Origin of the sequence: Kitasatospora sp. NPDC092039, assembly GCF_044756065.1 — a bacterium.
Lineage (GTDB): Bacteria > Actinomycetota > Actinomycetes > Streptomycetales > Streptomycetaceae > Kitasatospora.
The window spans coordinates 1-54,584 of record NZ_JBIVSD010000021.1; the positions used below are offsets into that span (position 1 = coordinate 1).

The 54,584-nt window shown below is 72.7% G+C and carries 62 protein-coding genes and 1 pseudogene (1 of these 63 running past the window's edge); 24 read left to right on the plus strand and 39 right to left on the minus strand.

Annotation, left to right across the window (positions count from 1 at the left end; genetic code table 11):
• Positions 1-317: 317 nt before the first annotated feature.
• Complete coding sequence (locus ACIQI7_RS31935) at positions 318-1,667, minus strand: hypothetical protein (RefSeq protein WP_401116843.1); 1,350 nt, start codon at positions 1,665-1,667, stop codon at positions 318-320.
• Positions 1,668-2,319: 652 nt separating this feature from the next.
• On the opposite strand from ACIQI7_RS31935, the gene ACIQI7_RS31940 reads away from it, so the two are divergent.
• From ACIQI7_RS31940 to ACIQI7_RS31950, 3 genes are read left to right on the plus strand one after another with little or no spacing between them, the layout of a single operon-like run.
• The gene (locus ACIQI7_RS31940) at positions 2,320-2,832 is read left to right on the plus strand and encodes a hypothetical protein (RefSeq protein ID WP_401116845.1); all 513 of its coding nucleotides are present in this window, start codon (positions 2,320-2,322) and stop codon (positions 2,830-2,832) included.
• Entirely contained in the window at positions 2,829-3,314 is a 486-nt protein-coding gene (locus ACIQI7_RS31945) for a hypothetical protein (RefSeq protein ID WP_401116847.1), read from the plus strand. Before ACIQI7_RS31940 ends, ACIQI7_RS31945 begins: the two co-directional genes overlap by 4 nt.
• A gap of 34 nt (positions 3,315-3,348) precedes the next feature.
• Positions 3,349-3,642: a hypothetical protein gene (locus ACIQI7_RS31950; protein WP_401116849.1), complete on the plus strand. Its 294-nt coding sequence runs from the start codon at positions 3,349-3,351 to the stop codon at positions 3,640-3,642.
• A 31-nt stretch (positions 3,643-3,673) separates the two neighbouring features.
• On the opposite strand, the gene ACIQI7_RS31955 is transcribed toward ACIQI7_RS31950, so the two are convergent.
• Both ACIQI7_RS31955 and ACIQI7_RS31960 read right to left on the minus strand, forming a co-directional pair.
• Complete coding sequence (locus ACIQI7_RS31955; RefSeq protein ID WP_401116851.1) at positions 3,674-4,795, minus strand: NADAR domain-containing protein; 1,122 nt, start codon at positions 4,793-4,795, stop codon at positions 3,674-3,676.
• Positions 4,796-5,326: 531 nt separating this feature from the next.
• On the minus strand, positions 5,327-5,557 hold the full coding sequence (locus ACIQI7_RS31960; protein WP_401116853.1) for a hypothetical protein: 231 nt from the start codon (positions 5,555-5,557) through the stop codon (positions 5,327-5,329).
• Between the two features lie 103 nt (positions 5,558-5,660).
• Here ACIQI7_RS31960 and ACIQI7_RS31965 point away from each other — a divergent pair, with 103 nt between their 5' ends.
• Positions 5,661-6,257, plus strand: coding sequence for a hypothetical protein (locus ACIQI7_RS31965; protein WP_401116855.1), 597 nt, complete (start codon positions 5,661-5,663; stop codon positions 6,255-6,257).
• 5 nt (positions 6,258-6,262) lie between these two features.
• Positions 6,263-6,763, plus strand: a complete 501-nt coding sequence (locus ACIQI7_RS31970) for a hypothetical protein (RefSeq protein ID WP_401116857.1) — start codon at positions 6,263-6,265, stop codon at positions 6,761-6,763.
• Here the strand turns inward: ACIQI7_RS31970 and ACIQI7_RS31975 are convergent.
• Positions 6,745-6,996: a hypothetical protein gene (locus tag ACIQI7_RS31975; RefSeq protein ID WP_401116859.1), complete on the minus strand. Its 252-nt coding sequence runs from the start codon at positions 6,994-6,996 to the stop codon at positions 6,745-6,747. The genes ACIQI7_RS31970 and ACIQI7_RS31975 overlap by 19 nt on opposite strands.
• Positions 6,997-7,044: 48 nt before the next feature.
• Positions 7,045-7,314 carry a hypothetical protein gene (locus ACIQI7_RS31980; RefSeq protein ID WP_401116861.1) on the minus strand — a complete coding sequence of 90 codons (270 nt, stop codon included), beginning with the start codon at positions 7,312-7,314 and terminating at the stop codon, positions 7,045-7,047.
• A gap of 185 nt (positions 7,315-7,499) precedes the next feature.
• Between ACIQI7_RS31980 and ACIQI7_RS31985 the strand changes: the two genes are divergently transcribed.
• Both ACIQI7_RS31985 and ACIQI7_RS31990 read left to right on the plus strand, forming a co-directional pair.
• Positions 7,500-7,679: a hypothetical protein gene (locus ACIQI7_RS31985; RefSeq protein WP_401116863.1), complete on the plus strand. Its 180-nt coding sequence runs from the start codon at positions 7,500-7,502 to the stop codon at positions 7,677-7,679.
• A 99-nt stretch (positions 7,680-7,778) separates the two neighbouring features.
• Positions 7,779-8,612, plus strand: a complete 834-nt coding sequence (locus tag ACIQI7_RS31990) for a hypothetical protein (RefSeq protein WP_401116865.1) — start codon at positions 7,779-7,781, stop codon at positions 8,610-8,612.
• 78 nt (positions 8,613-8,690) lie between these two features.
• Here ACIQI7_RS31990 and ACIQI7_RS31995 read toward each other — a convergent pair whose 3' ends face one another.
• From ACIQI7_RS31995 to ACIQI7_RS32015, 5 genes are all read right to left on the minus strand, one after another.
• Positions 8,691-9,236 (minus strand): hypothetical protein, encoded by a 546-nt coding sequence (locus tag ACIQI7_RS31995; RefSeq protein WP_401116867.1) that lies wholly within the window; start codon positions 9,234-9,236, stop codon positions 8,691-8,693.
• A 79-nt stretch (positions 9,237-9,315) separates the two neighbouring features.
• A complete protein-coding gene (locus tag ACIQI7_RS32000) occupies positions 9,316-9,987 on the minus strand; it encodes a hypothetical protein (RefSeq protein ID WP_401116869.1) in 672 nt (223 codons plus the stop codon).
• Positions 9,988-10,611: 624 nt separating this feature from the next.
• Entirely contained in the window at positions 10,612-11,064 is a 453-nt protein-coding gene (locus ACIQI7_RS32005) for a hypothetical protein (protein ID WP_401116871.1), read from the minus strand.
• A 172-nt stretch (positions 11,065-11,236) separates the two neighbouring features.
• Positions 11,237-12,895, minus strand: coding sequence for an alpha/beta hydrolase (locus ACIQI7_RS32010; RefSeq protein WP_401117120.1), 1,659 nt, complete (start codon positions 12,893-12,895; stop codon positions 11,237-11,239).
• Positions 12,896-12,897: 2 nt separating this feature from the next.
• Positions 12,898-13,227, minus strand: coding sequence for a hypothetical protein (locus ACIQI7_RS32015; protein WP_401116873.1), 330 nt, complete (start codon positions 13,225-13,227; stop codon positions 12,898-12,900).
• A 1,558-nt stretch (positions 13,228-14,785) separates the two neighbouring features.
• Here ACIQI7_RS32015 and ACIQI7_RS32020 point away from each other — a divergent pair.
• Positions 14,786-15,493, plus strand: coding sequence for a hypothetical protein (locus ACIQI7_RS32020; protein WP_401116875.1), 708 nt, complete (start codon positions 14,786-14,788; stop codon positions 15,491-15,493).
• A gap of 51 nt (positions 15,494-15,544) precedes the next feature.
• On the opposite strand, the gene ACIQI7_RS32025 is transcribed toward ACIQI7_RS32020, so the two are convergent.
• The 5 genes from ACIQI7_RS32025 to ACIQI7_RS32045 all read right to left on the minus strand — a co-directional run bounded on the left by ACIQI7_RS32025 (position 15,545) and on the right by ACIQI7_RS32045 (position 18,318).
• Positions 15,545-15,856, minus strand: coding sequence for a hypothetical protein (locus ACIQI7_RS32025; protein ID WP_401116877.1), 312 nt, complete (start codon positions 15,854-15,856; stop codon positions 15,545-15,547).
• Positions 15,857-16,007: 151 nt separating this feature from the next.
• Complete coding sequence (locus ACIQI7_RS32030) at positions 16,008-16,709, minus strand: hypothetical protein (protein WP_401116879.1); 702 nt, start codon at positions 16,707-16,709, stop codon at positions 16,008-16,010.
• A 72-nt stretch (positions 16,710-16,781) separates the two neighbouring features.
• The gene (locus ACIQI7_RS32035) at positions 16,782-17,297 is read right to left on the minus strand and encodes a hypothetical protein (protein WP_401116881.1); all 516 of its coding nucleotides are present in this window, start codon (positions 17,295-17,297) and stop codon (positions 16,782-16,784) included.
• 49 nt (positions 17,298-17,346) lie between these two features.
• Positions 17,347-17,631, minus strand: coding sequence for a hypothetical protein (locus ACIQI7_RS32040; RefSeq protein WP_401116883.1), 285 nt, complete (start codon positions 17,629-17,631; stop codon positions 17,347-17,349).
• A gap of 363 nt (positions 17,632-17,994) precedes the next feature.
• Positions 17,995-18,318, minus strand: a complete 324-nt coding sequence (locus tag ACIQI7_RS32045; RefSeq protein ID WP_401116885.1) for a hypothetical protein — start codon at positions 18,316-18,318, stop codon at positions 17,995-17,997.
• 594 nt (positions 18,319-18,912) lie between these two features.
• On the opposite strand from ACIQI7_RS32045, the gene ACIQI7_RS32050 reads away from it, so the two are divergent.
• The 5 genes from ACIQI7_RS32050 to ACIQI7_RS32070 all read left to right on the plus strand — a co-directional run bounded on the left by ACIQI7_RS32050 (position 18,913) and on the right by ACIQI7_RS32070 (position 21,266).
• On the plus strand, positions 18,913-19,410 hold the full coding sequence (locus ACIQI7_RS32050) for a hypothetical protein (protein ID WP_401116887.1): 498 nt from the start codon (positions 18,913-18,915) through the stop codon (positions 19,408-19,410).
• The gene (locus tag ACIQI7_RS32055; RefSeq protein ID WP_401116889.1) at positions 19,407-19,925 is read left to right on the plus strand and encodes a hypothetical protein; all 519 of its coding nucleotides are present in this window, start codon (positions 19,407-19,409) and stop codon (positions 19,923-19,925) included. Before ACIQI7_RS32050 ends, ACIQI7_RS32055 begins: the two co-directional genes overlap by 4 nt.
• 33 nt (positions 19,926-19,958) lie before the next feature.
• Positions 19,959-20,231, plus strand: a complete 273-nt coding sequence (locus tag ACIQI7_RS32060; protein WP_401116891.1) for a hypothetical protein — start codon at positions 19,959-19,961, stop codon at positions 20,229-20,231.
• A 60-nt stretch (positions 20,232-20,291) separates the two neighbouring features.
• Positions 20,292-20,663 (plus strand): hypothetical protein, encoded by a 372-nt coding sequence (locus ACIQI7_RS32065; RefSeq protein WP_401116893.1) that lies wholly within the window; start codon positions 20,292-20,294, stop codon positions 20,661-20,663.
• A gap of 321 nt (positions 20,664-20,984) precedes the next feature.
• Positions 20,985-21,266 carry a hypothetical protein gene (locus tag ACIQI7_RS32070; protein ID WP_401116895.1) on the plus strand — a complete coding sequence of 94 codons (282 nt, stop codon included), beginning with the start codon at positions 20,985-20,987 and terminating at the stop codon, positions 21,264-21,266.
• 88 nt (positions 21,267-21,354) lie between these two features.
• Here the strand turns inward: ACIQI7_RS32070 and ACIQI7_RS32075 are convergent, their stop codons facing one another.
• Complete coding sequence (locus ACIQI7_RS32075; protein WP_401116897.1) at positions 21,355-22,119, minus strand: hypothetical protein; 765 nt, start codon at positions 22,117-22,119, stop codon at positions 21,355-21,357.
• A gap of 413 nt (positions 22,120-22,532) precedes the next feature.
• Here ACIQI7_RS32075 and ACIQI7_RS32080 point away from each other — a divergent pair, with 413 nt between their 5' ends.
• Positions 22,533-23,453: a hypothetical protein gene (locus ACIQI7_RS32080; RefSeq protein ID WP_401116899.1), complete on the plus strand. Its 921-nt coding sequence runs from the start codon at positions 22,533-22,535 to the stop codon at positions 23,451-23,453.
• A 17-nt stretch (positions 23,454-23,470) separates the two neighbouring features.
• The gene (locus ACIQI7_RS32085) at positions 23,471-23,686 is read left to right on the plus strand and encodes a hypothetical protein (protein ID WP_401116901.1); all 216 of its coding nucleotides are present in this window, start codon (positions 23,471-23,473) and stop codon (positions 23,684-23,686) included.
• Between the two features lie 139 nt (positions 23,687-23,825).
• Here the strand turns inward: ACIQI7_RS32085 and ACIQI7_RS32090 are convergent.
• Positions 23,826-24,098: pseudogene (locus ACIQI7_RS32090) on the minus strand (HNH endonuclease family protein); the annotation flags it as partial.
• A 152-nt stretch (positions 24,099-24,250) separates the two neighbouring features.
• On the opposite strand from ACIQI7_RS32090, the gene ACIQI7_RS32095 reads away from it, so the two are divergent.
• Positions 24,251-25,363: a hypothetical protein gene (locus ACIQI7_RS32095; protein WP_401116903.1), complete on the plus strand. Its 1,113-nt coding sequence runs from the start codon at positions 24,251-24,253 to the stop codon at positions 25,361-25,363.
• Positions 25,364-25,432: 69 nt separating this feature from the next.
• Here ACIQI7_RS32095 and ACIQI7_RS32100 read toward each other — a convergent pair whose 3' ends face one another.
• The 3 genes from ACIQI7_RS32100 to ACIQI7_RS32110 all read right to left on the minus strand — a co-directional run bounded on the left by ACIQI7_RS32100 (position 25,433) and on the right by ACIQI7_RS32110 (position 27,132).
• Positions 25,433-26,122 carry an HNH endonuclease family protein gene (locus ACIQI7_RS32100; protein WP_401116905.1) on the minus strand — a complete coding sequence of 230 codons (690 nt, stop codon included), beginning with the start codon at positions 26,120-26,122 and terminating at the stop codon, positions 25,433-25,435.
• A gap of 68 nt (positions 26,123-26,190) precedes the next feature.
• Positions 26,191-26,544: a helix-turn-helix domain-containing protein gene (locus ACIQI7_RS32105; protein ID WP_401116907.1), complete on the minus strand. Its 354-nt coding sequence runs from the start codon at positions 26,542-26,544 to the stop codon at positions 26,191-26,193.
• A gap of 435 nt (positions 26,545-26,979) precedes the next feature.
• Positions 26,980-27,132 (minus strand): hypothetical protein, encoded by a 153-nt coding sequence (locus tag ACIQI7_RS32110; RefSeq protein ID WP_401116909.1) that lies wholly within the window; start codon positions 27,130-27,132, stop codon positions 26,980-26,982.
• Between the two features lie 300 nt (positions 27,133-27,432).
• On the opposite strand from ACIQI7_RS32110, the gene ACIQI7_RS32115 reads away from it, so the two are divergent.
• Positions 27,433-27,861 (plus strand): hypothetical protein, encoded by a 429-nt coding sequence (locus tag ACIQI7_RS32115; protein WP_401116911.1) that lies wholly within the window; start codon positions 27,433-27,435, stop codon positions 27,859-27,861.
• Between the two features lie 64 nt (positions 27,862-27,925).
• On the plus strand, positions 27,926-29,698 hold the full coding sequence (locus ACIQI7_RS32120) for a zeta toxin family protein (protein WP_401116913.1): 1,773 nt from the start codon (positions 27,926-27,928) through the stop codon (positions 29,696-29,698).
• A 7-nt stretch (positions 29,699-29,705) separates the two neighbouring features.
• On the opposite strand, the gene ACIQI7_RS32125 is transcribed toward ACIQI7_RS32120, so the two are convergent.
• Positions 29,706-30,008: a hypothetical protein gene (locus ACIQI7_RS32125; RefSeq protein ID WP_401116915.1), complete on the minus strand. Its 303-nt coding sequence runs from the start codon at positions 30,006-30,008 to the stop codon at positions 29,706-29,708.
• A gap of 220 nt (positions 30,009-30,228) precedes the next feature.
• Between ACIQI7_RS32125 and ACIQI7_RS32130 the strand changes: the two genes are divergently transcribed.
• Positions 30,229-32,946 carry an ATP/GTP-binding protein gene (locus ACIQI7_RS32130; protein ID WP_401116917.1) on the plus strand — a complete coding sequence of 906 codons (2,718 nt, stop codon included), beginning with the start codon at positions 30,229-30,231 and terminating at the stop codon, positions 32,944-32,946.
• Here ACIQI7_RS32130 and ACIQI7_RS32135 read toward each other — a convergent pair whose 3' ends face one another.
• From ACIQI7_RS32135 to ACIQI7_RS32155, 5 genes are all read right to left on the minus strand, one after another.
• Positions 32,947-33,879 (minus strand): YaaC family protein, encoded by a 933-nt coding sequence (locus ACIQI7_RS32135; RefSeq protein WP_401116919.1) that lies wholly within the window; start codon positions 33,877-33,879, stop codon positions 32,947-32,949.
• 199 nt (positions 33,880-34,078) lie between these two features.
• Positions 34,079-34,372, minus strand: a complete 294-nt coding sequence (locus ACIQI7_RS32140) for a hypothetical protein (protein WP_401116921.1) — start codon at positions 34,370-34,372, stop codon at positions 34,079-34,081.
• On the minus strand, positions 34,369-34,650 hold the full coding sequence (locus tag ACIQI7_RS32145; protein WP_401116923.1) for a hypothetical protein: 282 nt from the start codon (positions 34,648-34,650) through the stop codon (positions 34,369-34,371). The genes ACIQI7_RS32140 and ACIQI7_RS32145 overlap by 4 nt, the downstream gene beginning before the upstream one ends.
• 149 nt (positions 34,651-34,799) lie before the next feature.
• Positions 34,800-35,180, minus strand: coding sequence for a helix-turn-helix domain-containing protein (locus ACIQI7_RS32150; protein WP_401116925.1), 381 nt, complete (start codon positions 35,178-35,180; stop codon positions 34,800-34,802).
• A complete protein-coding gene (locus ACIQI7_RS32155; RefSeq protein ID WP_401116927.1) occupies positions 35,174-35,782 on the minus strand; it encodes a replication/maintenance protein RepL in 609 nt (202 codons plus the stop codon). The genes ACIQI7_RS32150 and ACIQI7_RS32155 overlap by 7 nt, the downstream gene beginning before the upstream one ends.
• Before the next feature lie 1,294 nt (positions 35,783-37,076).
• Here ACIQI7_RS32155 and ACIQI7_RS32160 point away from each other — a divergent pair.
• Positions 37,077-37,613, plus strand: a complete 537-nt coding sequence (locus ACIQI7_RS32160) for a hypothetical protein (protein WP_401116929.1) — start codon at positions 37,077-37,079, stop codon at positions 37,611-37,613.
• Positions 37,614-37,702: 89 nt separating this feature from the next.
• On the opposite strand, the gene ACIQI7_RS32165 is transcribed toward ACIQI7_RS32160, so the two are convergent.
• Complete coding sequence (locus tag ACIQI7_RS32165; RefSeq protein WP_401116931.1) at positions 37,703-38,311, minus strand: hypothetical protein; 609 nt, start codon at positions 38,309-38,311, stop codon at positions 37,703-37,705.
• A 20-nt stretch (positions 38,312-38,331) separates the two neighbouring features.
• The gene (locus ACIQI7_RS32170; RefSeq protein ID WP_401116933.1) at positions 38,332-38,532 is read right to left on the minus strand and encodes a hypothetical protein; all 201 of its coding nucleotides are present in this window, start codon (positions 38,530-38,532) and stop codon (positions 38,332-38,334) included.
• 336 nt (positions 38,533-38,868) lie between these two features.
• Between ACIQI7_RS32170 and ACIQI7_RS32175 the strand changes: the two genes are divergently transcribed.
• Positions 38,869-39,801 (plus strand): hypothetical protein, encoded by a 933-nt coding sequence (locus ACIQI7_RS32175; protein WP_401116935.1) that lies wholly within the window; start codon positions 38,869-38,871, stop codon positions 39,799-39,801.
• Positions 39,802-39,842: 41 nt separating this feature from the next.
• Positions 39,843-40,022, plus strand: a complete 180-nt coding sequence (locus tag ACIQI7_RS32180; RefSeq protein ID WP_401116937.1) for a hypothetical protein — start codon at positions 39,843-39,845, stop codon at positions 40,020-40,022.
• A 78-nt stretch (positions 40,023-40,100) separates the two neighbouring features.
• On the opposite strand, the gene ACIQI7_RS32185 is transcribed toward ACIQI7_RS32180, so the two are convergent.
• From ACIQI7_RS32185 to ACIQI7_RS32205, 5 genes are all read right to left on the minus strand, one after another.
• A complete protein-coding gene (locus ACIQI7_RS32185; RefSeq protein WP_401116939.1) occupies positions 40,101-41,375 on the minus strand; it encodes a hypothetical protein in 1,275 nt (424 codons plus the stop codon).
• A gap of 441 nt (positions 41,376-41,816) precedes the next feature.
• Positions 41,817-43,010, minus strand: a complete 1,194-nt coding sequence (locus ACIQI7_RS32190) for a lipase (RefSeq protein WP_401117122.1) — start codon at positions 43,008-43,010, stop codon at positions 41,817-41,819.
• A 310-nt stretch (positions 43,011-43,320) separates the two neighbouring features.
• Entirely contained in the window at positions 43,321-43,608 is a 288-nt protein-coding gene (locus tag ACIQI7_RS32195) for a helix-turn-helix domain-containing protein (RefSeq protein WP_401116941.1), read from the minus strand.
• 319 nt (positions 43,609-43,927) lie between these two features.
• Positions 43,928-44,665, minus strand: coding sequence for a hypothetical protein (locus ACIQI7_RS32200; protein WP_401116943.1), 738 nt, complete (start codon positions 44,663-44,665; stop codon positions 43,928-43,930).
• 38 nt (positions 44,666-44,703) lie between these two features.
• The gene (locus tag ACIQI7_RS32205; protein ID WP_401116945.1) at positions 44,704-45,450 is read right to left on the minus strand and encodes a hypothetical protein; all 747 of its coding nucleotides are present in this window, start codon (positions 45,448-45,450) and stop codon (positions 44,704-44,706) included.
• Positions 45,451-45,712: 262 nt separating this feature from the next.
• On the opposite strand from ACIQI7_RS32205, the gene ACIQI7_RS32210 reads away from it, so the two are divergent.
• On the plus strand, positions 45,713-46,126 hold the full coding sequence (locus tag ACIQI7_RS32210) for a hypothetical protein (protein WP_401116947.1): 414 nt from the start codon (positions 45,713-45,715) through the stop codon (positions 46,124-46,126).
• A gap of 583 nt (positions 46,127-46,709) precedes the next feature.
• Entirely contained in the window at positions 46,710-47,045 is a 336-nt protein-coding gene (locus tag ACIQI7_RS32215) for a hypothetical protein (protein ID WP_401116949.1), read from the plus strand.
• Positions 47,046-47,067: 22 nt separating this feature from the next.
• Here ACIQI7_RS32215 and ACIQI7_RS32220 read toward each other — a convergent pair whose 3' ends face one another.
• The 6 genes from ACIQI7_RS32220 to ACIQI7_RS32245 form a co-directional block, all read right to left on the minus strand.
• Complete coding sequence (locus ACIQI7_RS32220) at positions 47,068-47,904, minus strand: GIY-YIG nuclease family protein (protein WP_401116951.1); 837 nt, start codon at positions 47,902-47,904, stop codon at positions 47,068-47,070.
• Between the two features lie 131 nt (positions 47,905-48,035).
• Positions 48,036-48,857: a DciA family protein gene (locus tag ACIQI7_RS32225; protein WP_401116953.1), complete on the minus strand. Its 822-nt coding sequence runs from the start codon at positions 48,855-48,857 to the stop codon at positions 48,036-48,038.
• On the minus strand, positions 48,857-51,292 hold the full coding sequence (locus tag ACIQI7_RS32230) for a hypothetical protein (RefSeq protein ID WP_401116955.1): 2,436 nt from the start codon (positions 51,290-51,292) through the stop codon (positions 48,857-48,859). Before ACIQI7_RS32230 ends, ACIQI7_RS32225 begins: the two co-directional genes overlap by 1 nt.
• 1,130 nt (positions 51,293-52,422) lie before the next feature.
• Positions 52,423-53,229 carry a DUF1932 domain-containing protein gene (locus ACIQI7_RS32235; protein WP_401116957.1) on the minus strand — a complete coding sequence of 269 codons (807 nt, stop codon included), beginning with the start codon at positions 53,227-53,229 and terminating at the stop codon, positions 52,423-52,425.
• Positions 53,230-53,270: 41 nt separating this feature from the next.
• On the minus strand, positions 53,271-54,482 hold the full coding sequence (locus ACIQI7_RS32240; protein ID WP_401116959.1) for an HAD family hydrolase: 1,212 nt from the start codon (positions 54,480-54,482) through the stop codon (positions 53,271-53,273).
• Positions 54,479-54,584, minus strand: partial view of an AAA family ATPase gene (locus ACIQI7_RS32245; RefSeq protein WP_401117124.1) — the final stretch only. Its footprint extends 908 nt past the window's final position; 106 of the gene's 1,014 nt are visible here — the last part of the coding sequence; the start codon falls outside the window, past its right edge; its stop codon occupies positions 54,479-54,481. Before ACIQI7_RS32245 ends, ACIQI7_RS32240 begins: the two co-directional genes overlap by 4 nt.

Sequence of the window (54,584 nt, forward strand, 5' to 3'; positions counted from 1 at the left end):
GACAACATGACCCGCCGTCTCACCGGCGAATCAACACCCACCTGGCGAGGCACCTGAACCCGACATCATGGAACTCACGAGATCAAACGCCCTCTGAGGAAGAGCACGCCTACACCTTGGCCAATCGCAAGGCCTTCGACGCAGCTCTGGGCTGACAAGACGGCGCCTACCCGCCCGCCTCGCTTGTCCAGCGGAAACGCGCGGCCGCGGTCGGCGCGCGCGGCTGGGTACGCAAGGACTCGGCACGGTCTGTCCATAGGGGCGCCGCGCGCTGCTGGGCCTGTCCATCGCACGCGGCACGGCGCGCGGCCGCCGCGCTACCAGCGGGTGAGGTGCTCCCCCAGCGCCCGGCGCAGCAGGGCGAGGGCCGCGTCGGCGCCGGGGCAGCGCAGGGGTTCGCCGCTGGCGGCGTCGGCGACGATGCTGCTGTCGATCAGGGCGGTCCAGGTTCCGCGCTGGACGTCGTACTCCTCGATCCAGCCGACCGGCCGGCCGTCCTGCTGGAGCTCCTGGACGCCCGGGTGGTCGGGCCAGGTGAGGTGGACCAGGCCGTCGCCGAGCGCGGCGCGGTCGGGTTCGCCGAGGCCGCGGGCGGAGGGCACGATCCAGCCGGTCGGGCGTTTGAGGGCCAGTCGCTGCACGCCGGGCATCGCACGCTCGGGGCGCAGCAGCTCGATGTGCGTGCGGTGCAGGACGTCCAGGGCCTGGCCGACGGAGCGGTGGGTACTGGTCCCGCTGGCCGGGTCCGTCAGGACCACGGCGGCCTTGGAGCCCCGGTGCTGGGCGGCGATGTGCCCGGCCTGCCCCCACGGGCCGTCCGGCAGCGGCGCGGTCCAGCCGATCGGCCGGCCCCGGTAAAGCAGCTGGTGGACGCCCTCGGCCTGCGGGTCGCCCCAGGATGCGGCCAGCCAGCCCTCGCCGAAGGTCGGGCTCAGGTCGTCCAGGCGGTCCGGCTCGCCGAACCGGACGCTCGGGCTGGTGCACGCCGCGCGGCGCAGCGCCTCGAAGTCCTCCGCCCGGTGGGCCGGGGCTGCGGGGGCTGGCACCCGTGCGGGCGGCCGGAATTCGGGTCGGTCCGAAACAGCGGGTGCCGCCGCCTGGTCCGGGGCGGGCGCCTTTTCGGACCGGTCCGAAACCGTCGGCTCGGTCGGGGGCGTGACCGGGGCGGGATTTTCGGACCGATCCGAAACTGCCGGCCCGGCGGGTGCCTCGGCCAGGACCTTGGGGTCGACCCGGGCCAGGACGTCCGGGCGCATCAGCATCTCCTCGGCCCGGCGCAGCGCGCGCTGCTGTTCGGTCAGGTCGGGCCAGCGGACCTCGTCGCGCACGGCCTCCGCCGCCTCCCGCTCCCGGGCGCCCGCCCGCGCGGTGCTGCGCCAGTAGGTCTCGTACGCGGCCACCGGATCGTCGTCCACCGTGTCCAGGAACGTGCGGGCGGCCTCCAGGGCCTCCTCGGCGCTGCGCAGCATCTCGGCCCGGGCGCCCTCCAGGGCAACATGGGCAGCGTCGGCGGCGTCGGACTTGGCCTTGTCCCGGGCCGCTTTGGACTTGCACGCGGTCGAGCAGTACTTCGACCGGCGCCCGCGCTTGCCGGGCTCCGGCGCCGGCACCGTCCTCCCACACCCCGCACGCTCGCACACCGCGCCGACCGCCACGTCGAACAGCACGTCAGAGGCACCGGAATTTCGGACCGATCCGTATTTCATCCCCGGATCGTAACCTTGACGATCCCCCAGGTCACAGCCCATTTCGGATCGGTCCGAAACTCCCGGCCGCCCGGACGGCCATCAAGGAACCGGGTTACGGACCGGCCCGAAACTCCCCCTGCTGCTCCTGGTGCAGCACGGCGGGCAGCTGCACCGCTGCTGCTGCACGGAGCGGCGGTGCAGCAGCCGGACGTGTTGCTGCACCAGGCGCTGCTGCACGTTGTCCCGTCGCCGGCCGTAGCCGCCCGCCCCCTTGTCCTGCTACCCGGCGACCCCTTGTCCGGGGTTGTCCCGCGCAACGCCCGGTTGTCCCGCTGCGCATGCGCAACCCACTGCGCAACGGCGCCCTGCGCATGCGGATTCGCACCCGGCACGCACGGCCCGCACCCGCCCTTGCGCATCGTGATCCGGGCGGTTGCGACCCGGATCGCACTGTCGCACCCGGCCCCGGCCGTTGCGCAGCCGGCGGTTGCGCGGGCCGTCGCAATCGCAGCACCCGGCGGTGCAGCACACGCTGCTGCTGCACCGCCGGAAGCAGCAGCACGACCGGGTGCAGCAAGGGTGGCCTTGCTGCACCCGTGACCGTCCGGGTCCCGCACCGGTTGCACCCGGTATGACGACCTCTTCGCTGTCCTGGCTGCCGACCCCCACCTCGCTCGAAGCCGGGCCCGAGCCCGCGCCGCCCGGGGACGAGCTGACCGAGGAGGAGCGCGCCGGCCTGCAGGCGGCCGCAGCGGCCGGGGAGCGGGCAGCGGCCTGGGTGCGGGAGCTGGCCCGCCGGCAGCCGGTCGAGGCGCACGGGCGGGTGCTGGAGCTGACCGCCGACGCGATCGAGCAGACCTGCACCCGCGAGATCATCCCCGGCAACGACGGCGACCTCGCCGCCGAGCTGCGCTACCGCCTGGACGGCGGCGTGCTGCTCGGCGCGACCAACCTGGAGACCGTCCCGGAGCTCACCGGCGGGGAGCGGATCGCCCTGGCCGCCGTCGCCGCCCTCGCCCTGGCGATGCCGGGCACCGCGCTGACCTGGTACGAGCGGGAGCTGCCCCACCTCGCCCAGGTGATGGACAAGGCGGTCGCCGCCGGCCGCGCCGCCACCGCCAGCGGTGCCGGGGCCGCTGGGTGAGTACGGCCAGGCGCCGGGCGCTCGGGCCCGGCGCCGCCCGCGTGCTGGCCGACACCGTCCGGGCGCCCCGTACTCCGCCCCCGTGGTCACCCGCCGCCGTCGAGACCGCCCTGCACACGGTGCTGGAGGAGTTCGAGCAGCGGGCCGAGCCCTGGCGGGAAACCTTCGAGGACCTGGACGAGGACGTCCTCGCCGAGACCGCCGCCGAGGCCCGCGTCTTCGAGACCGATCCGGCCCGCGCCGTCGACGAGCTGGTGCGCGGCCTGTACGGGCAGCTGGCCGACTGGCAGGCCGCGATCGGCGACCTCGGCCGCGCGCTTACCGCGGCCGCGCAGGACCGGCCACTGCCGGAGTGGGCCGCCAACGCCGGACGCACCGAGGACGTCCGCTGGCGACGGGCACGCCTGGCGCTGCTGGAGGCCGTCGCCCGCCACCACCACGGCCACCTGCCCGCCGCAGTGCCGGACGACCGGCCGTGGTGATCACCGGTGCCCGACGCGCGGGAGAATGAGCCGGGTGACCAGCACCCAGCCCCTGCCCCGCGGCATCAGCGCCCTGATCCCGAACGCCCGCGCCAAGGCCACGCCCGGCGAGCTCGCGGCCGCCCAGCTCCTGCACCTGCGCTCCGCGACCGTCCCGGTCCCGGTCCTCGCCGCGGCCGCCGCGCTGATCGCCGCGCAGCTGGAGGACCCGGACCCGGCCACCCGCGAGGCCGCGGTCGCCGTCCACACCCACCTGCTCGCCGCCATCGAGGACGCCCCGCCTGGTGACCCGTCTCAACGAAGTTTGACGAGTCTCAGCGAAGTTTGACCGGGTTGACGCGACCGCACTCCTGTCGCACTCACACTCCGGCTATTCCGGCGTTTCGGGCGGACAGTTCGGAGCGGACGAGTTCGAGGAGGCGCCCTGACCAGTTGCGGCCCCGGCCTGCGTTGTCGCCCCAGAAAGCCGAGTTCATGTCGTCGTAGACCACGGTGGCGTCGTCCGTCGCGAGCAGGACTTCGGCCAGTTCGGGGTGCTGGTGGTACTTGGCGCGCAGCAGCGCGGTCATGACGGCGGTTCGGGCGTGTTCCCAGCCCTCGCGGCGGGGGGCCTGGGCCGCGAGCGTGCGCGCCGCGGCGGCGGTCTGTGCTGTCGCGATCGCCTCTCGGGTCTCGGGATCGTTGACCGATAGGGCCCAGTAGGCGTGGGCGACGGAGGGGTAGTCGGTGTCGGCGACCGTGATCGGGGCAGGGTAGTCGTGGCGCAGGCCGGTCTTGCCGGGGTGGTCCGTCGGCTCTCTGGGGAATGTCTGCGCGAGGTGGACCGCCGGGGCGTGCGAGGTCGCCGGTCCGTCCGCGGAAACGCTGGTGGCCTTCTCCGCTCTCCACTTGGCCCGTTCCTCGAAGTACCCGAGGGCGCTGTCGTAGTCCTCCTGTGAGACCGTGCCGTCGAACGACAGGTAGGTCCGGCTGCCGGGCCCTGCCACCAGGATGCGCAGCGGCCGGTCTTTGCTGTCCATGTCGCCCAGCGCGTAGCGGCGCTGCGTCTCCGGGATCGCGAGGAACGCGGCGCGGGCCTCGGCCCGGTTCTCCTCGGTCCGCTCGGCGAGGAAGACGTCGACGGCGGCCAGGCAGCGGCCGGTCGAATCGGGTCGCCCGTTCAGCTGATCGATGGTGTCGCGGACTTCGGCGACCAGCAGCTCGGGCGTGATCCAGCTCTCCGGCTCGCCGAACTTCCAGGCCGCAAGACCGTGCGCGGAGGCTTTGCCGCCTTCGGGGAAGCTGGTGGCCACCCAGCCGGTGCGCAGCTTCTCCTCGAACTCCTCGACGGTGACCAGGCCCCAGCAGTTGATGAGCCCGTCGGCGTAGATGAAGAGGTCGGTGAGGAAGTAGTGGCCGCCGTTGCGGATGAAGGCGTGGCGCCAGGTGCCGGGTATGCGGACGCCGTCCGCTGTGCGATGGGTGATCCGGTTGCCGATCATCCTGGGATTGTGCCGCAGCACCCACCGCTCGGACCGTGATTTTCCCCGGGCCGTACGCCAGCACCTCAAGGTACCCAGGGGCCGCGGGTGCTGGACCCCGACGGTCAAACTTCGCTGAGACAAAACCGCGCCGGTCAAACTTCGTTGAGACGGGTCACGCGTGAATGCGCGAGCCCGCGTCCCACATGTCCCAGGCAGCGACGCAAAACGCCGTGACCTGGGTAAAAGGCTTGAGACCGTCCCAGCAAAACGGACATTACGGGCGGGCTGGGACAGTGCTGGGACGTGGATGTCTCAGCACCGTCCCAGCCCCTGGTTGTGCGTCCCGGGTCCGGCGGGCGCCCCGGGGGCAGCGTAGCCGGGCCCGGCCCCAGGTCAGTGATCGCCCGGCCGGTAGCGCGATGGCATCCGACGCGCTGCACTCTGCGCACTTCGGAGTCGCAGCCAGCGGACGCCACCGCGGCCGGACAGCGCTGCGCGCGGCGGGGCGGGGCGGAGCGGCCGTCGGAGCGTCCCGCCACCGGGGACCGGTCAGTCCCCGGCCGGGCCGGCGGTGTAGGACAGGCCGCCCTCTCCCAGTGGCCGCCGCCCGTCGCCCGCGGACCGGGTGGCGGGCACCGGGGCGGCCGGGACGGAGAACGGGGAGCCGAGGCGCTCGGCCGGGAGCAGCCGTTCGGTGGACGGTTCGTCGGTCGCGGCGCTCGCGTGCGAGAACGGCTGGGCCAGCGGGCGCCGGGACGGGCGGCCGATTTGAGCATTCATGGCTGACAGTCTGTCACCCAGGGCGCTCTTCCCGGCGGGGCGCTGGGGGCGGACGGTGCGCCCCGTGCCGTAACCCGAACGGCGGCGGCGGGGTTCACCGGTCATGACGAACCTGATCCCCTTGCCCGACGGCCACCACCGCCGCGACGGACTCGGCGGCGGTGACGCGGTGTCGGTCTTCGCCGCCGAGCGGGCCGCCTTCGAAGCCGCCCGCGCCGCCCGGGCGCAGCAGGACCTGGAGGGGGCGGCAGCTGCCGAGCGGGCCGAGGCGCAGTACCGCGCGCGGGTCGAGGCCGCGGTGGGGATCGCGGCGGCCTCGGCCGAGCGCGCAGCCGGGTGGGTGTCGGAGCTGGCCGCCCGGACCGGCAGCCGGCGTCTGGCCGAGTTCGCGGCCGCGGTGCTCGCGTGCGGTCGGGACCTGGACCCCGAGGACGACGAGGACGGCGGTGTAGACGAGGACCTCGCCTTCGTGCTCAGCGGGCAGGTGCTGGTCCGCGAGAGCGGCCTGACCGAGAGCGAGGGCATCGCGCTGGCGGCGGTGGGCGCGATCGCCTTGGCGATGCCCCGCACCATCACCGTCGACAACGACCCGGACGGGCAGCTGCCCGAACTCGCCCACCACCTCGACCGGGCCGTCGCCGCCGGCCGCGCCGCCGACGTGGCACCGCAGGTGGCGGGATCGGCGCCGCACCGGTCGTGAGGGACATGAGCGTCCTGCCGGTGGCGGCGGAGCCGCCCGCCGAGGACCAGGAGCAGCGGGAGCGCGAGCAGCGGCACGCGGTGAACGGGTTGCTCGCCGGGGCGGGCGAGGCGGGCCGGCGGGCGGCCGGGTGGGTGCGCGATCTCGCCGCACGGCAGACCGAGGAGGCGCACCGTACGGTGCTGGGGCGGGCGGCCGACGCGGTCAAGCAGGCCCGCGGGCAGGAGGTCGTGCCGGGCGGGGAGGGTCAGCTGGACGAGGAGCTGGCCTACGACCTCGGCGCCAGCGTGGTCACCGGCAGCCCGCTCACCGCCGCGCTGCCCGAGCTGGCGGCCGGTGAGCGGGTCGCGCTGGCGGCGGTGTGCGCGGTGGGCGCGGCGATGCCCTCGGCGGTGCTCGGCGAGCTGGAGCGCGAGCTTCCCGCCTTGGCCGCCACGATGGACGCCGCCGTCGGGGTCGGCCGCACCGCCGCGCCCGGCCCCGAGGTTCAGCGCTCGACGCCCTGAAGGACGCCGGCCTCGGCGGTGGCCGGGCCGGTGGGGGCCGGTCGCGGGCAGACGCGGGCCTCCAGCCGCTCCAGCTGCTGCGCGCTGTCCCGGCACCCGGCGGCGGCGTCGTCGAGGCCTCGCGCGTCCAGCTCGCGGCCGAGCGCGAGCACGACGTCGCGCAGCCGCAGCAGCGCGCCGCCCGTACGGGTCGGCTCCTGTGCCTGGGCGGGGTTTCCTAGGTTCGGTAGCACAGGGAACCTGGCTTGCTCCGGAAGGGGCCGAGCAGTTGGCGTGCCTGGTCAGCGGCCGTGTTCCCCGTTGTTCGTGCCCAGTTCGGGACCGGCGGCCATGGCGCGCAGCAGCGCGACGGTCTGGGCATCGGTGAGCGTGGTTCCGGTGGCCCGGCGGCGCGCGTCGTCGGCGAGGGCGAGTTCGGCTTCGAGCGCGACCATGGCCGCGGGTGTGTCAGTGATGGGTGTGCCGTCGGCGTTGTGGCCGAGGCAGAGGAGCGGCTCCGGCAGGCGGCCGCAGCGAGAGCAGCGCAAATCGTCGGGGATGGGCTCGGACATCGCGTCTCCTGGATCTGCGCTATGGACAGGGGTGTCCCAGGTCACCCCGAGCTGCCGGGGTCCGACCCGCTGCTGGCGACGGTATCCGCCCGCGCCGGGGCCCGTGGGCTGTTCCGGTCGACATCCCCCCGCTGGCGCGGGCACGGCGCCGCTGGTCGTACGGGCGTGCGACTTAGGATGGCGGGATGTCCGACTCCTCCGGTCTTCCCGAAGACCTGCTCGCTCTCCAGCGCCGCTGGTACGCCGCCGAGGCCGCCTGGTCCGCCGACCCGACCGAGGAGCAGCGCTTCGCGCTCGCCGAGGTCGGTGCCGAGCTGCACGCCCACCCGTACTGGGCCCGGCGGGCAACCGGCACGAGGCCCTGATGAAGTTGAAGCAGGCCGCCCGTCCGGACGCCGCGCAGGAACCGGCGGCCTGACGCCCGCGGCCGGGTTCCGGCACCCGGCCCGGGGAAGGGGTCGGGTATGGGCGATCACGCACACCGGGAGCCCGCCGCTCCGGCCTCGCAGGCCGAGGCCCGGCGGCTGACCGGGGAGCTGTGCGCCGCGATCGAGGAGGTCCGCTCCGCCGTCCCGATCCTGACGGCGCGGGTGCGCGCCGCGCACCGGGCACGGGTGTGGACCGCGCTCGGGTACGGCGGCTGGGCCGCGTACGCGGGCGCCGAGTTCGGGGTGAGCCGCTCAACCGCCTACCGGCTGCTCGACCTGGCGGCCGCGGCCGAGGCGATCGAGAACACCGTCACCCGGCAGGCCGGGCCGCAGCTGTCCCACGCGTGGGACACCGGCCTGGTGCTCCCGGTGCGGGCGGTCGTCGAGCTCAGGGGCCGGATGGCGGAGCTCACCGACCTGATCGCCGAGCGCCTGGCCGACGCCCAGACCGAGGCCGGCGGCGCGCCGCTGGAGCCCGGCCGGGTCGGCGAGATCGTCGCCGGGGCCGTCGCCGAACTGCGCGAGCGCCCGGACGTGCCGGTCGCCGAGCTCGCCATCGCCGGCGGGCCGGACGGGTACGACGCCGAGGCATGGCGGCGCCACGTCACCACCGGCCGGACCCTGGTCGCCGCGCAGCAGCGCAGCGACCGGGCTCTGGGGGAGGTCGCCCTGCGCCTCGCGCCCGCGCACCTCTGCGACCGCAGCGCTCTGCCCGTCCTGACGGTCTACGCCGACGACGTCGGGGAGGACCCGGAGCTGTTCCTGGCCTGCCGCCGGTACGTCATCACCGGCGACCGGCGCGCCGTCGAGGACGACTACCGCGGCCGCCGGGCCCGCGACTTCCTCGCCCGGCACGGCGAGTCACGGTGAGCGCCAGCCGCACCCTGGCCCGGCGCGGCACCGTCACCCCGGCCGGCATGTCCGTCCCGAGGACACGGCTTACGGGGCTCATGACGGCAGACGCCGGCCAGGCCGGATCCAGGTCAGGTCCAGGGCGATGCCCTTGAGTTCTTCGGGTGCCGCGACGGCGACGGTCTGGTCGCCGATCTCGACCAGCGCCGCGAAGAAGCCGCTGCGCGTGGCCGTGCGGGCGGTGTGCTCCTGTCCGTCAAGACGCAGCAGCGCCTGTCCGGGGGTGGCCGGGGCGGGGTTCAGGAGGGCCTCGGCTGATGCGCGGGGGTCGAGTTCGCCTTCGTCTTTGAAGTTGGAGATCGCGTTGTTGAGGACGTCCTCCAGGCGCGTGCTCGGCTTGACCCGGAAGTGCTCTGGTGCCGGCCGGGTGGTGCGTACACGGACGCGGTAGGAGCGCTGGTGGGCGTAGTCCAGGTCGACGTCGGTCAGGTAGCCGTCGATTCCTTCGCGGCCGAGCAGGGTCGTCCACCCGGGCTCCGGGCGGGCCAGGGCCGCGATGGGTCGGCCGAACTCGCGCAACGTCTCGTCGTGGGTGGGAACGGCGTGCCTGGGCTGGTCGGCTCCCGGCGGGATGCGGAACACGGTGCTGTCCTTCCTGACGGGTGGGGCTTGTCCTGGCAGCCTGTCAGCACAAGCCCCACGCCGTTGGCGGTTTGCCGGATCAGAAGATGGCGTAGTGGACGATCACCGCGCCCGGTGCCGGGTAGCAGCTCGACCCGTCGTCGAGCGTGGCGTAGCTGGTGCTCTCGACCCAGGCCATGCCGTTGCTGGGCGACAGGCCGGGGACGTGCTTGTCGCCCTTCCAGCTCTGGCGCTCCAGCAGGCCGGAGGGTCCCCAGTGCTGGTGGCTGACGCCGCCGGAGTCGGACAGGCCGACCTCCCAGTAGTAGAAGATGGCCCGCTGGTTGGGGTTGAGGGTGAACCCGGTGGAGATGTCGACGCTGAGGTTGCCGACCGCGTTGCCGGACAGCCAGGCGGTGCCGCACTGCGGGTTGTAGTAGTCGCTGTAGTCGTCCGCGACGTCGTGGCCGGTCGACGTGGCGGTCGGCTTGATGCCCCACCGCGCGGCGGCGAGCTGCTGGGCTGCGGCGTCCTCGGCGACGGTGGCGTTCTTCTTGACGGAGTACTCGAAGCCCTGCGGGCTGGTCTTGATGGCGTAGCCGTTCGCCTCTGCGACCGCCTTGTCGTAGCCCTTGAAGAGCATCCCGACCTCGATGCGGTCCACAGACGGCTGCGGCGCGGTGGTGTCGGCCGCAGCCACCGGCGCGGTCGCGGCCAGGGCCGACGCGGCGAGCGCCGTAGCAGCCGCTGCCGTCGCGAGCTTGCGAAGCATGATGGTGTCCCCTCCCCTGGCGGCCCCAGCGGCCGCCTACGAACATCCATCCACGCCCCGCACGCCCGCGTCGTTCGCATCACGACCACTGTCCAGAACCATTCGCAAGCCGTCCGAAACTGCCAGGTACAGAACAACAGGGTGGCCCAGGGCCTGGACAGGTCAGCGCGCAGCGCCGGGCTCTGGGGGAGGTCGCCCTGCGCCTTGCGCCCGCGCACCTCTGCGGCCGCAGCGCCCTGCCCGTCCTCGCGGTCTACGCCGACGATGTCGGGGAGGACCCGGAGCTGTTCCTGGCCTGCCGCAGGCACGGTGCGCGCCGCAGGCCGCACTTCTGGCTCGGCGCGGCACCGTCCCCCCGGCCGGCGCGTCCGTCCCGAGGACACGGTCTACGGGGGCTCATGACTGCAGACGCCGGCCAGGCCGGATCCAGGTCAGGTCCAGGGCGATGCCATGCGGCCGCCACCCCGGTCCGCGAGGCGGTGAACGCCCGGCTCCGCCCGTAGATCCCGCGCCCTGGCAGGTGAGCGGTCTGTGTCGGCCCCGGAGCGAGCGCACGCGGTTGGCCAGTACCCAGCTGCGCCTGGAGGCTCGCGGAGGGGCCGGTCGCCTGCCGAGTCGCGGTGCTCAGTGCGAAGCCGGTGACGGGGTGGGAGGCATCAGGCAGGGGGTCCTGACCCGGAAGAGGAGAAGTCCTCCAGTCGTGGTCTCAACCGTGACCATGTACCGGCTCGATTCCTGGGAGGCGTCGAGAACGGTGTCCACCTTGCCGTCGGTGGTCTCCCGGTAGCCATCAATCTTGAAGCCTTGCTGTTCGAGCATTGCGCGAACCTTGCGGACGGCCTCGGGGTGCTGTTCAAGCGGGGCGGAGCTGTAGACCGCGTACGCCAGCTTGTACCGGCCGTCGTTGCGGACCTCGTCGTTCTTACCGACACAGTTGCTGAATTTCGGCTCGGCACTGCCAGCGTCGAGGGGGGCTCCGGCGGTCTGCGCCATGTACTCGGTCATGTGCTGCGCCCAGTCCTGGGCGTCCTGGCGGGCCTTGACGGGGATCGGATCGTTGGGACCGGGTGTGGACATGCATCCTCCGAGGATGAGGGGCAGAAAGAGTGCGATGGCCGCGGCCCTCAGGCGTCGGGCCTTGAGAGGGCGTGCAGCGAGTCGTGGCAGGTGGAACGGCACAGTGGAGTCCTTGCGGCCGGTACAGGATGGGGACCGAGCGGCCGGGCTGTGATTGGCCCGGCGCCGGTTGTTACGGGGGAGGCGGCGGGGCGGGGTGTTCCTTGGGAACCGTGGTCGGCTGCTTCCCGACGATGATGCGGCCCTGGTTGTCGAGGCTCTTGCTGCCGGCGTCCCAGTACCCGCTGTGCCCCGAGGTGTCGGTCTGGATGTTGTTCCCGCCGAACGGTCTGACCATCGGGTCGTCGCCGAGGGTGAGTTCTGTGGCGAGTTCGATCGGGTCGTCTGCCGCCCGGCCGGTCCAGAAGTGGGCCGGGTCGATGTGGAGCTGGTCGGCGCGCTGGACGGTCATTCCGGGGCTGGCGATGGCGACGATGTCGTCGGCCCCCAGTCCCTGTCCGCCGGCGGCAGCCGCACCGACAAGGGTCGTCCCGTAGCTGTGGCTGAACACTGAGAGGTGGCTGTGGTGGTCGCCCTGGGCGACCCGCGTGCCCTGGGTGAACTGGCGCAGGGCCTCGGCTCCGTCCTCCGCCCGAGTGGTGCCGGCGATACCGACGTTGGCTTCTTGCAGGACCGGGATCTCGGGTGCGTCGTATCCGAGCCACGAGATCACGGAGACCTTCTGGTTCGTCCCCTTCGACGCCTCCTTCGCGGCCTCCTGCATGCTGTTGATGCGTTCGATCTGGCCTCCCGTGCTGCCGACAGTGGTCCCGGTCCCCGGCACCATGACGGCAGTGTGGTCAGCGGTGTCGGGATTGCCCATCGCGATGACCGCCTTACCGTCTCCGCTGTAGGACTTGGAGTCGTACGAGAGCAGGAACAACTGCTTGTCCTCGGCCGTGCTGTCGTGCTGGTCGAGCTGCTCCTTGAGCTTCATCAGGTTCTGCTCGCGGAGGTTGTACTCCCCCTCGTCGATTCCGCTTCCACGCGCGGTACCGGACCTCAGCCTGTCCAGCTCCTGGTCGAGGGCCAGCCGGTTCGCCTCGTCCCGGACCGTCGCGGGCAGGCCGTCCAGCTGGCCGACCTTGTCCGGGTAGAGCGCCAGGTAACTGCTCTGCTGCTCCGGGGTCAGCGACTTCCACCAGTCCGCGGACTTCTGCGGGTCCTTGTTCTCGGGAACGTACGGATCGGCGAGGCCGAGATCCTTCGCCACGTCCTTCACGTCGGCGGCGGTCTCGGCGACGGAGCCGAACGTCCTGGGACTGGTCAGGATGTCGGCGTCGAGGCGGCCGAGGGCGATGTCACCTTTGTCGCTCGCCTCCTTCGCATCGGCCAGTGCCTTGTTGATCCGTTCCTGCGCCTGCGTGCGCAGGGTCTCCAGCGACTTGCGTTCGGGGTTGGACGCGGCTTCGGGGTCGTTCTGCTCGCCCTTGCTCAGCGCCGGCAGATTCACGATCCCGTCGGCACCGACGGTCAGCCCCCACTCCTCGGCGCGGTGCACGGCGTTCTTCAGGTTGGTCTGCGCCTGGTACATCCGGTCGGCGACGGTGTCCAGGGCGAGTGCGGCAGCGGCGGACTCGACCCGCACGATCTCCAGGATCTGCTCGTTCCGGCCCAGGGTGTAGAAGGCCTTCTGCGCATCCTCCCCCTCCCAGTTGCCGTTCCTCAGCGGGGCGTTCACCTGGCTGCGGTGGCGGGTGTCGGCGGACTGCGCCCCGTTGGACAGGGCGCGCCAGGCCTTGGCGGCTTCGTGCAGTCCGGTTGGGTCGAAGCGGAGCAGTAGCTCGTACATGCTCACTGGCCCGGCTTCTCCCATGCTTCGCCGATGTGCTGCTTCTGCCAGACCTCGGCGTTGGCGTTCTCGTTGTTCGTGTAGGCCTGCGCCGTGGCGGTGAGGTTGTCGGCCGTCTTCGTGAGGCGGTCGCTGATACCCGCCAGCACCGGTGCCCAGCTGCCGGCCACCTGGTTCAGCCGTGCGGCCACCGCCCACCCGGTCAGCTGGCTGGCGGCCGTCTGACTGGCGGTGACGGCGGCCTGGCAGGGCTTCGCGAAGTCCTCGCCGATAGCCCGCGCCGCCCCTGCGGACATGCGGATTTCACCCGGATCGACCTTGAGATGCCCCACAGCACTCCCCTCCCGACAACTTTCAGTCAGCAGGAATCCTATTCAGGTAACCGACTGACCCCTATCCGTAGAGATACTCATTCGCTATCAGGTGATTTGCCACGTTATAGCTGTATGAGGCTTTTGCAGCACCTACATTCCCTGCCGGACCGGTCGAAGCGGTCGTTCAGCGGTCAGCGCGGACACGCCGGCGCCGGGACGGCAGCCGCTCAGGCCGGAGCGGGAGGCGCGGCCCGCCAGGGCTCCATCTACGAGCGCCGTAGGCCCGCCGCCGCTCCGGCTGGCCGGCGACCGCCGAGCAGCTGCGCCAGCCGCACGGCGGCAACGCCCTGATCAAGCAGACCCAGAAGCGCCTGACCCGCCAGCACACCGAGGGCCTGTTCGGGCTGCGGGGCCGTCGCGGGTCGCGTTCACTGCGGTCGGTGCCGAGCTGTACGCCCACCCGTACTGTGCCGGGACGGAGAACCGGCACACGGCGGAGATGAAGCTCAAGCAGGACGGCCGCCCCGACGACGCCGTCTCTGCGGCCTGACCAGCCACCCGACCGGCAGCTCGGCCCCTCAGCCGCCGCAGCGCCGCTTCGGCTTCCCGGCCATGCTTCCAGCATCGTGCGCCAGCGGTCCGGGGCGGCGGCGGTCGGCCTCGCCGACCGCGATCGGGGACTTCACGGGCCGTACGGGACACCCGGGGTGCTGCTCGACTCTTGGCCGTCCGTCCGCTGTCCATCGGCCCGGAGAGGAGTAGTGGGCGTCCCGGGGGGCGGTTGTCCCTTCCGCTGAGCAGCGCGGATGCGGGACAACCGGCACTGTCCCGGATCAACCTCCGGCACAACCTGCGGGGCAACGCCCAGGGCAACGTCCGGGGCAACGCCTGTGGCAACCTGCGGGGCAACCACGGACCCGGGGCCGGCGACGAAGACCGGTGGCTGTGCGACCTCGGTCCGGCCTGGGCACCGCCCGGACGCGGACGGCTTCGCCGGGACGCGAGAAGACCACCAGGGCCCCGCAGGGGTGAACCCCCGGCCGTCCGGACCGTCACCCGCCAACCGCACCTCCACCTACCAGCGATCCAGGGAAAAGGGGATGGACAGAAGAGGGTTGGCGCCACGCCCCGCACCCCTTGCCCGGGGCCGCTGACCAGCCGCAACGCGAGCAGCGGCGGGATGGCCATGGGGGTGGCGGCGGGCCGGTTGTCCCGGCCGGGCGAGGCCTCGCCCGGCCGGCCCGTGCGGTGGTCGGCGGCGGCCTAGTCGCCGTCGTCCGGTCCGGGCGCGGCGAGCAAGGTGGTGGTCATCAAGGTGGCCTTCCGTCAGGACAGAGCCAGCGCGGCGCAGTGGCCGCGGGCACGGCACCCGGACCAGCGCCCGGGTGCGGCCGACCCTGCACACCACCCCTTGTCCGCGGCCTGACCCCACCCCCTTGTCCGAGCCTTTGACCAGCCCGCTTGTCCCGCCCGGATTGCCCTGGTCAAGGGCCTTGTCCTCCCGGTTTGTCCGTGACCGGAATCATGCTCCGACCCCCTCGTCGCAACCGGCCGGGGTCAGTGCGGTTCACCGGGCATGACGTTCCCTCACCCCGCGCCGGCGGGCCCCACCGAGCCGGGTACCGCCGCGCTCGTCCACGGTGCGGTCATCATCAACACCGTGGAGACCGCCTGGCAGGAGATCCGGCGCCGCCACCCGGACGTGCCGCATCTCTCGGTCACCACCGCAGGCGGCGACGGGGCGGACCCGACCCGCTGCGCGACCCTGCGCACTGGCCGAGAGTTCACCCGCGACGGGGCGCTGACCATGGAGCTCCAGTTCTCCCCCGCGGCGTTGCGTCACGGAGGCCGGGCCAACCTGCAGGCGCTGCTGCATCACGCCGCGCACGGCGTGGCCCGGCGGCGCGGCGTGAAGGAGGTGAGCAGCGGCTACCGCTGGCACAACAAGCACTTCGCGCGGATCGCCCGCGATCTCGGGCTCACCCCGCCGCGGCGCGCGACCCCGGTGGTCGGGATGGCCGACTGCCGGCTCAGCGATGCCGAGGCCTCCCGGTGGGACGAGGTGATCGCGCTCCTGGACGCGGCGGCGGGCGCCCAGCTGGAGGCCCTCGTGCAGTCCACCGCCGCCCCGCGCAGTCCCCGCTCCGGCAGCCGGTTCGCCGTCGTGTGCGCGGAGTGCTCGCCGCCCCGGCGGCTCCAGATCACGCCCTTCGCCTTCGACCAGGGACCGCTGCTGTGCGGGGTGTGCCTGACCAAGTTCCGGCCGGCACCGCCCACCGGGTGACGGTGCCCGGGGCGACCCGTGCGTCAGGCCGCGGTGGCTGTTCCTCAGCCGTCAGAGGTCCTCCAGGTAGGCCTGGTGGACGGTGCGGGCGGCCTCCTGCGCGGTGGCGCGCAGGGCGGCCTGCTGGGTGACCGGGTCGCCGAGGAAGTAGCCCGCGTACACCGCGACCCAGCCGTTGCCGCCGTCCAGGCCGCGCTCGACCCAGCCGACCGGATGGCCCTCGCCGAGTACTACCAGGACGTCCGGTTGGACCGTCCAGCCAGCCAGCGCCCAGTTGTAGCCGAACACGCCCGCATCGAGCGGGATGTGGACGTCCATGCTGCGGGGCAGGCCGCGCTGCAGCGGGTCGCGCGGCACGGTCACCGTCCGGTCCGGCTCCGCGGGGGCGGGGGCGGGGGCGCTGCGCTGGGCGAGGTGCCGGTCGACCAGGTCGCGCAGCCCCGCCCCGCCGGCCGGGGTTTCTCCCCGGGGCGCAGCGGGCGCGGTTTCGGCGGGCCCAGCGGTGGGCGCTGTTTCACCCCGGGGGGGAAGCGGTCGCCGACGGGCCCTTTTCGGCGGGGTGGGTAGCGCGTCGTCCCGTGGTCGTTTCTCCCCGGGGGGATTGGACGGCGGGTCTGCCGTCCGGATCCGGGACGGCGGCTGCGGGGCGGGCAGCGGGCACGGCGGCCGCCGCCGTCCCGGCCGCCCCGGGGGTGGCGCCGAGGCCGGGCCGGGTTTCGCCCCGGGGCGTTTCTGCGGGCTCCGGGGCGGGTTGTCCCGCCGTCTGGGCCTGGGTGGGGTGGTCGGCGAGCAGCCGCTCGGCCAGCTCCCGGTGGCGCAGCATCACCGCGGAGGCGGCGTGGAGGGCATCGCTGACCGCTTGGCGCGCAAGGGCGGGGTCGCTGTCACGGGCGGCGCGGTCGAGCTGGAGCACCAGCAGCCGGTCGTGCCGGGCGAGCTCGTCGCCGAGGGCGATCAGCTCGGCCGCCACCGGGTCGTCGGCCAGCCCGTCGGGCAGTCCCGTTTCGCCCCGGGGCGTTTCGGAGGCTGCGGCGAGGGCCTTTTCCTGCTTCTCCTTCTCGCGGGCGCGGTCGGCTTTCGACGAGCACTTCTTCGAGCAGTACTTCGGCCGGCGGCCCTTGCCGCTCCACGTCAGCTCCGTGCCGCACACCGTGCAGGTCGGGCCGCCGAACAGCGTCGGCTCGACCACCGCATTAACCCCCGGGGAGAAACTCATGATCGGGATGCTAGCCCTCCGACCAGCATGTTTTCCCCCCGGGGTGATTCGGGCAGCGCGCGAGCAGGCTGCTCACCACTGCGAACTTCGGGCGAGGTCGCGGAGGTGGCAGTACTCGGCGGCGGCCAGGGCATCGAGGACGGCGGCGAGCTGCTCCGGGGTGTGGTCGCCGTCGGGGGCGCTCTCGGCGACGGCCAGGGCGAGGTCGAGGTGGTCGGCGACCTCACTGCCGCCGTGGAGGTAGCCGTCCTCGCACGCGGCGCGCAGCCGGTGCGCCCAGCCGCGCCACGGCACCACATGGCCGTCCACCACCGGAGTGCCGCAGGGCAGCCAGAAGCGGAAGTGGTCCGCGATGATCTTCAAGGGCGGACGGTGGTCGAGCATCGTCCCGCACCGCTGCCGGTCCCCGTCGTCGAGCGGGCGCAGGTTGTGACGGCCGCCGAAGGACCAGCTGCTGGTAAGGCCCGCGCTGTGCCACTCGCAGGTGTAGATCACCCACTCGACTCTGCGGGCCCGACGCCCGTAGCGGACCGTGGAATGGGTCGCGCTCTCGGCGCAGTGGGTGACGCGGCGGAGGTTCGAAGGCACCCCCACACGATCCCGCACCCGGCAGCCGCCACCGGGCGAGCCCGCCGGGTCAGGGCGTGTCGCCAGCCCAGTCCCAGCGAGACGGAGCCCCCGGCCGGGGCTCGTAGTGCGCGCGCCCGCCCGCACCGTAGCGGCCGATCTCGGTGGACAGCGCCGCGCCGTCGGCGAGTTGGTCGGCGCTCCAGCCGGTGACGTCCAGAAGCAGTCCGTCGAGCGGACCGCCGACGAGCTCGCAGTAGGTGTGTCCCGGTCGCGGGCCGGGGTCCGGGTCGTCGTGGTCGGCGCCGTAGACCCGGCCCCGCAGCAGTCGCCGGGCTGCGGCCCGTCCCGCCACCGGCGCCGAGCCGGCACGGCCGGGAGAGCGCCCTCGGCAAGCAGGAGGCGCACCTGGGCGGTGGCGGCGCGCGCCGGCTCCAGCACGGCCGCGGCCTTGGGGCCCAGCCGGCCGAGGAGCTGCAGTAGCGCGTCGACGGCGCCGAGGGTGTCGGCCGCGCCGGACGGTGCCCAGCCGTCGGCCGCGACCTGTTCGGCCAGCTCGCACACGACGTCACTCAGCGCCTCGCTCCGGTCGTTCAAGGCACCCATGTCCGGGTCAACGATCCGGGCCCGGGCCGGGTATCGGCCGGTCCGCGGCAGCGGAACAAACGAGGCGGGTCCGGCCCCGCTGGTCAGGAGCCGGACCCGCTGGACGCAGGGCCTACAGGTGCGGGCCGACGCGCAGCACGGTGACCACCGCTTCGCCCGGCTCGCTGCGGCCGGTGGTGCGGTCGGCGGGGCCCCAGGTCCAGTGGAGGCGCCAGGCGCCGGCGCCCTGGTCGATGTAGGAGGTCCAGGTGGTGGTGTGTTCGTGGCCGGGCAGGCCGGGGTAGCGGTGGGAGCGCAGGCCGGGGTGGTGGGGGTCGGCGGCCAGGCGGGCCAGGGCGCGGCGGACCCGGCGCAGGCGGCGGGCGTCGGCGTGGCGGCCCTTCTCCAGGCGGGCCAGGGCGCGGGCGGCGGCGGGGGTGTAGTACAGCGTCGGCATCGTCGTCTCCTTCAGCGGGGCGTACAGAAGAAGCCCGCCTCCCTGGGGGAGGCGGGCTGTTGGTGTCGTGGATGGGCGGCCGCCGTACGAACGCAGTCGGCGAACTTCGGGGCTGCGGGAGTTACTGCGGGGAAACGCGGTTCTGTTTGCCTTGGACGCCCACGAATTTGCGCCGACGTCCCGTCAGGCCTCGGAAGGGCCTGCGTCACCCTGCGGGATGGGCCTGTAGCTCCCCCCGCTCAGTTACTGCGCGAAACGGCCCGGCCGTTTGCAGGGAGGGCGGATCCGTTGCGGAGATTCCGCCCTGGCGCCCGGCGTCCGGCTCGGCGGCGAGGCCGTCGCCCGCACTGCGGGCAGTCCGCCAGTGATCACCAGGCGCGGGGCGGGCAGGCGCCCCCTGGGCGACCACGCGCTGCGGCCCGTCTTCCGAGCCGCGGTGCCTGGCGGCCATCACGGTCCGGCTGGCGCCCGGGCTACCGGGTCGCGGCAGGTGGTCAGCGGGGTGCAGAGCGGGCTCTGCGACCCCCCGTTCTCCGGTCGCCCAGATCCCGTGCGCACCCGTGACCCGCCGGGCCATGCACCGGTTCCACTGGTATGACGACCTCATCACTGTCCTGGCTGCCGACCCCCACCGCGCTCAACGCCGGGCCCGAGCCCGCGCCGGACGGGGAGGAGCTGACCGAGGAGGAGCACGCCGGCCTGCAGGCGGCCGCAGCGGCCGGGGAGCGGGCGGCGGCCTGGGTACGCGAACTGGCCCGCCGCCAGCCGGTCGAGGCGCACGGGCGGGTGCTTGAGCTGACCGCCGACGCGATCGAGCAGACCTGCACCCGCGAGATCATCCCCGGCAACGACAACGACCTCGCCGCCGAGCTGCGCTACCGCCTGGACGGCGGCGTGCTGCTCGGCGCGACCAACCTGGAGACCGTCCCGGAGCTCACCGGCGGGGAGCGGATCGCCCTGGCCGCCGTCGCCGCCCTCGCCCTCGCGATGCCGGGCACCGCGCTGACCTCGTACGAGCGGGAGCTGCCCCACCTCGCCCAGGTGATGGACGAGGCGGTCGCCGCCGGCCGCGCCGCCCAGCCCAGCCGGTGAATCCCAGCACCGCCGGCACCGGAGCGCGGCCCGGCCGCGCCCGACGGGCGCTCGGCCCCGGCGCCGAGCGGGTCCTGACCGACGCCGTCCGCGCGCCCCGCACCCCGCCGCCGTGGTCACCGCAGGCCGTCGACGCCGCGCTGCACGCCGTCGTCGAGGAGTTCGAGCAGCGGGCCGCCGTGTGGCGCGAGGCCTTCGAGGGCCTGGACGAGGACGTCCTCGCCGAGGCCGCCGTCGAGGCCCGGGCGTTCGGTGCCGACCCGGCCGGCGCCGTCGACGAGCTGGTGCGCGGCTTGTACGGGCAGCTGGCCGTCTGGCAGGCCGCGATCGGCGACCTCGGCCGCGCGCTCACCGCGGCCGCGCAGGACCGGCCCCTGCCCGAGTGGGCCGCCGACGCCGGCCACACCGAGGACGTCCGCTGGCGCCAGGCCCGCCAGGCCCTGCTGGAGGCCGTCACCCGCCACCACCACGGCGGCGTCCTTCCCGCCTGGCCGCCGGACGATCGGCCGTGGTGATCACCAGTGTCCGGTGGCGGGAGAATGGGCCGGGTGACCAGCAGCCAGCCCCTGCCCCGGGGCCTCACTTCCCTGATCCCCGACGCCCGCGCCCAGGCCACCCCCGGCGAACGCGCCGCCTCCCAACTCCTCCACCTGCGCGAGGCCACCGTGCCCGTGCCGGTCCTCGCCGCCGCCGCCGAACTGATCGCCCCACAGCTGAAGAGCGACGACCCGGCCACCCGGGAAGCGGCCGCCACCGTCCACGCCCGCCTGCTCGCCGCCATCGAGGACGCCGCCCCGGTGACCCGTCTCATCGAAGTTTGACCGAACGGGACGGCCACCCCGCCCCGTCAGCGGAACACGACGATCAATAGGCTCTCGCACGTGAAGCAACCGTCGGAGATGAGCGAGCGCGAGTTCTTCGCCTTCATGGGTCAGCGTCCGAGCATGGTCGTGGGCAAGGCCTCGTTCGACAGGGTGACCGTCTTCCTCGCCGGCTATGCAACGCACGCCGACCGCCACGGCGGTCCAGACCCACTCGCCGGCTTTCACGAGTGGCTGGTCGCCCGCCGAGGTCGCGACTGCAACCACGGCTGGCCGGGCCAGGTCCTGCACATCGCTCTCCCCGACGGCTGGGAGGACATCTGGGACCTGCCGCCCGAGGACGAGCAGCGGGCCATCAAGGTCCTGTTCGAGCTCCTCGACGCCTTCCTCGCCGAACGTGAGGCGGCAGTGAACACCCAGGCATCAGCGTGAACACCCCGCCAGATCCGGAGGCGGGCCGTGCGAGGCGCAGCCCGGCCGGTCCCCGGGGAGCAGGGGGGTTCCCCGGGGACCGGCCGGTGGGAGGTCAGCGGCGCCGGGGAGGACATGGGCGCGGCTGGTCTGCTCGGCGGCCCGGTGGTGCTGTGGTGGGGCCGCCGTGCCGGGAATGCTAGACCCGCCCATCGGGCGATGGCCAGGGGTTTGACCTGCGATCTTTCGGCCGCGAACATGCCATCCGCAGGGGTACTGCTCTCCTGCGAGCAGGGTGCGTCAAAGGGGGTGCTCCGGCGGCCGGTGCGCCACGATGACGCGATGGACGACAGCACCCAGGCGATGGTCGGCTTCCTGCGCGACCAGTACCGCCGCCGCATCGAGATGAGCGAGAGTCTCCACAACGGGGTGATCACCGGACGCATCCCCGCCCTGGACGGCGACCGCCGCCAGCACGCCAGGTTCATCCTGGAGTCCGTACGCGAGGCCCAGTCGATGCTGGAGCTGTTCGAGACCACCATTGTGGCCCACCTCGGCACCGCCGGTCCCATGGGCGCCATCGCCGAGCAGCAGCTGCGCATCCTCGCTCAGCCGTACCTGTAGCCCAGGCCGACGCGTTCTCCCGGCCGGCCGCGGGAACGATCCGAGCACGGACGAGGGGTTGGCCCGGAGAACCAGGCCAACCCCTGCTTCACGCCGCCTGGTCGGTGTGGTCGGCGTCGGGGTCGCGCGTGCAGAGGTGGGCGGTCGGGCAGGCCGGGCAGCCGCGGGCGTCGACCAGGTCCGCGACGGCGTCGAACAGCTCCTGGGCGCGCTCGACGGATCCGATGCCCTCGAAGGTGGCGTACTCCTCGGCGGTGCCGACGGTGCCCTCCGAGAGGTGGGAGCGGAGGTAGGCGAGTGCGGCGAACTCCTCGTGGCCCAGGGTCTGCGGGTCTCCCGGGATGCAGGTCTTGGGCACCAGGTCGCTGGCGATGTCCCCGCCGAACAGCCACGGATCGCCGGGCTTCGCGGGCTTGCCGACGACGACGCGCAGGACGGCGTCCTCGCTGTCCGGCTCGACCAGGAGCATGCCGGCCGCGTGGAGCTCGTGCACCGCGTTCCGCACGTCCGCCACCTCGGCCCTGCCGCCGAGCATGCCCGCGAGCTCGCCGGCGGGAAGATCGCCGATGCTGCCGTCCGGGCGGCGCAGCCGCAGGACGCCACGGTCCAGGGCCATGTCCAGCCACGCGGCCTGCAGCGGGACCTTCGGACCGTAGGCCGAGCGCAGCCGGCCCAGGCGCCGCATGAGGTCGACGGCTTGGGGGCTGAGCCTGGGGTCGGCTGCGGCCCGTGCGGGGTCGAAGCCGGGGGCGGGGGACAGCCACTCGTCGTAGCCGGGCGGCTGGAGCTGCTGCAGGGTGTACTCGACCGCTCCGCGGTCCCGGCGCGGCTTGCCCGGCTTCTTGCGTCCCACGGTGACGTCCTCCCAGCTCAGCTTGCATGACGGCCCCATTGAACACCCGCCGCAGCCAGACGATTCCCCCGGGTAGCAACGCCCTGCACGAGTTGGTCCACAGGGAGCCGGCTCGCGCGTGCCATCGGCGGCTGCGGCCAGGACGGCGTCCTGACGGGCCTTCCGGCAGCCCGTGGACCCGGCGCAGCAGCGCGGCCGCGTCCGAGGCACCCGCCGTGTGCCCGGTACTGGCCACACCCGGTGCGGGGGTGTTGCCCGCTGGTTCGGGGCTTGGCGCCGGGCGAGCGGCGCCATGGCCCTGTCGGCTGTTCCGGCTGGCTGGCGAGGTCCGGCCTAACCCTCCTCGCCTCCGGTTCTCTTCGCCGACGCCGCTGGTACCGCTACGGTGACGCGTACCGACTGAGGAGGGGACCATGCGCAGCTCCGAGACCGCCCGGCGCGTCCTGGCGGACCTGCCCACCGCGATGGGCCTGCTGTGCTGGCGCGCGGCACCAGCCGCGTGGCGCGACGCCGTGGCGCGCGCGGCCCGGCTGCTCGGCCCGAGCTGGGCGCAGGACCCCGACCGGGACCGCCTGGGCGTGCTCGCCCTCCTCTTCTACGCCCTGGCCGACGAGCGCGCGGTCGCGGTCGGCGACGTCCCGCTGGAGGCGGTGCGCTCCGTGCTGGCCGTGGACGACCGGGGGCTGGCGTGGCACCTGGAGCGCCGCATCCGACGCATCCTGGACGAGCAGGGCCACAGCCCCTACCGGGACCTGCGCAGCCCGCAGCGGGACCGGGAGGAGAGCCCGCTGTGGCGTATCCAGCACCGGCTGATCCACGTCCAGATGCCCGACGAGCCGACCATGATGGCCGAGCCCCGGCCGTCGCGCCTGGCCGAGCAGGTCGACGTGCTGCTCGCCCTGCTGGCCGGGACCACCGAGGCCGAGGAGCGGCTGCTGCCCGAGGCGCCGCTCCCCGTGGGAGCGCTGAGGGTCCGGATCGACGGCGGGCGGGTGTACCGGTGGAGCGGCGGCATGGTCGTCGGCGCGGTCCCGGTCGCCTGCACGCCGTGCGGCACCCTGCCCGGCGGCACCGTCCTGGTCGACGGCCCGGACGCCACCTACCTCTGCGCCAACGGACACACCGCCCGCCCGGGCCTGCTGAGCGCCCCGCACGTACGCGTCGCCGTCGCCCACGGCCTGGACGACGACGGCCACAGGGCTCCCCTGCTCCTCCCGGAGGGCGCCGACATCGTGTGGCACGGCGACCTGAACATCGCCGGCCCCGGCGCCGCGGAGGACATCGACCCCACCGCCTACTTCATCGGCAGCAGCCGTATCTGGCAGGCCCGCTGACTGCCAGACTGGCGATCATGACCTCCGACCGGCGCCCGCTGTGGCGCCCTTCTCCCGAGCCCCCCGCCGAAGCCCTCGCTGACCAGCCCACCCCGGACGCCCGGCTAACCGCGGTCGAGCGGGCCGTCCCGCTCCTTGCTCCCTCCGCGGAACCGAGCCAGCAGCCGCCGCGTGGCGCCCGCCGGCCGCTCGGCGCCGGCGGCCTGGCCGCCGGCGCCGATGCCGACGGCTGACCGCGCCAGAAACAGGCCCGGGGCTGGGACAACGGACGCTGTCCCAGCCCTTTTCGGTGTGCGCCGACCACCAGCCACTCCGGCCAGCGCCGCCCGTCGGCCGGTCGACGGCCTCAACCCGGGAGGAGTACCGAGGTGGTCAGCGAGCGAGTGCCACGGTCAGCGTCTCGTCCGGGCAGCCGGACGCCAGCTGCTGCATCGCCTCACGCTCCCTGCCGTCCACGGTCAAACCCCATCGGGTCTTCACCGCAGTCCAGTCCGTGAGGTAGGTGCAGCGGTAGGCCTCCAGCGGCGGCAGCCACACCGAGATGTCCTTGTCCGCCTTCGACCGGTTGCTGCGCGCCGACACCGCCACCAGGGACCGGGCTTCGCCGAGGTCGTTCGCGTAGGCCTCCCGCTCGCCGGCGGTCCACGCCGAGGCCCCGACTGGCGGGGAGCGTCATTCCACTGGCGGGGAGCGTCATTCCAAGCGTGCGATATTCCGGCGAGTGGCAGCCCGATCGGGGCCCGCTCCCAGGAAGGCCAGCCGCCTGTGCTGTCCGCCCCCACGGTTAGGGTGACGGCATGGCACAGACGCTTCCGCACCTGATCACTGAGGCGGCGGTACTGTCCGCTGCCGGAGCCGGGCTGCGGCACTACACACTGGGCTCGGCGCTCGTCGCCGCGGGGGCGGACGCCACTGTCGTCATCCTCCTACCCGGAGACGACCCGAAGAACGGCGTGCAGAACTCCAGCAGGATCCTCCTGTGTGGGGAGAAGGCGCCGGATGACCTCCGCTCACGGTTGGGCTCCCGCGATGTCCCGCCCACTCGGCTGTTCGCACGACTTGAGCAGGGCTACCTCCCCCTCGGCGTCGTGCTCCGCCGGGGAACGTCCTCGGGATGTGACGGCTACAACCACATCGAGTTGGAGTTCGACCAGCCGTTGAGCCGAGCGGCGCTGGACGCGGTCAGGCCGGTCAGGGCCGTCGGCCCGCTGCCGGCAGTGGACTGGGTCGACCATGTGGAGACGGACCCGATCCAGGCACTGGAGTCCTTCGCCCTCGGATGGTTCCCCGCCGATCAGGCGGGAGCGTCCGGTAACGGCGGTGCGGCGGCTAGGCAGGCGGGCGACTTGCCGGAGGCGCTGGCCGCATTCCACCGCCTGGCACGTCTACGCCCTGCCCTCCGCGGGTTCCACGACCCGGTCCTGGAACAACCGGAACCCGCAGACGGACCGCGCGGCGACAGGCTGGTCTTCGCACGGTGGGCGCAGGGCTACCGGGACTGGTCCATCCCCTGGCCGCCGCGGGAGCAGGACGGATCCGACCCCGTCGTATGGGAGACCGAAGACCCCCAGAGCGCCGACTACAGGGAGACGACCGTCGAGCAGGAACCCCTCAGCCGCTTCCTCCTCAAGTACACCCTCTTCGAAGCCATGATCTCCTCCCCCTACCACGCCCGGACCTACCGCCTGCCAGCCGCGAGCCTGGACCCGCTGCTGCGCACGCTCCGGCCGGTACCGCTGAGCCCGTTCATGCCGGCCCACGACGCCGCGAGGTTCTTCGTCGCCCCGGGCCTGATCGCGGCGGTCAGCACCGACGGGACCGACGCTGGTGTCGGCTTCGCCGCGCTCCACCGCGGGACCCTGACGGCAATCCTCGACTACGGCTTCCGCTGGTTCCGCTTCGACGGCTGAAGCCGGAACGTTCCCGGACAGCAGGAGGCCGCCCCGCCGCCCGAAGGTTCGGCGGGCCGACCCTTGCTGCTACGCGCAGGTGTCGAGCATCTCGACCAGGGCGGTCTTCTCGGCGTCGGTGATGCTGAGGCCGTAGGTGTGCTTGATGTCGGTCCAGGCGCGGGAGTAGGTGCACCAGTACGACCGGAGCGGCGGCCGCCAGGCGTCGGGGCCCTTGTCGGCCTTGGCCCTGTTGGAGGCGGCGGAGACCGCGACCAGCTGGGAGTGGGTCAGGTCATTGGCGAAGGCCCGGCGCTTGTCGGTGGTCCAGGTGTCGGCGCCCGACCTCCACGAAGAGGCCAACGGAACCAGATGATCAATATCGAGGGCTTTGGCGTCGGTGACCACCTTGTCGTCGTAGGGGCTGGTCCAGGTGCCGGCCACGGCGCGGCACTGGTCGTCCTGGACGATGTCCTGGCCGTCGCGGGCGAGGACGACCTCGCGGGTGTCGCAGGTGCCGTACTGCCGGATCCAGTGCGGGAACTTCTCGCGGGTGTACCCCTCCATCGAGTGCGGGGCCTCGACGACGAGCTCGTCCAGCTCCGTGCGTGCCTGCGCAGCAGGAGGCGGTTCAGGCAGCTGCCGGTGCTGGGCAACAACGGTGGCCACAGGAACAGACGGCGGCGCTGCGGCGGTGGCCGGGCCGGCTGCGGGGATCAGCGCGAGGGCGAGCGCGGCGGCAGCGGTGGCGCCGCGGCGCCACCAGGCGAAAGTGATCATGCGGCAAGGGCTACCGGCCGGGACGACGCGGCCTGCGTACCGTCACCCGCTGGTCGGCGCGTCGCCGCTCACGTTGACGCAGGCCGGCCGGCGGCCCAGGCCTGGAGGTAGGCGGTCCAGTCGGTCGCGGCGCGGGCGCGCCATCTCGTGACGGTGTTGAGGTGGAGGCCGAGTATGGGGGCGAGGACGGCCGGGGGCATGTCCTGGGCGAGCTGGACCAGCGCGGTGGCCCGGGCCGGGCGGCTGGGGATGCCGTGGGCGGTGAGGCGGCGCACCAGCGCGCCGCCGGTGATGTGCCGGCCCGGCTCGGCCGAGGGGAAGAGCCAGCGGTTCGGGTGGTTCGCCGCCCAGCCCGGGGGCCGTGGCCGGTTGGCGAAGTCGGTCAGGAGCCGGGCCAGGGGGCCGGGCAGGCGGATGGGCACGCGGTCCAGGACCAGCACGGGCCATTGTCCCGTACGGTCACGGCGTCCGCGGGCAGGGCCGCGATCCGGGTGACTTCCTGGCCGAAGAGGTAGAGGACGGCGCCGGCGGCGCGGACGTCGGACGGCAGTTCCGTGTCGGTGAGGCACTGGTGGAGGATCTCCCAGTGGGAGTCGTCATCCAGAGCGACAGGGTCGGGCCGGGGCCGGACGGGAACGTCGAGGCTAGACGGCGGCCAGGTCCTCGCGCAGCCGACGGGCCTCGACCGACCAGTCATCGCACGGGTCGAACGGGCCGGCGGGTGCCACCGCGCCCGTCGGCCGCCGCAGGGCAAGGCCCCTCACCGGAACGACCGCCGGACCGGAGAGGAGATCCGGGCGTAGGGGGGACGTCGAGCTCTGCGACTCCAGGACGGACGGCTCGCGCGAGCAGGCTGCTCACCACTGCGAACAGCGGGCGAGGTCGCGGACGTGGCAGTACTCGGCGGTGGCCAGGGCGAGGTCCAGGTGGTCGGCGACCTCGCCACCGCCGTGGAGGTAGCCGTCCTCGGAGGCGGCGCGCAGCCGGTGCGCCCAGCCGCGCCACGGCACCGCTGGCCGTCCACCACGGGTGTGCCGCAGGGCAGCCAGAGGCGGAAGTGGTCCGCGATGATCTCCAAGGGCGGGCGGTGGTCGAGCATCGTCCCGCACCGCTGGGTGTCCTTCCCGTCTTGGGTGATGGCGGTGCCATTGGACACTGGCTGCAGTCGGCCGACTCCCGGGGGTGCTATGGAGCGGGGGGCGGCTTGCGGTGGCGGCCGCGGTTTCGTCGACGTCGGCGGGAATACACTGGACACCAAATCTGTTGTTCTTTGGTGTTCAGAGATGAAAGATTGATCTTGAGGGGAAATCGTGGCGCAGCCCAGCCGCACGATCCAGATCGACGATGAGGTCTTCGCCTATCTCCAGCGGCATAGCGAGCCCCTGGTGGACACGCCGAACGATGTGCTGCGGCGGCTGCTGCTCGACGGCGAGCGGCTGGCATCCGATCCTGCGGGTGCGCGCCCCACGGGTGCGCTGATGCCGCTGATCGAGGCCGGGCTCGTGCGGCCCGGCGACCAGCTGCGGCACACCCAGAGCCGGCTGAAGTTCACCTACACCGCTTCGGTGGCGGGCGACGGGTGGATCGACATCCCCGATGGGCGGACGTTCCGGCTGCCCTCCCCCGCGCTCAAGGCCCAGGTCGGCTACGACGTGTCCGGCTGGGCGCAGTACGTCCACGTTCCCAGCGGCGCCACGCTCGCCGAGCTCCGCGATCGGCTGGCGGCCGGCCAGTCCTGAGAACGGGCGGCAGGCAAGAGCGGGCAAGGCCGTCAGAGCGGGGAGAGCGATGGAGGGGGAGGACGTGGGGCTTTCGGAGGTGGAGAGCCGCGCGGTGCTGGAGGGGGTGGTCCTTCCGGCGGCCACCGCCGGGGCGGTGGCTCAGGAGCGGCCGGTGGTGGTGCTCGTGGCGGGGCAGCCCGGCAGCGGCAAGACCACCGTCGGGGGCCTGTTGCACGCCGTCCTTGATGCGCGGGGCGGGGCGGTGCGGGTGGGCGCCGACCTGTACAAGGCCGTGCACCGGCACTACCCGGTTCTGCTGGAGGAGGACGTGCGCACCGCCGGGGCCGGCGTACGGGCGGACACCCGCCGGTGGCAGGCCGCCGTGGAGGAGCGGGTGCGCGAGGGCCGCTTCGACGCGCTGGTGGAGACCGCGCTCGCCGACGCCGGCGAGGTGCGCGCGCAGGCGGCGGCCTACCGGGCGGCCGGGTACCGGATCGAGGTGGTGGCGCTGGCCTGTGCCGAGGCGTGGAGCCAGCTCGGTGTCCTCGCCCGCTACACCAAGCAGGCGCTGGCGACGGGGGCGGGCCGGTACGTGTCCTGGGAGAACCACGACGCGTGCGCGGCCGCGCTGGTGGCGACTCTGCGGACGGTCGAGGAGGAGATGCTGGCCGACCGCGTCACCGTGGTGCGGCGGAACCTCGTGCCGCTGTACGGCAACGAGCTTGTCGGCGGCGCCTGGGCGAAGGCGCCGGGCGCGGCGCGGGCGGTGGAGTTGGAACGGGCCCGGTGGTGGGACGCGGTGGAGAGCGCCGGCTTCCAGCGGGAGCTGTCCCGCACCGAGCGGGCGCTGACGATGGCCGAGGGCCGGGTGGCGGCCGACCGCGTGCTGGCGGTGGTCCGCGACGCGCGCCGGGCCGCCGCTCTGTCCGAGCCGGTGCGCCGGATCGCGCAGGCCCTGCGTCGACCGCCGGGTGTCGACTTCCACCGGCTCTCCGCAGCCGAGCACCGCGAGATCTTCGACCTCGACATCGCACCGATGCTCCTGGGCGGCACCGTCGCCCAAGAACGGCCGGTGGCGGTGTTCGTGGTGGGCCAGCCCGGCGCGGGCAAGACCAGGGCGGCCTCCCTCTTGGTCAGGCGTGCGATGCGGCCGGGCGCGGTCCATCTCACCGGCGACGACCTCAAGGTGCTGCACCCGGACTACTTCGACCTGCTGCGCTGCGAGGCGCGCGAGGCGGGGGCCGCGATCCGCGCGGACTACAAGGCCTGGATGGCTCTGGCACAGGCGTACGTGCGCGAGCGGCGCGGCGACATCGTGATCGAGACCGCCCCCGGCAACGCCCGGGACGTCCTGGCCGACGCCGCCGCGTTCAAGCGGGCCGGCTACCGGGTCCAGGTCCTGGCCCTGGCGGTGCGCGCCGCCGACAGCCGCCAGGGCACCGCCGCCCGCTACGCGGACGCGCAGCGCGACGGAACTCCGGCGCGGTTCACGACGGCGGCCGGGCACGACCGGTGCTACGGCGCGGTGGCCGACGTGGTCGAGGAGGCCGCGCTCGGCAGTGTGGTGGACGAGCTGGTGGTGATGGGCCGGGACGGGCGGGCGCTGTGGCGCCGGGGATGGTCCGGCGGCGCGCCGGGGTGGGCACTGGCCGCCGAGCGGAACCGCCCTTACACGGAGGCGGAGGCGCGACGCTTCCTCGCGGTCCAGGCGCAGGTGCGCCGGGCGTTGCCGCAGTACCGCGTGGAGGTGGAGGAGATCGCGGCCCTGGCCCGCCCGCTCCTGCCGCCGCTGCTCCGGCCTGCGGCGCTGGCCGTGCCGCCCGCAGGTCCGCTGCCCGCCGTACGGGCTGCCTGAGCTCCGGTCAGCTCCCGCCGGTCAGCTCCCGCAGGACCGCCGTGTAGTGGGCGGCCAGGCGGCCGGCCTCCCCGGTGTCCATGCCGTCCTTCAGCTGCTGGAGGTCGGTCATGGCCTGTTGCCGGGCCTCCAGCAGAACGTCCAGGGCTGCCGGGTCGGCGCCTTCCCGCACGGCGCGGCGCAGGTCGCGGATGCCTGAGCTGTACCAGGCCACCACCGCGCGAACGGCCCGCTCCGCCCGCTCCTGCGGACCGGCGGCCGGCAGGTCGGGCATCTGGGCATGGCCGTCCTGGGGACGGGCGTCGGGCACGGTGGCACCACCTCGGATCGGATCTCACGGTCGCCGCCAGTCTCACACGCCGCGCCCGCCTCCGGTGCTGCACCCGGTCGCCCCATCGGCCTACCGCCCCACCGGCCGGGCAGCCCGCGGCGGCGGCGACGGCCGTGCCCGCTCCGGCATCGGCCCGTACCGCGCCCGGCGGGCAAGGGCGTAGGTTGATGGCCAGTCAGGCAGACGGGGAGAGGGCAACGTGGCACGGGACCTGCGGGCGCTGTTCGGCTCGAACAACCAGGCCTTGGACGCAACCGAGGCGTTCACCAACCGCCAGGCCCAATGGGACGCCGTCTCGACGGCGCTCACCGACCACCTCGGCCGTGTCGCCGCCCCTGGCTTCGACGTCCAGGACCTGGAGGCGCCCCGGCACAACGTGCTGGTCTTCCACGGGGTCGGCGGCATCGGCAAGACGACGCTCTCCCGCAAGCTGGAGGCCTCGCTCGCCGACGCCGACCGGCGCCCCGCCCAGTGGGGGGAACCCGCCTGGCCCGCCCGTCCCCGGCTCCTGCCGGTGCGCGTCGACCTCGCCCGCTCCGCCGGCACCGACCTCGAACATCTGGTCCTCACCCTGCGCCTCGCGCTCGCCCGCCACGTCGGCCGCGCCCTGCCCGCCTTCGACATCGCGCTGCGCCGCTACTGGGACACCGTCCACCCGGGCGAGCCGCTGGAGGAGTACCTGCGCCGCCGCGGACTCGCGGCGATGGCGGGCGAGGCCCTGCCCGGGCAGATCAAGGGCGCCGTCGGCGAGGCCGCCCAGCAGCTCGCGCTGCCCGGCGTGGTCGGGTCCGCCGCCGGGCAGGTCGCCGCCGCGCTGGTCACCGCACTGCGCCAGCGGCACGAGAAGGCCCGCGCGCTGGCCGGCTGTGTGCGGCTGGCGGACCTGCTGGAGGCCGAGCCGGACGTAGAGGCGCTGTCCTTCTACCCGCACCTGCTGGCCTGGGAGATCGCCCGCCTGCCCGCCAAGCACACTGTGGTGCCGGTGGTGCTGCTGGACGGTTTCGAGGACGTCGGCGACCGTACCCACCGCGACTTCGAGCGCCTGGTCCAGCGCGTGGTGTGGCTCATGCCGGGCGCCCTGTTCGTCGTCACCGGCCGCTCCCGCCTGCAGTGGGCCGATCCCGCCCTGCAGGGCCAGCTCGACTACACCGGGCCGACTGCCTGGCCCGGTCTCGCCCCGGTCTCCAGCCCGCTGCTGCCCGCCGCCCGCACCCCGGCCCCGGACGCCGGTCCGCGGCAGCTGCTGATCGGCGACTTCTCCCCCGAGGACTGCGAGGACTACCTCGCCCACCGCCTCACCCACGACGGCCAGCCCCTCATCCCCGCCCCCGTCCGCGCCGTCATCGCCCGCCGCTCCCACGGCCTGCCGCTCCACCTCGACCTCTCCGCCCTGCGCTTCCTGGAGATCCGCCGCACCCGCAACCCTGAACCCGGCGACTTCGAAGCCGACTTCGCCGCCCTGGTCGCCCGCACCCTCCAGGACCTCACCGCAGGCGAGCGGCACGTCCTGCGCGCCACCAGCCTGCTGGACGCCTTCGACGTCCCGCTCGCCACCGCCGCCGCCGGCATGAGCCACGACGCGCCCGCCCTGCGCCTGGTGGAGCGGCCGCTGGTCCGCGAAGACCCGACCGCGCTGTGGCCGTACCACCTGCACGCCCTGGTCCGCTCGGCCCTGCGCGGCGCCGACGACCGTACCGACGACCGCTGGTCCGACCAGGACTGGCAGCGCGCCGCCGACCGCGCCCACACCGCCCTCGGCGACCAGTGGACCACCGCCGCCGGCGACCGCGCCCTGCTCGTCGGCTGCCTGCGACAGGGCCTGCGCCTGGCCCGCGACCACCGCCTCGACCTCGGCTGGCTCGCCGACGCCGCCTGGGCCTACATCTCCGACTCGGTCTGGGAGCCCCTCGCCCCACCCGCACCCACCCGCCCACCCGGGCAGCCCGCCGTGGACGGGCCGGACGGCGTCGCGGTGCTGGGCACCCCGGCCGACGCCCTGGTGGAGACCCTCAGCGCGATCGCCAGCCGCCAGCGCGAGCACCGCACCCGCACCGCCGACCGCCTCACCCGCGTCATCGACAGCCACCTGCTCCCGGCGGACCTGACCGACATGGCCCTCTACTACCGGGCCAAGGCCCACCGCGACCTCGGCCGCGCCGCCGCCTCCCGGCAGGGCATGCAGCAGGTCGCCGCCGGCGCCACCCGCCTCGCCCCGGCCGCCCGCCGCGGCCTCGTCCACCTCGCCCGCCTCGAAGGCGACTTCCCCGCCGCCCTGGCCGCCGCGCAGAACCTCGGCTGGGCCGGACGCCAGAACCGCGTCCTCGGCGACCTGTGGTGGGTCCACGCCGAGATGGACCAGGCCGCCGCCGCCTACGAGGCCGCGCGCGCCGACGCCGAGCAGCACGCCGTCGCCGGCGAGCGCGCGACCTCCCAGGCACAGCTCGCCTTCGTCCGCGCCTTCACCGACCCCGAGACGGCCGACGACGACCTCGACCTCACCGCCCAGCTCCTGACCGGCCTCGACCTGCGCGCCACCACCCTCACCACCCGCATCGCCGCCCTGATCCGCGACGCCGGCACCGGCGGCCAGGACTACCTCGACCGCGCGAACCTGCTCGACGCCGAGGTCCGCGCCTCCGGCGTGCGCGCCGCCCGCACCACCCTCGCCCTCGCTCTGTGCTTCCACCACGCCGTCCTCGACGACCACAACGGCCTGGACGCCGCGATCCGCGACCTCGACCAGCTCACCCGCGGCCACGACTACGCCTACTACACCGACATCGCAGCCTTCATGGCCGGCCGCGACCTCCAGTTCCCCTCCGGCGCCCGCTGGTACGACGGACCCGACGCCGTACGCTCCCGCTGGCGCGCCCTCGTCACCGCACGTCAGCACCGCCTCAACGGCGGCGGCCGCTAGCTAGATGCTGACGGCGTGGATCGTGGAGTGAATCAGCTGGGGACAGACACTGAGGGCCTGGTCGAGAGCGGCTTCCAAGGCGGTGGAGTCCTGGTGCTGGTCAATGTTCAGGAAGGCAACCCAGCTGGAGGGGTGGTATCGGGCGAACATGGAGAGCGTGAAGAGGAGGGACCACCACAGGAGCAAGGGGTGCAGAAGCTCGCTTTGCCCGGCGATGGCGGGGAAGAGGTAGGCGTCGTCGTCGGCAAGGTAGGTCGTGGTGGCAGGCGGCAAGAGCTGCCACTGCCTGGTTGCGGTGAACGTCCCGTCGTTCTCGACCCTGCTGAAATCGTTGGGCGCACCGGCGGGCTCGGTGCCGTGCAGCCCAGGGTAGTGAGAGAGGAAGTCCTCCAGGCCTCGGCCTCGCTCGCCCGCCGGAATACCTTTCACCCATCCCGCGTGGCCAGGGACGACCATCGCGTTGTCCCCGAACCGTAGGACGGGATGAACGGCTCCCTGCGCCGTGAGTGGGTAGCGGGTCAGCTCGGGCACCATGCTCCACAGCTGTCCGAAGCTGGCACCGTCGCCCGGCAGGGAAGCCGAACCTAGGAGGCTCGCGAGCTGCTTGAAGGACCCCTTCTTGCCGTTCTGGTTCTTGACCGTGCACTGGCTCAGCAGCCTCTGCTCGTCAAGCTTCTCCACTGCGATGCCGTGGTTGTTGAGCTGCCAATCGTCCGGTGTGCTCGCGCGGGTGGAGGCGGCCGCGATGGCCCGACCGGCCTGGCTGAGACCGTAGAACAGCAGTATTGGCCGCGCGCTGTAGTCAACGGCTTCCGCAGATTTGAAGAGCTGCTCCGACTGCTCAAGAGCCGCCCCGAAGATCAGTTTCCTCTCAGCATCGCTTCCTGCCGGGCCAGGCGGGCTGTGCCGCAGACTCCTGATCCGCTGCCACACCCTCGCCGGAGACGGCTTCCCAACGTCATTCCATGGCACCTGGACTCGGACGCCAGGAGGGGTCACGACCATCGGATGAGTCACCATGACCGGATTCTTCTCCAACCATGATCGGAAGGCCATGGGTTTTCGCGTTCAACACTGGAGGATGCGGTCGCCCTCCGGGACGCGGACCCCGAGCACAACGAGGACGGCCTGCTCAGTCGACCCGCAGAACCCTGGAGACGTAGATCTGCGGCGGCTCCTGCCTCTCGTCCACCGCGTACTCCACCAGGCCCAGGTCCCGGCGCAGCGGCGCCGAGTGCATACCGGGTCGGCCGGGGACGGGCATGCTCAGGTGGGGGAAGGGGTTGCCGCGCAGGTCGACGAGGAATGCCACGAGGGCGGAGAACACGTCGGCAGGCGTGCCGGGATCGCCGAGGAACTCCTCGACGGCCGGGGAGACGGTGATCGGGTCGTCCTGGTCGTCCGGGAACTCGTTATGGTCGCTCACAGGGCTCCGAGTCGGCGCAGGACGGCGGAGGCGGAGGTGCGGGGGGCGGTGCCGGCCTGGACGGCGGCGTGGATGCGGTCGCCCTCCGAGTCCCGGTAGAGCTCCGCACGCAGCCACCAGCGCTTCAGGACGCCACCGATCGTCTCGACGTCGGCCTCACCCATCTCCCGGTAGAACTCCATCCGCTGCGCCGGCGGCAAGGCGGCGGCGACGGCGTCCTGGGTGCGCGGGATGGGCTGCTGGCCGTCGTGGTGGCCGTGCAGGGGGGCTGCGCTCACAGTTCCTCCGGGCGTCTCGTGCGGGCGGGACCGGTACCAGTGTCCTCCCCTGCTGGCTTCGGTCGGTATCCGGGGCACCGGCTGGGCCGGTCAGATCTTGGAGCGGTGCGGGTACGGCAACGGTTTCTTCGGGTGGTCGGCGGCCAGGGTTAGCCGACCGCGCGCAGGCGGGAGCGGCCGGCCTTGGGCGGGGCGGCCTGGTAGTCGGGGATGAGGATGGGGGGGACGCCTTCGCGGGCGGCGCGGGCCATGGCGGCCTGCATCTCGAGTTCGGAGTTGTAGCCGGCGATGGCGGGGTGGAGGCGGTAGCGGTAGCCCTTGCGCAGGACGAGGCCGCGCTCGACGAGGAGGGTCATGCCGCGGCTGACGACGGAGGGGAGGATCTGGAGTTCCTCGGCGATGTCCTGCTGGGTAAGGGGGACGACGCCGCCGGGGTTCTGCAGGCGGACCATGACGGACAGGACGTTCGTCGCCGTGGGGGTCAGTTCGAGGCGCGGCAACATCCCGAACAGGTCGGTGACCATCAGCATGCCGTCGACTCCTTGTCCCCGGTCTGGAGGGCTGCCGGTCCGATGATGTCAGGGAATCCGTTCTCCAGGGCGAGTGCCCGGAGTTCGGCGAGGAACGTCTGCTGCTCGTCCCCGTTGCCTTTGTACGCGATGAGGGGGTTGAGCTGCCAGGCTCCTCGGCCGACGCTGCGGATGTAGTTGCGGGCTGCGAGGTGTTTGAGGGCGGGGCTGACGCTGGAGCGGCTGGTGCCGATTTCCTCGGCGATCTCGCGCTGGATGGCGTGGCAGACGCCGCGCTCGGCCCGGCCGACGATGTTCGATAGTACGGCGCACTGGAGCTTGGTCATCTCGCCGGACATGAGCGCCTGAGGGAGGACGTAGCGGGCGAAGTAGCGGCTGAGGAGGGCGTAGCCGTCGCTGCCGAGGACCTCGTGGGGGGCCCGCCGGTAGAACCTGGTGCGGGCTTCGTAGATGCCGTCGGGGAGGTGGCCGGCGTAGCCGCGGACGATCTCGGAGGCGAGGTCGCGTTGATGCTGGGGCCCGGCCGGCTGGAGCTTCGGCTGCCGAGTGCGCTCGGGTGCCTGCTTGCGGGCGTTGCCGCGCCCTGCTTCTGCCTGTGCCAAGACCGTGATCCTTTGCTCGTGTCGGCAGCAGGCTACATGTTCTTCGCGATGGTGCGAAGGATTCTGCGCGGAGGTGCGAAGTACGTGTCGCGGGGTGGGTGACCGGCTCGCGACGGGGAACTCATCCGAGCAGGTCGGATGATCACGTGGCCACTCGCGGCTGGCATCCCCTCCAATGTTTCGCAACCCTGCGAAAAATTGGGTGTGAATGTGGGCTTCCAGTGACACCAGAACACCTCTAGTGTCGGCTCAGCCATACCTTTGATTTTCCAAGTTCCCAGGTCAGAGGCACAATCACCCGATTCCCCTCTTACAAAAAAAGGCCCGCCGTCTCCACCGCGCTCGTTGGCTGGCTACCGCAGCCCCAACGCTGGGACCGCAGCTCCCGGCTGAGCAGGGCCCGTCTGGTAGCGGCTTGCCGCAGGGACTCCCCGTGGCCTTGCCGCCGGAACTTGGCCATCGGGGCCCCTGTCCGTACCCGAGCTCCAGCAACTGGACCCCCTTTCCCCTTTTCCTGTCAGCGCTACGGTCCGCCGGCTGGTGCCGGTCAGCACTTCCGGGCCATGAAGGTAAGCAGCGAGGCCCTCGTCGGCAGGTGGTGACATCGGTAACCGCTCAGGAGCAGCCAGATCGGGGTCCTCAGGGCAGGTGTGGTCGGCAGGTACTCCCACCCTGTCCGGGCACCGGCCACCTTCACCGAGGGCAACTGCCCAGGCCGGACCGTCCACGGTCCGGCCGGTGCGGTGACGGGCCGACGGCGGGGCCGGCCACGGCCCTGACGGCGGATCCGGCGGCGCAGGGCAGGCGGCAGTGGCGGGTCCAGCGCCGCCTGGGCGCTGGCCAGGGTGCGGTAGCGGAGCGCTCCGCGGCCGACCACCCCGCGCGGGGCTTACCGCGACGGTTCTCAGGTTGCCGCCCAGTTCCGGCTCGCTCGGCAGGGCAGGTGGGCCACGTTCCGAAGTGGGGAGACCGAGGGGAGGCTCCGACCCCTCGAATAGGCACAGCGGGGACCTGGGACAACGACCAACCTCGGGGCCAGGACGGTTGGGTCAGCGCGCCCGGGGCGGTGCAGGCACGGTCACGTCCCCGGGGCTGCTCAGACCCCCTACACCGGATTCCAAGTCGGGTCGAGGGGGCACCGTGGTGGGCCTGGCGGCGGGCCGTGATCGATTTCGACTCCCCCGGCGGCCAAGTATGGTCAACTCGGGTGACCCGAACCGGGCTGATGAGGCAACTCCGGTGGCGGTGCCGAACACGCCGCCGAGGGAGGACGAAGCCGGTACGGTCCTGGGGCATGACGAACACGAAGAGCAGGCGGCGGGTGATCCCGGGCAGCAGGTCCGGGGAGGAGCCGTACGAGCTGGTCGCTCCAGCGACGATGGCAGGTCTTCAGAAGTGGCGGGTTCTACCGGAGGAGGAGCGCCGCCGGCAGGAGCAGTCGTGGTCGACCCGGATGCAGACCTGCATCGCCTGGGCGGAGGAGAACGGGGTTCGGCTGGGCCGGACCGGGGGCCATCCCGACTGGCTGCTGGGGAAGACGGTGCGTCGGAACTACGACTCCCTGCCGAGCTGGTTGGACCACCCGCTCTACTGGGTGAAGGGCCGTCGGCCGGCGGGTATCACGGCGTCGCTGTACGGCTACGAGCACCAGGAGGACAAGGTCCACGGGTGGGTCGCGGGGAAACCCGGGATCGGGCTGGCCACGGGGCCGGGCTGGTACCACGACGGCACCGTCCAGATCGTGCTCTGGAACCGGGAGGTGCTCGGCGACGCCGTCACCGCGGCTGATGCCGGACCGAACGCCCTGCGGTGGCTCGCCCGCCGACGGTGACGCTCGTCCGCCGACGGTGACGCTCGTCCGCCGACGGTGACGCTCGTCCGCAACGTCGAGTCGCTGGCAGACCACGGCCCGGGCCCGCGTTACTGCCGGCGGAACCGTGAAATCGACCAGCGCTGAGGCGCAAGGTCTGCGGACTCCTGGGGGTGGAGGGTGTGCTGGCAGGCGGCAGCGAAGCCGAGCACGCTTTCCTGCAGGGTCCTCTGGTCTTCCCAGGCGTACTCGATGGCGGCGGGGACGAACTCCCGCAGGGGCCTGCCGTCATCGATCCACTCGCGTAGCCGGCCCACGATCTCATTGGACGCGTTGAGCGCGGTGTTGGCGGCCCGGGCGACGTAGTGGGGCCCCTCGACGTTGATCGCGGCGGCGTGCCGGCGGAAGGCGGCCAGGGCCGGTTCTGCGTGCTGCAGGTGGAACTGGACGTCGTCGCGGCAGTCGGGGCCATCAGCCGCGCGGGTGCGCCGGGCCGCCAGGGCGATCACGCTGTCCACGGTCGCTTGGCACGCCATCAGCGTGGTGACGGCGTCGGTGTAGAGCTGGCGGCGCGCGGCCTGGTTCGCCAGCTGCACCTGGCCCTGGGAAGTGATCTGCGCGCTGCGGGTCGCACCGGCAGCGCCCGTCCGGGCACCGACGATCGTGCCCAGAGCCGTGGCGCCGATCCCGACGAGACCGATCAGGGTAGTGGAGTCCATCGGGGCAGTCTGCCTGCTACTCAGAGCGCGTCGGCTGGCAGGTCCCGCCGCCACGTCCACCGTCCGTCCGGGGCCAGTGCGTAGACGCTGCGGCCGCCCGGGTACGCGCACCCGGCACCGGAGATGATCGGCACCCAGGGGTCGCCGTCCAGCGCGTCCACGTCGATCTCCTCGCCGTCCAGCGGACCGCCGTACAGCGTCACCGTCACCCACTGCGTCACGCCGCCGACCGTACCGCCGCTACGGGGCCATGGAGGCGGTTTCCCGGCAGTCACCGTCCTCTGCGGGCAACCGCCGACCCTTGTCTGCCGCCGCGGAGTCCATCCGTTGCTGGCATTGGCGTGTGGCCGCTCTCGGCTCGAGGTCGCGTCACCAAGCGCACCCGACCCAGCGCTGCGGACCGTCCACTCCCCAGCGCCTGTACCGGTGTGCTTCGCCCGATTCCCCTTGATGTGAGGCGGATCACATTTATGGGATCAAGATTCTTTGCCGTTTCGGCCCGCTGCCGGGGCGAGGAATAAGAGAAGTTTCCTACGAGACGGAGGAACGAGAACACGATGACCACCGAAGCCTGGGGCTGCACGCTCCCGGTAGGGCTGGCCGCTCTTCAGAACCCGCTGCACTGGACCGGGCGGGCGGTCAAGTGCTGGAAGCCGGTTCCGCGCCCCGACGACCGCTACAGGACCCAGGAGGCCCTCTGCCTCATGATGATGGGCAGGAGCGGGGGGAAGGTCGGTATCCCTGCTGGTCCGGTGACCATTAGGAAGATGCCGCTGGGGGTGTTCTTCTGGCTTGCGGAGAAGGTCCCGGAGGGCTGGATCGGTGTCGGAATGTGGTGGAGGTTCATCTCCGACTGGACACCGACCCGCGAGACCCTCCTGGCGGCACTGTCCGCCCGGTGGGCCGCAATCGAGGGCGATCACGCCACCGTCGACAACTTCACGCGTGACATCCTCGGCCACACGCGACCCGAACGCTGGAGGGACGCGGTGACCTCCATGTTGCTCGGGGACTGGGTCGACCGCCTCGGCAGCTACCTCACCGACCCGGAGCTGCTGGAGATCCTGCGGGCGAACACCGCAGCCGAACGCCGACGATGGACCCCGCTGTGGGACCGCAAGACCGGCGGCTTTCGTTGGCGAGGCCCCAATGGCGTGGTCCGCGAGCGGAGCGCCGAACGGGTATGGCTGCTGGAAACCCCGAACCGTGACGGCGTGACGCTCCGGGACGTTCTTCCGGACCGGGCTGCCGCCGACGCCCTCACGCTGGACCGCTGCCTCGCAAACCGCCGGATCGATGCCGTCTTCCGCAGCTTGGACGCGATGGAGGCCTCCGTCGCCAGCCTCTGGGCTATCCGCAAGGGCAGTTGGGCTGACGCCGCCCTCGACCTCGGCCTGGCGGCCGAGGTCGGTGACCGCGTTCGCCGTAAGCTCTCCCGCATCGGCGACCAGCACACCGAGCGTGCGCTCGCCGCGGCGGTGACCCGATGAGCCGGCGGCCGGTTGCCCCCGGGAGGAAACGCGGCCTGCTGGTGCGCGTCTCGGCCGCGCCGACCTGCACCGCGATGGCCAGCACCGGCTCGGTGGCCGGCGCCCTGCTGTCCGGCACGGAGCTGGCCGATTCCCCGCTGGTGTGGCCGCTCGTCGTCCTCGCCCTCGGCTCCATGGCCTACGACCTCGGCGTCCGGGCCCTCCAAGGCCGGAGCGGCTGACAACGAACTGCCGCGGGTAGGCCGTCGAACCCGCCGGTACGACGAGCCCGACCGGCACCGTTGGTGCCCGGCGAGTACCTACCGCCGGGCGGTCCTCGCTCGGCAGGCCTCGCAGGCGTGGACGCCGGCGTCGCCGTAGCGGCGGATCGCCGATCCGCAGCCGGCGCACGGCCCGATCTGCCAGGGCTCGCAGCCCTGGGCGAGGGCGGCTTCGCGGCGCTGGGTCTCGGTGGCGTCGAGCCGGCGGTCCTGACGGGGCACCGTGAACAGCCGCTTGGGGACCTCGTCGAAGGTGTGCAGACCGGTGCCGGCGGAGTTGCCGCGCCGGGGCCGGGGGTCGTTGAAGGTGAAGGTCTCCTCGCCGTAGCGGCAGGTCGCGTCGAGTTCCTGGCAGGTGTAGGTGATGTCGGTGTCCCCGGTCTCGGGTTCGGCCGGGGAGTCCTCGTCCTCGTCGGGGCCGAACATGTCGTGCCAGCGGTCCCGGTCGGCGGCGGGCACCCACATCCGGGAGACGGAGCGCGGGTCGCGCTGGTTGGGGATGCGCATCGGCACGAACTCGCCGTCCGCGCTGGCGACGACGAGCTGGTCGACCTCGGTGGGGGCCTTCGCGGGCAGGCACAGCGCGGGCAGGAACCACTCGGCGTGGAAGCGGCCGCAGAAGCTGCCGTTGACCGGGCAGGGCCGCACGCTGCTCGGCATGCACTTCCACTGCTGCAGGTGCCGCACTCCGGCGCGCACCACCATGGCGAGCGGGGAGGCGATCTCCTTCCAGCTGAAGTCGTCGACGCGGGCCCACGGTGCCCGCTCGACCACGGCGGAGCGGTCGGTGTCGGTCACCCACAGCGGGACAATCCCGTGCTCGGCGGCCGCGCGGGAGCGGCGACGGACGGTGTCGGCGGTGATCGGCGAGTACTGAGCCTCCCAGCCGATCCGCCGGCCGTCGTCTCCGGTGACGAGGACGTCGGTACGGATCCTTCCGTCGGTCGCGCGGGCCTCGACCTCAGCGTGCAGGCCGTGCCGTTCGGCGGCCCGGGCGATCCGCTCTTTCATCGCCTGGTGCTTCGCGCTCTCCTCGGCGGTGGGGGTGTGACGCACCGGCAGGTGGGCGGCCACCCAGAAGGTGGAGCCGCCGACCGTCCGGCGGCGGATCGTCATCCAGGGCGACCGGCCGTCCTCCTCGGCCTGGCAGGCGCCGTCGCGGTGGTGCTCCAGGCACTCCAGGAGTTCGCGCTCGCGCCGGTCGATCGGGGTGGTGATCTCCTCCAGCAGGCCGGGCCGATCCGGAAGGCCGAGGTCGGGAAGGGTCAGGTTGATCTCGATGCCGTACGCGGTGTGGAAAACGCCGTTCGCCATATCCGGAGAATAGAAACAGGGTCCGACAATTTAAACACCGGTACGAATGTTTAGAATCGACAGGCAACGCTCTCGAATTAGCCCCCATCCCGCAATGCCTAGGGCTCGAAAACCTGTTTGAATTCTGCCGGCGCCGATTTCGCTCTCGCCGCCGTACCGCCCCGTGCCCTGCGCCTTCTCGGGATCGTCGGCTTGGGCAGGTTCTGACGAGCCGCCCGCACCTCGCCACCGCACCCGCTGGCCGGTCTCGCTCCGGCCGCCGATCACAAGACCGCCCGGGGCGGCAACGAGCGTGTTCGCACCACGTGGTGCGCCACGGCCGATGACAGAGCCGTCCAGGAGCCAGGCCCTGGACGGTCTTCTCGCCTACTTGGCGCGGCATCCGACGTGCCGAGGCGGACCGCAGGCAGCCAGCCGGCGTCGGCCGGAATACGGCGGTCGTCATCCGTCGCTGTCGGGAATTCCCGGGTCGGTCGTCGGCCGCGCGGACGAGTGGGTGCGGAAGGGCCCCCCGGCGGCGAAGGCGTGGGCGGCGAAACGTTCGCCCATCCGCCGGTACGCGGCCGCCGAGGGGTGCAGCCCGTCGGGGAGGTCCTCCACGTCGGCCGGGCCGAGCAGCGCGCGCCCGTCGAGGTGGTGCAAGTGGGGATCGCGGGCTTGCCGCACGGCCACGATCCGTGCCAGCTCTTCCCGGACCACCTGAAGCGACAGCGCCCCACGGGCCAGCTCGGCCGGGTTGCCCAGCGCGGTGATCCTCCCGTCCGGGCCGACCGAGGTCGGGCCGGGGCGCGTGTCGAGCGCGGGGCAGCTCACTGGGGAGATCACCAGCAGCGGGGTGTGCGGGTGCCCGTCGCGGATCGTGTCCAGGAATCCGTGCACCGCGGGGCCGAACGTCCGCAGCCGGAATGCGGCCAGGGCCACGATGTTGATGCCGCCCTTGAGGCTGATCAGGTCGGCGGGCAGGTCTCGGATCGTCCGGGCGACGTAGGGGTCGAGCAGGGCGTTGCCCGGCTGGCTGAGGTTGGTCACCTCCACGCCTCCGAGCGACGCCGCCACCACGGGCCACGTACCGGTGGGGCCGTCGGCTTCGAGGCAGTGGCTGATGGAGCTTCCGTGGTGCACCCAGCGAGGACGGTTGTCGGGCAGGGGTGCCAGGACCTCGCCGTCGGCGCGTAGCACCACGACTTCGGTGGGGGTCTGCTGCGGCAGCCACAGCTCGATGTCCTTCATGCCGGCCGGCAGCCCGGCGAAGCGCACCGCGCCCGGCTCTCCCGGTGTCAGCCGTTGCTCGGCCCCGGGGCCCGCCATCCGCACCACGTGGCCCAGTGGCGCCCGCCGCCGGCCGGTGAGGACGCCGTCCACCCTTAGGTCGAGCATCCCGGTCGGCCGGGGCTCCGGGTCACCGTCGAACTGCCCCGTGGAGGTGAGGACCTCCAGCTCGAGTACCCGCGCCTCGGTGCGGAACACCAGCCGCACCCCCGACGGCATCACCGTCGTCCCGTGGACGGACGGGTCCTGGTACTGCTCCTTGGTCCACGCCGGCAGCCGGCGGGGCAGCACTCCCGCCGGTGTCCTTTCCAGATCCAGCGCGCCCCGGATCTCCACTGGCCCGTCGACCAGCGGGTACTCCCGCATCGCCACTGCCACCGCTCCTCGTCCTCGGGGGCCCTCCCCGAACCTATGCCCCGGTTACCCGCCGGGGCCCAAGATCACAGGACGCGCCGTCCGCAACCAGGTCAGGCGGCGGGGCCCTCCCCGCGCAGGCGGGGGCAGCCAGCCTCGACTCGATGCTCGGTCTCGAAGTCGTCGGCTGGCCCCCGCGCTCGCGGGGAAGACCGGTCGCCGCCGCCCGGCACCCTCGCCTGCGGGGAAGACGGTGCGCAGGGCGGTGGGGCGAGTTCGGCTTCGACGTCGGACAGCGGCGAGCGGGCCGGGCGTACACCCACTACACCGCGATCATTGTTTGGGTGCCGCCAACGAGGACACGGCGCTTGTCCGGCAGCAGCTTCAGCGCGTGGGTCGGACCGACCACGAGGTCGACCACGGCGATGCCGTAGTGCGCCGAGAGCCGGTCGAGATCGGCCACCGCCCAGCCGTTCCGGCCGCCCAGTTTCCGGCTGACCTGCGCCTGGCTGAGCCTCAGCCCGCGCGCCAGGTCGGCCTGCGAATCGCCCGTGGCGCGGAGCAGCGCAGCCACCGTGGCCCGCAGCAGATCCTCCGTCGACGTGCCCATATTCGCCTCCCGCATGGTTTATGTGCTGCACGCATAACGACTGGTCAGGTGCCGGGTTACGGTTCGCCCCGACGGCGGCACCGTCCGGCGGACAGAGCTGACCGCCCGGCTCAGCGGCCCGAGCGGCCTCGGCGGCCTCCCCGCCACCGTGGTCGTGGTGGACAGCCGCCCGGCCACCGAGACCGCCCGGCAGCGCAGGTGGGCTACGTTCCGAAGTGGGAAGTCCGAGGGGAGGCCCCGCAAGGCGGGGTGCAGCAGGGCGTTGGATTGGTGGTGGGGAACGGATCCACTCTCACGCCGGTGAGGCACGAAGGCGGACCTACAGGGGGTCGGGGCCGCAGGTCGCGCAGCGCCGGGTCCGGGTGCCGCGGCGTCGGAGTTCGTCGCCGCTATGCAGCTCGGGCAGGGTGGTCCAGTCGGCCCTGCCGTTGGTGGCTTCGAGGAGTTCCTCGAATTGGGCGAGCCGGTCGTCGACCGTGCTGAGGGTGGGGCAGTTCCAGCGGTGCAGGCGGTGTTCGGTACGGGCGTAGGTCCGGCCAGCGGCGAGGTCGGCGTTCCAGCGCTCCACGTCCTGTCGGGCGCGGGTACGAGCGGCGTGGCGCAGCCGGCAGGCGTGGCAGTGGCCGGGGGTGCCGTCGTAGCAGGAGCAGGCCGAGCAGTCCGCACAAGCGATGCAGGGGTGGACGGCTGGCGAGTCGGCCGGTTCGGCGGCGAGGACGGCGTCGACGCGGTCACGGCGCAGGACCTCTTGGAGCCGGTCTTCTTCGAATTCGCCGCGGCAGCGCCTGCCGTCGACGCACTCGGGGATCCCGCAGCCGTGCGGGTGCTGGTGACGGACGGTCTGCTCGCCAAGGTGGGCGAGGAGCCAGCGGGCACGGGCGGCGTTCAGTCGGCCGGCGACGACGAGGTCCAGGAGCTCCAGGACGGCCGGCACCTCGATCAGGGCGCCCCAACCTGGCAGGTGCTCACGCTCGGGCGGCCAGTCCTCGTGGAAGTCCCCGCGTCGCAGCCGGACGTTCTCAATCGGCTGGCCGCCGGCGTCCAGTTCTGCGTGCACTGCGGCTCCTTGTCGGGTGGCGTCGCGGGGTGAGGTGGCTACGGCGCCAGGTTGGCCAGGGCGACCCGGGTCGCCTCGGCGATCTTGAGGGGGTGCGACGAGACCAGGGAGTAGTTCCCCACCACCACGTACTCGGCCGGCTCGGCCGGGTAGTCGTCGAGGAACCACTCCTCGTCGTAGAAGCCAAGTCGCCAGAGTTTGCCCTGGTGCCGGAGCTGGAGAAAGCCCTGGTACTCGGGGTGGCCGGCTTCCTCGTGGATGTCGATGGCGCTGCCTGGGACCACGAGGTCGTCGAGGTGGGCAGCGGCCTGACGCAGCGCTTCGGCGAACGTACCGGGCGTGGGGCGCAGCAGGGGAACGGAGGAGAACCGCGCGAAGAGGTGGTCGGCTGTACCCGGGGACGGTGCGAGCCTGAGCAGAGGGATAGCGATGGCCGGCGGCGCGCCCTGGTCCTCGTACGCCCGGTCGAGGGCAGCAACGTCGCCGCGGTCTTCCATGGCGTCGAGGACATCGAGGAGGCGGCTCTTGGCCTCGGCGACGTGGTGCTCGATGGAGATCAGGGCCGCGGCGACGGCTCCCGCCTGCTCGGGGGTGTGGAGGGACCAGGGCGAGGTCAGGGCCTTGGCCAGCTCCTCGACGCTGGTCACGGCCTCGTACGCGAACCAGGCCGCTGCTTCCGGGTGGTGCGCGGAGGCGGCCACGTCTTCGACCGTGCAGCCGTTGAACGTCTCGCCTAGCTGCGCCAGCAGCGGCAGCCAGGCCGCTTCCGTCGTTGTGTCGCTCACGCGAGGTTCCTTTCGATTGACCACCGCCTGCAAGGCAATCAACGACCCGGCATCGGATCCGACGCGGGCAAGGCCGGGCCAGCACCCCGTGGTGGCTCGGTCGGGAGTACGGTGCGACCCCGGCTGCGGAGCGCTGCTCTACTCTCTTGAGGACCGCCTGGATCTGTACGAGCACGTCCTGCGGGTCCGCACCGGCCCCAGCCCCGAATCTGGCCCCGGACGCCCGGCCGGCGGTGGCGGTAGCGGCTGGCAGGATGACCCGATGGACGACGACACCGCCCCCGACCGGGCCGCCCAGCTCAGCCTCTACCTCGACACCCTGCAAGCCCGCATGGACCCCGACCAGTTCCGGGTCCTGGGCCAACTCCTCGGCGGCACCGTCGCCGCCCTCGCCTCACCAGACGGCGAAGGCCAGATCGACATCGACGACGACGACCAGGTGCACCTCACCCACGAGGTGAAGCAAGAACTCCTCGCCGTCCTGGGCATCGTCGCCACCGGCACGATGGAGCAGCACATCGTCGACCTCGGCGACGGCTCCATGACCGTGATGGACCCCGACACCGCGGCCGACCCGGAAGCGGTCCAGCGAATGCGCGACTGGGCCGCCCAGCAGCGCCGCGAACGCAAGCACACCGACGCCGTCCTGCGCGGCATCGCCGAGGCCACAGACTGACCGTCGGCCAGGCCAACGCCGCTCGGACACCGGGGACCGCCCGTGGGCCTGTCAGCTTCCGGCCGGCCGGCGGCCGCAGGCCGCGAGCGGGCACGGTTCGGCCGGCTCGTCGGCGGCGAGGTAGGCGCCGGAGAGTTCGGCCAGGTCCCGCGCGAGCTCGTCTGCCGCGGCCCGGTCCGCGTCCTGGCCGGGTAGGCCGCTCGTGCCGGCCGCTGCGGCGGCTGATGGGTGGGTGTCCGTCGAGTGCGGTGTGGCAGCGGTGCCTGCCTGGCCTCTGCTTGCAAGCTACCGGGTTGCTGAACGTTCAAGCCTTCCAGCCCAGCTGGGGGCGCAGGATCTCCTCGCGGCTTCCTCGGGCCTGGTCTTGCGGGCGGCGGCGTTCTCACGCATCCGCTGGTAGGCAGGATGGTTGGCGAACGGGTGCCGGGCTGGCTGCGTGGCGGGCCGGTCGTCGCACGGTGCCTTGTCGGTGCGGGCCCGAGGGTTCGGCGAGGACCTTGGTTTCCCCCGTCGACTTCACGGCGGAAAGGAAAATCGGGGAAGACCGGGACGTAAGGGCGGGTGTGGAGCCAAGGTGGTGGTCATGACGGACGATGAGAAGAGCGGGTTGGCGGGGTTCGTGGCGGCACCGAACGGGTGGCGGGTGGCGATCAGGATTCCGGTGGACGACATGATCATGGTGGTCCCGGTGGTCGGGTGGTTGCCGATCGTGAAGGACTCCGGCGCGATCATGAACTCTGAGCTGGAGCCGGTGGTGCTCTTCGACAACACGGAGGAGCCGATCATCACGACCGTCCACAGCACGCTCACCGACTGGGAGGACGGCTCCAGCCTGCACCAGGTGCTCGCCCCCGGGGTCGAGGTCCGGAAGGTTCCCCAGGGGTGGAAGGTCGTGGAGTACGGCGACTACGGAGCCTGAACTTGGCACCTGAAGAAGTTCTCTACTCTGGGGCCAGGCGCAGGAAGCCCTGTTTGACGAGGGCTTTCAGGTCGGCTCGTACAGCCTCGATGGAGAGCCGGCCTCCGATCGCTTCGACGATCTCGGTTGCGTTCGTCGAGCCGTTGCGCTCGATCAGGTCGAGGGCGGTGAGGTAGAGGCCGACGTCCCGCAGGACGAGTTCGCAGCTCTCGGGGTGGGCACTCGGGTCACTGAGTACGGCGCGGGCCAGGGAAGGACGTAGCGGTGAGGTGAGCCGGACTTCCTGGGGTCGGAAGGCCGGATGATGGACCGCGTAGTCTGCCCGAATCCGGAGCTTGAGCCACTTTTCCATGGTCATCGGTTCCGGGTCGTATCCGAGGCAGATGCAGTCGAATCCGTACCCGTCGTCTGCGGCGCATAGATACGGCGGATTGTTTTTGACATTCGGCCCTGAGTGCCGGAGGGCGGAATGGCCACAGTTGCAGTCGGGGGAATTGCTGTCGAGCCCCGGCGCTTTAGGCGGCTCTACCGGATTGTTGGATCTTTGCGTGGGCAGGCTGGACTCCAGGCGGAGGACCGCGCTGTCCAGGGCTTGGGCTGTTGCGAGGTCGCTGAGGTCGAACCATTCGCCGTGTTGTCTGCGGTCGGCGAAGTGCCGGTGAAGCTTAGTTTCGAGCTGCATGTCCTCGGTCTCGTGTTGCCAGATGACCGATAGGGGAAGCGGGGACATTGTGCGGATCTGCAACAAGCGCTTCGCCAAGTTCTTCGTGATGCCGATTTTCACCAGCGATGAGGCGCTGCTGCCGATCGCATAGACGATCCGCTTTAACGGTGGAGATGTCCCCACTTGTTCGTTCATGCGCAATCACCTCTCTACTGATCATCTGGTGCGGCCCGGGCCGGGGCCGGCGAACGGTTGTCGCGGCCACACTGCCGCTCTCGCCGCGCCGTTGTCCCGGCTTTCCCCGAACGAGCGAGAACGGCTGCGGATCACGCAGCTCCGGTCCGCGGCGGAGCCGGACGGGCGGTGCGCAGCGGGATCGCCCCGGCCCGGACGGCACGGGCGACGGCGAGAGCGGCACGGTGTCGCTCTCGCTGCTGGCGGTCGTGTTCGTCGGCGGTCGGGGCGTCGTCGAACGCGGTGCGGTGGGCTTCCTCAGGTTCGCGCAGCCGGTTGTAGTGCCGGGTCAGGATCGCTTCCCGCTGGGCGGCGGCCTCGTCGAGTGCGGCTTGGCGGGCGAGGGCCTGCTCGCGCAGTTGGCGGCGCAGTTCCTGGTAGGCGGTGTGGCCGTGGAGCGGGTTGCGGGCCGGCGCGGTCGGTGCGGGACGGGGCGCGGGCTGCTCATCGATGTCGTGGTCGGCCTGCGGCGCGGGGGCGGGGCCGACGCGGACGTCGATGGCCCGGACGGTGCCGGGGCGCAGCTGGTCGAGGGTGGTGAGGATGTGGCGGGTCTGGTAGCGGAGTTGGGCGGCCCAGACAGGGGAGTCGGCGGTCACGCGCAGGCGGCGGGTGGTGGGGTCGTAGCCGCCGAGGTGCCAGTGGGCGGCTGCGTCGGGGCCGACGATGGTGGGCCAGTGGTCACGCAGGCCTCCGCCGGCGGTGCCGAGGGTCCAGCCGTGGGCGGCGACCAGGGCGAGGAAGACCTCCGCGAGGAGCTCGGGTTCGCGCGGGCCGCGGCGGTTGGTGGTCGCGGTCCGTACCGTGCGGGCGGTTCGTTGGGTGGGGGTGGTGCCGTGGGTGCGGGCGGCCTGGCGGGCGGCGCGTAGGGCGGTGCGGGCGAGGTCGGCGCTGCCGGTCTGGGGCTGGGTCATCAGGCGTTCACCGCCTCGCGTGCCGGGGCTGCGGCGGCCGAGCGGATCCGGTCGGCGCGCTCGCGCAGCGCCCGTACGGTCTCCAGGCGCTCGAGGAGCAGGTAGCGGGCGGTGGCGGCGCGGGCCTCCTCGGCGGCCGCCTCGGCGCCGGCCTGGGTGGTGGGGCGGTTTCGGTGGGCGCGCAGCGCGGTGTCGTGGGCGAGTTCGGCCTCGGCGTCGGCGAGCGGCGAGCGGGCCAGCGCGGCGAGGGCGTCGGTGCGGTAGGTGGCGACGGCGTCCCGGACGGTCTGCAGGTCGGATCCGAGGACGTCCTCGCGGTTCGCGCCGGCGGGGCGGGAGGCGGCCATCGCGGCGCGCAGCTCGGCCTGGACCCGGTGGGCGACGGCGTTGACGTCCTGGTGGTCGGCGAGGTCGGCGGTCCCGGCGAGGGCCAGGTCCACGCACTCGCCCACCGCGGTGCGGATGGACCGTACGGCCCAGCACGATCCGCACAGCCCGCCCGCGTAGGCGGTACCGCAGTCCTCGCACGGCAGCGCCCGGCGCGCCGCTTCGGCGGCCTCGGCCCGCGCCCGCTGCTCGGCCCGGCGGGCCTCGGCCTCGGCGCGCCGCTGCTCGGCCCGCCGGCGGTCGACGACCTGCTGCTCGGCGCGCAGCATCGCGTGCCGGTGCAGGTGGGCGACGATCGCGGCGCGCCGCTGGTCGCCGGTGGTGTCGGCCGGGAGCTGGGCGACGGCTTCGCGGACCAGGACCTGGCGGGCGGTACGGCGGTCGATGAGCTGCTGCTCGCAGGTCACGCAGGCGGTGCGGGTGTCCAGGCGGATCCCGTCGTCGCACGCCGGGTGCTTGCAGCCGGCCTGCTGCGGCAGGCCCTTGACCAGCAGCCAGCCGACCGGATCGGTGACCAGCGCGCTGCCGCCCTGGGCACGCAGGCGGTGCCGCAGCCGGTCGGCGAGCGCGGCGGCCGCGCTCTGGCCGCCGGTCAGCCGACCCACGGCGGCCAGTTCCTCCCGCACCGCGGCGATGATCCGGCGCCTGGACCAGGCCCGGTCCAGGCGCTCCCACAGGCACTCCACCGGCGCGAGGACCTGGACCAGGTCCTGCGGCGGCCGCGGCACGACCCGGTGGCGGACCGGCCGCGCGGGGACCTGCGGCCGCTCCTGGTCGTGCTGATCGATCGGGCTGGGGTTGGGCTTGTCCCCGCGCAGCGGGCCACCCTCGCCGTCGCCGACGGCAGGACGGGCGTCGGCCTGCCCGGCCGGGCCGGTGCCGGCGTTGTCCTCGCGCGCGTCCACGCGCTCCGGCCGACGGTGCTCAGCCCCAACGGCGGCTACGCCGGAAAAGCCACCATCGACAGCAAGATCACCACCTACCTCAACCACCTGAGAGTGAGAGGTGTGAAGGGGGGTCGTAACACCGAGGTCTGAAATCCCGGCCCCGACAGCCTCCTGCACCTCGCTGACCTGCGACTTCTCCCCCGTCACAGGAGCCTCACCCAGGGGGGTCGCAACACCGAGGTCGCCGACGAGACGAGCAGGCGCCTTCCGGGCCGCCTCCCGGCGCGCCGAAGCAGCCCGCTCGGCCAACTCCGCCGACCCCATCGACGCCGCCCGGTGCGCGGCCGCCACCGCCGGCAGCACGATCCGCGACCGCGACAGCAGCCCGCTCGCACCGCGCCGCGGCCGCTCCACCAGCTCAGCCTCCTCCAACCGCGCCAGCACCTCCACCGCCCCCGACGGAGCACAGCCCAGCATCCGCGCCAACGTCACCGCCGGACGCCCCACCCCGGTGTCGACCCTCCCGCCACACAGCCGCACCCGGCCGCGCTCGTTCGCCTCCAGCACCAGCAGCAGCGCCGCCAGCCGGTCCGTCGCCGCCCCCCGGCCCGTCCGCCCGGCCAACGGCCCGCCCACGGTCACCCTGCCGTCCCGGTGCGCCCAGCCCGGCGCGAACAGCGCCTCCACCAGGCCGTGCAACACGGCGAACTCCTGCTTCGTCAGGTTCAGCGCATGCCCCGCCTCCCCCCTGGACGCCCACAGGCCGTCCAGTCGGCACTCCAGCGCCTGGTCGACCCCGGCCTCGTCCGTGAACGTCTCCACCGAGATGCCGGCGGCCCGCATCTGGCGGACCACAGCCTTCATCCGGCCCGCGGACAGGCCCAGCCACCGGCCCAGCTCGCCCTTGCGGATCACCACCGAGCCGGTCTCCACCGAGCCGGCTTCCTTCGGCGTGCGCGACAGCAGTACAACCGCAGCCACCCGCACCGCGTCCGGAGCACCGGCCAGGCCCGGCTCCGCCAGCAGCGCCCGCACCGCACCGCGCAGCCGCGACCGCATCACCGCCGTCAGCGCCAACGGCGCCAACACCGGACGCGTCCCGGTCTCCGGCTTGAGGGAGGCGCTGCGAGCACGCGGCACCGGCTGGGACCGCTCGGGCACCGACTCCACCGGCGTAGCGGACCGCTGGCCGGGGAGTATCGGGATGGCCGGATCCCCATGGTTCGGACACGATCGGGCGGCATCGAAACGCTCACCCACATGGGTGATGTGCGTCACATTGTCGACAGCGTGCGCGGCGGGTTCGACAACCGGTCCGCTAACCGGTCCCCGGACGAATGCCAAGGCAGCAAGGGGGGAGGAGAGATCTCCCCCCTCCCCCCCGGCATCGTCCGAGCTCAAACCGGGGACACCACCCGCCGCCACGGGGACACGGTGGGACTGGAAAGGCCTGCTGACCTGCTGCAAAATGACAACGCTCCCTGCTGCTACATGGGTAGGGGCGACGGCGCCCCTCGGGGTGCCGATAAGAAGCACCCCCTGCGGGTGTGGACACACAGCCCCCTCGCGGGGGCGAAAACCGATCAGCGACCTCCTTTCCTCTGGATCTGGGTGTTGCGGGTTGGGTGCAGCCGAGGCCCGTGGAAAGGCCCCGACTGCGGCCGGTTGGAAGACCGGTGTGTTGCAAGACGGCTCCTGCCAGGGAGCCGGGTACTGCGAGTGGCCCTTGGAAAGGGGCCGGTTGTGGTGCGACTAGGTAGTGCCGCTGGTGGTCGGTTGGTAGCCGATCTCCAGCAAGCCCGCTCGAGGGTTGGTAGCCCGAGAGCAGGTGGAGCAGGTAGGCCGCAGTGAATCGGGGTGGTAAGTCCCGAGGAGCGGCGGGCGGAGTTCAGACCCCTGGTAAGGTCCGGGCCCCGCCAACAACGGCTAGGTCACAGCGCACCCCCACACGGGGGCAGCGGGTCCGGCCGCAGACTCGACGACGGCACCCCGCCGGAGCGAGACCCGGGAACTCCCGGTCGACTCCACGGCGGGGTGCCGCGCGTATGAGGGGGTGCCATTGCGGGTACCCTGCATCACGTCGCCACCTCCTATGTGGTCGACCGGGACGGGCCCCTGGCAGGGGGCGCCGATCCACTGGAACGCCGTCCGGACCCTCGGGTCCGGGCGGCGAAGTTCATTTTGGATCACTGTCGGGGCAAGCGTACCCCTGCGGCCAACGCGGAGAGTAGGCGCACGATCTTCGTGTCGATCTGACGTCCCAACGATCGGACGGTCCGACAAGTCCCCTGTCATGCCGACCTCCGCAGCAGTTCCAGAGCGCTCTCCAGCAACAGGTCGTCGTTGTCCTTCGTGTCCGCCCAGAGCTTGAGCGTGCTGGCCACCGCGCGCAGAACCTCGTCCGGCAGCCCTGCGGCGAGCAGCGTGTCGGCGGCCTCCTCCATCTCCGGCGCCCACCGCCATGCCCGTGTTGCCGTCTTGGCGATGTAGTCCGTCTCGACCAGGTAGCTGCCGGCCCGCTGGCCCGCCACGTCCAGCAGCGCCTGGTCGACGCCGTGGTGGCGCGCCAGGCCATAGGAGAGCGCAGCGAGCACCCGGCTGGCCTTCTGGTACGCCGTGTAGGACACCTTCAGCGCGGAGGCCTGACCGATCTCCTCGCCCAGAACCGGCGTTGACACCGCAGTCCCGGAGAACAAGGCCGTCACCAGCGCGGTGGCGCCGGACGGGCCGGAGAGGAACAGCCGCGTCTGCTTGCCGTTGACCGGCGGGGAGCCGATCACCGAGCCATCGACCACCGCCCGGGCGCCTCGGCCCACCAGGTCGGCGATGCGCTGGACTCGGTCCGGGCTGATCGCGTTGCCCTCCACGTAGACCCCGGTGAAACCGTGCCCGGTGACCTCGCGGGCGACGTCCTCTGCCACAGCTGGCGGACACAGGCTCAGCACGACCTCGGACTGCTGGAGGAGCTCGCCCAGCTCGGCCACCGGCACCAGCCCAGCCTGCTTGGCACGCCGCACGGTCGCGGCGCTCCGGCCGGCCGGGCACCACAGCACCCTGGTCCCGGCCGACACCGCGCAGGCCGCGACGGCTGCGCCCATGCTTCCCGGGTGCAGCACGCCGAGAACGCGCTGGTCCGACGTCACCGGCCACCGCCACGGACAAGGGCGAACGCCTCTACGGCGGTGGGTGCGACGTGGTCCGGCTCCAGGCCGCCAGGCCAGGGATGACCGTGCGAGATCCAGACAGTGCGCAGCCCGGCCGACCGGCCGCCAGCGACGTCCAGGTCGGCGTTGTCGCCGATCATCCACCCGCCCTGGGTGAGGTCCCGGCCGACGCTGGCGGCCGCGGCCTCGAAGATCTGGCGGTCCGGCTTGCGGACGCCGACTTCCTCGGAGATGCACACGGCGCCGACCATGTCGGCGATGCCGGACGCCTTCAGCTTGGCGCGCTGAATCTGAGCGCCGCCGTTGGTGACGACGACGACCTGGTGGCCGGCCTTCCGAGCGGCGGTCAGTGCCTCGATCACGCCGGGGAACGGCTTCACCGACGCGGCGAGCTCCTGCTCGTACCGCGCCCAGAGTTCGTCGGCCGACTCCGGGAGGCCAAGCTCCGAGCACAAGCCCGCGATCAGGTTCACGTCCGCTCGGATCCGCATGGCCTCGAGCGTCCGCTGCTCGACAGCCGGACCCAGACCGTGTTCCGTGCAGTACCCGGACACCCAGGCCGTCACCGCGGAGAGTCGGTCGATCAGCGTGTCGTCGAAGTCGACCAGCACCAGGTCCCCGTCGCCGCGCGGCGCGGTGAGCGCCCGGCGGATCTGGGCGGCGGCGGCCTCGGGCCCAACCTCGTCGGTGCGGATGGTCAGGTCGAAGCGGAAGTTCGGGTTGGCGTCGAGATCGGCCCGGGTCGCATCCCATGCGGCCAGCCGCGCCGGAGTGTCCGCGTCGCCCCGGCCGGTCGACCGCGCCTCGGTCAACTCCCGCGGGCACCACAGCAGGACGGTCAGCCACTGCGCCGGGTAGCCATCGAGCACGGACCGCACCCCGTCGACCTGGCCCAGATGCATCACGGGAACTCCGGCCGCGAACGCAGCGTCCAGGCCCGGCCGGTCCGTCACGTACGTGCTGTCGTACCGCGAGTTCTCGTACACCACCGCGCCCACCCGTCGCAGCTCCTCCAGCTGCTCCGTCGTGCCCATTCGGTAGCCGGCGGACCGGCCAGGCCCCACCTTCACCCGCGAGAACAGAGAGAACGTCGGGTCGAGGCCGGCCAGGGCCCGGGTGACGGTGTCCTTCCCGGCCGCCGGCGGGCCGTAGAGGATCACGCCGCGTACGGCGGGTGCCTCGTTCACGCGTACACCTCCCGGATCGCCTGGCGGGCCTGGTCGGCGAGGGAGATCGCGGCGCCGAGCCGGTTGTCGACGACCAGGTGCGGCACGGCTGGCCGCAGGTCG

Bases quoted from the DNA above. Each gene is read 5' to 3' on its own strand.
- ACIQI7_RS31960 (WP_401116853.1), bottom strand. From the start codon at position 5,557: ATGAATGCTCAAATCGGCCGCCCGTCCCGGCGCCCGCTGGCCCAGCCG.
- ACIQI7_RS31985 (WP_401116863.1), top strand. From the start codon at position 7,500: ATGTCCGACTCCTCCGGTCTTCCCGAAGACCTGCTCGCTCTCCAGCGC.
- ACIQI7_RS32160 (WP_401116929.1), top strand. From the start codon at position 37,077: ATGACGAACACGAAGAGCAGGCGGCGGGTGATCCCGGGCAGCAGGTCC.
- ACIQI7_RS32220 (WP_401116951.1), bottom strand. From the start codon at position 47,904: ATGAACGAACAAGTGGGGACATCTCCACCGTTAAAGCGGATCGTCTAT.
- ACIQI7_RS32050 (WP_401116887.1), top strand. From the start codon at position 18,913: ATGACGACCTCATCACTGTCCTGGCTGCCGACCCCCACCGCGCTCAAC.
- ACIQI7_RS31990 (WP_401116865.1), top strand. From the start codon at position 7,779: ATGGGCGATCACGCACACCGGGAGCCCGCCGCTCCGGCCTCGCAGGCC.
- ACIQI7_RS31940 (WP_401116845.1), top strand. From the start codon at position 2,320: ATGACGACCTCTTCGCTGTCCTGGCTGCCGACCCCCACCTCGCTCGAA.
- ACIQI7_RS32020 (WP_401116875.1), top strand. From the start codon at position 14,786: ATGACGTTCCCTCACCCCGCGCCGGCGGGCCCCACCGAGCCGGGTACC.
- ACIQI7_RS32195 (WP_401116941.1), bottom strand. From the start codon at position 43,608: ATGGGCACGTCGACGGAGGATCTGCTGCGGGCCACGGTGGCTGCGCTG.
- ACIQI7_RS32070 (WP_401116895.1), top strand. From the start codon at position 20,985: ATGGACGACAGCACCCAGGCGATGGTCGGCTTCCTGCGCGACCAGTAC.
- ACIQI7_RS32185 (WP_401116939.1), bottom strand. From the start codon at position 41,375: ATGGCGAACGGCGTTTTCCACACCGCGTACGGCATCGAGATCAACCTG.
- ACIQI7_RS31980 (WP_401116861.1), bottom strand. From the start codon at position 7,314: ATGTCCGAGCCCATCCCCGACGATTTGCGCTGCTCTCGCTGCGGCCGC.
- ACIQI7_RS32085 (WP_401116901.1), top strand. From the start codon at position 23,471: ATGACCTCCGACCGGCGCCCGCTGTGGCGCCCTTCTCCCGAGCCCCCC.
- ACIQI7_RS32225 (WP_401116953.1), bottom strand. From the start codon at position 48,857: ATGACCCAGCCCCAGACCGGCAGCGCCGACCTCGCCCGCACCGCCCTA.
- ACIQI7_RS32175 (WP_401116935.1), top strand. From the start codon at position 38,869: ATGACCACCGAAGCCTGGGGCTGCACGCTCCCGGTAGGGCTGGCCGCT.
- ACIQI7_RS32210 (WP_401116947.1), top strand. From the start codon at position 45,713: ATGGACGACGACACCGCCCCCGACCGGGCCGCCCAGCTCAGCCTCTAC.
- ACIQI7_RS32045 (WP_401116885.1), bottom strand. From the start codon at position 18,318: ATGCCGACGCTGTACTACACCCCCGCCGCCGCCCGCGCCCTGGCCCGC.
- ACIQI7_RS32215 (WP_401116949.1), top strand. From the start codon at position 46,710: ATGACGGACGATGAGAAGAGCGGGTTGGCGGGGTTCGTGGCGGCACCG.
- ACIQI7_RS32010 (WP_401117120.1), bottom strand. From the start codon at position 12,895: ATGTACGAGCTACTGCTCCGCTTCGACCCAACCGGACTGCACGAAGCC.
- ACIQI7_RS32080 (WP_401116899.1), top strand. From the start codon at position 22,533: ATGCGCAGCTCCGAGACCGCCCGGCGCGTCCTGGCGGACCTGCCCACC.
- ACIQI7_RS32190 (WP_401117122.1), bottom strand. From the start codon at position 43,010: ATGCGGGAGTACCCGCTGGTCGACGGGCCAGTGGAGATCCGGGGCGCG.
- ACIQI7_RS32030 (WP_401116879.1), bottom strand. From the start codon at position 16,709: ATGAGTTTCTCCCCGGGGGTTAATGCGGTGGTCGAGCCGACGCTGTTC.
- ACIQI7_RS32095 (WP_401116903.1), top strand. From the start codon at position 24,251: ATGGCACAGACGCTTCCGCACCTGATCACTGAGGCGGCGGTACTGTCC.
- ACIQI7_RS31965 (WP_401116855.1), top strand. From the start codon at position 5,661: ATGACGAACCTGATCCCCTTGCCCGACGGCCACCACCGCCGCGACGGA.
- ACIQI7_RS32005 (WP_401116871.1), bottom strand. From the start codon at position 11,064: ATGTCCACACCCGGTCCCAACGATCCGATCCCCGTCAAGGCCCGCCAG.
- ACIQI7_RS32150 (WP_401116925.1), bottom strand. From the start codon at position 35,180: ATGCTGATGGTCACCGACCTGTTCGGGATGTTGCCGCGCCTCGAACTG.
- ACIQI7_RS31970 (WP_401116857.1), top strand. From the start codon at position 6,263: ATGAGCGTCCTGCCGGTGGCGGCGGAGCCGCCCGCCGAGGACCAGGAG.
- ACIQI7_RS32235 (WP_401116957.1), bottom strand. From the start codon at position 53,229: ATGGGCGCAGCCGTCGCGGCCTGCGCGGTGTCGGCCGGGACCAGGGTG.
- ACIQI7_RS32165 (WP_401116931.1), bottom strand. From the start codon at position 38,311: ATGGACTCCACTACCCTGATCGGTCTCGTCGGGATCGGCGCCACGGCT.
- ACIQI7_RS32000 (WP_401116869.1), bottom strand. From the start codon at position 9,987: ATGCTTCGCAAGCTCGCGACGGCAGCGGCTGCTACGGCGCTCGCCGCG.
- ACIQI7_RS32100 (WP_401116905.1), bottom strand. From the start codon at position 26,122: ATGATCACTTTCGCCTGGTGGCGCCGCGGCGCCACCGCTGCCGCCGCG.
- ACIQI7_RS31955 (WP_401116851.1), bottom strand. From the start codon at position 4,795: ATGATCGGCAACCGGATCACCCATCGCACAGCGGACGGCGTCCGCATA.